44 protein-coding genes and 1 pseudogene (1 of these 45 running past the window's edge) are annotated in these 57671 nt (G+C 52.4%); 30 read left to right on the top strand and 15 right to left on the bottom strand.

Annotation, left to right across the window (positions count from 1 at the left end):
- From lolA to ACLD3P_RS20045, 8 genes are all read left to right on the top strand, one after another.
- A protein-coding gene (gene lolA / locus ACLD3P_RS20080) for an outer membrane lipoprotein chaperone LolA (protein WP_001519746.1) crosses the window boundary here: on the top strand, nucleotides 1-213 show its end. The gene continues 399 nt to the left of window position 1, outside the view; 213 of the gene's 612 nt are visible here — the last part of the coding sequence; the start codon falls outside the window, past its left edge; the stop codon is at nucleotides 211-213.
- 9 nt (nucleotides 214-222) lie between these two features.
- Complete coding sequence (rarA, locus tag ACLD3P_RS20075; RefSeq protein WP_000067785.1) at nucleotides 223-1566, top strand: replication-associated recombination protein RarA; 1344 nt, start codon at nucleotides 223-225, stop codon at nucleotides 1564-1566.
- A gap of 258 nt (nucleotides 1567-1824) precedes the next feature.
- Nucleotides 1825-3117, top strand: a complete 1293-nt coding sequence (serS, locus tag ACLD3P_RS20070; RefSeq protein ID WP_000886697.1) for a serine--tRNA ligase — start codon at nucleotides 1825-1827, stop codon at nucleotides 3115-3117.
- A gap of 236 nt (nucleotides 3118-3353) precedes the next feature.
- Nucleotides 3354-5798 carry a dimethylsulfoxide reductase subunit A gene (gene dmsA / locus ACLD3P_RS20065; RefSeq protein WP_131046180.1) on the top strand — a complete coding sequence of 815 codons (2445 nt, stop codon included), beginning with the start codon at nucleotides 3354-3356 and terminating at the stop codon, nucleotides 5796-5798.
- Between the two features lie 10 nt (nucleotides 5799-5808).
- Nucleotides 5809-6426, top strand: a complete 618-nt coding sequence (gene dmsB, locus ACLD3P_RS20060; RefSeq protein WP_000213069.1) for a dimethylsulfoxide reductase iron-sulfur subunit DmsB — start codon at nucleotides 5809-5811, stop codon at nucleotides 6424-6426.
- Nucleotide 6427: 1 nt separating this feature from the next.
- Nucleotides 6428-7291, top strand: a complete 864-nt coding sequence (locus ACLD3P_RS20055) for a dimethyl sulfoxide reductase anchor subunit family protein (RefSeq protein WP_000534681.1) — start codon at nucleotides 6428-6430, stop codon at nucleotides 7289-7291.
- Nucleotides 7292-7640: 349 nt separating this feature from the next.
- Complete coding sequence (locus tag ACLD3P_RS20050) at nucleotides 7641-8789, top strand: MFS transporter (protein WP_000109271.1); 1149 nt, start codon at nucleotides 7641-7643, stop codon at nucleotides 8787-8789.
- A gap of 217 nt (nucleotides 8790-9006) precedes the next feature.
- Complete coding sequence (locus ACLD3P_RS20045; protein WP_131046179.1) at nucleotides 9007-10428, top strand: APC family permease; 1422 nt, start codon at nucleotides 9007-9009, stop codon at nucleotides 10426-10428.
- A gap of 280 nt (nucleotides 10429-10708) precedes the next feature.
- Here ACLD3P_RS20045 and pflA read toward each other — a convergent pair whose 3' ends face one another.
- The gene (gene pflA, locus ACLD3P_RS20040) at nucleotides 10709-11506 is read right to left on the bottom strand and encodes a pyruvate formate lyase 1-activating protein (RefSeq protein ID WP_000067928.1); all 798 of its coding nucleotides are present in this window, start codon (nucleotides 11504-11506) and stop codon (nucleotides 10709-10711) included.
- A gap of 118 nt (nucleotides 11507-11624) precedes the next feature.
- Nucleotides 11625-11905: pseudogene (locus ACLD3P_RS20035) on the bottom strand (cytoplasmic protein).
- 190 nt (nucleotides 11906-12095) lie between these two features.
- Between ACLD3P_RS20035 and sopD2 the strand changes: the two are divergent.
- Entirely contained in the window at nucleotides 12096-13055 is a 960-nt protein-coding gene (sopD2, locus tag ACLD3P_RS20030) for a type III secretion system effector SopD2 (protein ID WP_131046178.1), read from the top strand.
- A gap of 72 nt (nucleotides 13056-13127) precedes the next feature.
- On the opposite strand, the gene pflB is transcribed toward sopD2, so the two are convergent.
- The 3 genes from pflB to ycaO all read right to left on the bottom strand — a co-directional run bounded on the left by pflB (nucleotide 13128) and on the right by ycaO (nucleotide 18492).
- A complete protein-coding gene (gene pflB / locus ACLD3P_RS20025) occupies nucleotides 13128-15410 on the bottom strand; it encodes a formate C-acetyltransferase (protein ID WP_001292799.1) in 2283 nt (760 codons plus the stop codon).
- Nucleotides 15411-15469: 59 nt separating this feature from the next.
- On the bottom strand, nucleotides 15470-16327 hold the full coding sequence (focA, locus tag ACLD3P_RS20020; protein WP_000642539.1) for a formate transporter FocA: 858 nt from the start codon (nucleotides 16325-16327) through the stop codon (nucleotides 15470-15472).
- A 404-nt stretch (nucleotides 16328-16731) separates the two neighbouring features.
- Nucleotides 16732-18492 (bottom strand): 30S ribosomal protein S12 methylthiotransferase accessory factor YcaO, encoded by a 1761-nt coding sequence (ycaO, locus tag ACLD3P_RS20015; RefSeq protein ID WP_131046177.1) that lies wholly within the window; start codon nucleotides 18490-18492, stop codon nucleotides 16732-16734.
- A gap of 136 nt (nucleotides 18493-18628) precedes the next feature.
- On the opposite strand from ycaO, the gene ACLD3P_RS20010 reads away from it, so the two are divergent.
- From ACLD3P_RS20010 to ACLD3P_RS19945, 14 genes are all read left to right on the top strand, one after another.
- Nucleotides 18629-19321, top strand: a complete 693-nt coding sequence (locus ACLD3P_RS20010; protein ID WP_000642868.1) for a DUF421 domain-containing protein — start codon at nucleotides 18629-18631, stop codon at nucleotides 19319-19321.
- A gap of 185 nt (nucleotides 19322-19506) precedes the next feature.
- A complete protein-coding gene (gene serC / locus ACLD3P_RS20005) occupies nucleotides 19507-20595 on the top strand; it encodes a 3-phosphoserine/phosphohydroxythreonine transaminase (RefSeq protein ID WP_131046176.1) in 1089 nt (362 codons plus the stop codon).
- A 70-nt stretch (nucleotides 20596-20665) separates the two neighbouring features.
- Nucleotides 20666-21949 carry a 3-phosphoshikimate 1-carboxyvinyltransferase gene (gene aroA / locus ACLD3P_RS20000; RefSeq protein ID WP_131046175.1) on the top strand — a complete coding sequence of 428 codons (1284 nt, stop codon included), beginning with the start codon at nucleotides 20666-20668 and terminating at the stop codon, nucleotides 21947-21949.
- A gap of 143 nt (nucleotides 21950-22092) precedes the next feature.
- Nucleotides 22093-22854, top strand: coding sequence for a M48 family metallopeptidase (locus ACLD3P_RS19995; RefSeq protein ID WP_000792301.1), 762 nt, complete (start codon nucleotides 22093-22095; stop codon nucleotides 22852-22854).
- A 172-nt stretch (nucleotides 22855-23026) separates the two neighbouring features.
- Nucleotides 23027-23710: a (d)CMP kinase gene (cmk, locus tag ACLD3P_RS19990; protein ID WP_000125007.1), complete on the top strand. Its 684-nt coding sequence runs from the start codon at nucleotides 23027-23029 to the stop codon at nucleotides 23708-23710.
- 113 nt (nucleotides 23711-23823) lie between these two features.
- Nucleotides 23824-25497 carry a 30S ribosomal protein S1 gene (rpsA, locus tag ACLD3P_RS19985; RefSeq protein WP_000140324.1) on the top strand — a complete coding sequence of 558 codons (1674 nt, stop codon included), beginning with the start codon at nucleotides 23824-23826 and terminating at the stop codon, nucleotides 25495-25497.
- Nucleotides 25498-25652: 155 nt separating this feature from the next.
- Complete coding sequence (ihfB, locus tag ACLD3P_RS19980; protein ID WP_000167332.1) at nucleotides 25653-25937, top strand: integration host factor subunit beta; 285 nt, start codon at nucleotides 25653-25655, stop codon at nucleotides 25935-25937.
- Between the two features lie 229 nt (nucleotides 25938-26166).
- Entirely contained in the window at nucleotides 26167-28431 is a 2265-nt protein-coding gene (locus tag ACLD3P_RS19975; protein ID WP_411006562.1) for a ComEC family protein, read from the top strand.
- A gap of 36 nt (nucleotides 28432-28467) precedes the next feature.
- Nucleotides 28468-30216 carry a lipid A ABC transporter ATP-binding protein/permease MsbA gene (gene msbA / locus ACLD3P_RS19970; protein ID WP_000551246.1) on the top strand — a complete coding sequence of 583 codons (1749 nt, stop codon included), beginning with the start codon at nucleotides 28468-28470 and terminating at the stop codon, nucleotides 30214-30216.
- Complete coding sequence (lpxK, locus tag ACLD3P_RS19965; RefSeq protein WP_000561679.1) at nucleotides 30213-31190, top strand: tetraacyldisaccharide 4'-kinase; 978 nt, start codon at nucleotides 30213-30215, stop codon at nucleotides 31188-31190. Before msbA ends, lpxK begins: the two co-directional genes overlap by 4 nt.
- Nucleotides 31191-31233: 43 nt before the next feature.
- On the top strand, nucleotides 31234-32466 hold the full coding sequence (locus ACLD3P_RS19960; RefSeq protein WP_411006563.1) for a winged helix-turn-helix domain-containing protein: 1233 nt from the start codon (nucleotides 31234-31236) through the stop codon (nucleotides 32464-32466).
- Nucleotides 32467-32517: 51 nt separating this feature from the next.
- On the top strand, nucleotides 32518-32700 hold the full coding sequence (gene ycaR / locus ACLD3P_RS19955; RefSeq protein ID WP_000350055.1) for a protein YcaR: 183 nt from the start codon (nucleotides 32518-32520) through the stop codon (nucleotides 32698-32700).
- A complete protein-coding gene (gene kdsB / locus ACLD3P_RS19950; RefSeq protein WP_000011576.1) occupies nucleotides 32697-33443 on the top strand; it encodes a 3-deoxy-manno-octulosonate cytidylyltransferase in 747 nt (248 codons plus the stop codon). Before ycaR ends, kdsB begins: the two co-directional genes overlap by 4 nt.
- 210 nt (nucleotides 33444-33653) lie before the next feature.
- Nucleotides 33654-34547: a YcbJ family phosphotransferase gene (locus ACLD3P_RS19945; protein WP_000436888.1), complete on the top strand. Its 894-nt coding sequence runs from the start codon at nucleotides 33654-33656 to the stop codon at nucleotides 34545-34547.
- On the opposite strand, the gene elyC is transcribed toward ACLD3P_RS19945, so the two are convergent.
- The gene (elyC, locus tag ACLD3P_RS19940) at nucleotides 34527-35303 is read right to left on the bottom strand and encodes an envelope biogenesis factor ElyC (protein WP_024797288.1); all 777 of its coding nucleotides are present in this window, start codon (nucleotides 35301-35303) and stop codon (nucleotides 34527-34529) included. The two genes, ACLD3P_RS19945 and elyC, sit on opposite strands and share 21 nt — an antisense overlap.
- A 135-nt stretch (nucleotides 35304-35438) precedes the next feature.
- On the opposite strand from elyC, the gene cmoM reads away from it, so the two are divergent.
- The 7 genes from cmoM (at nucleotide 35439) to ACLD3P_RS19905 (ending at nucleotide 46383) form a co-directional block, all read left to right on the top strand.
- Nucleotides 35439-36242, top strand: coding sequence for a tRNA uridine 5-oxyacetic acid(34) methyltransferase CmoM (gene cmoM, locus ACLD3P_RS19935; protein ID WP_001154025.1), 804 nt, complete (start codon nucleotides 35439-35441; stop codon nucleotides 36240-36242).
- Nucleotides 36235-37557, top strand: coding sequence for a chromosome partition protein MukF (mukF, locus tag ACLD3P_RS19930; RefSeq protein WP_001288828.1), 1323 nt, complete (start codon nucleotides 36235-36237; stop codon nucleotides 37555-37557). The genes cmoM and mukF overlap by 8 nt, the downstream gene beginning before the upstream one ends.
- Nucleotides 37538-38242 (top strand): chromosome partition protein MukE, encoded by a 705-nt coding sequence (gene mukE / locus ACLD3P_RS19925; RefSeq protein WP_000060025.1) that lies wholly within the window; start codon nucleotides 37538-37540, stop codon nucleotides 38240-38242. The genes mukF and mukE overlap by 20 nt, the downstream gene beginning before the upstream one ends.
- Nucleotides 38242-42708: a chromosome partition protein MukB gene (mukB, locus tag ACLD3P_RS19920; RefSeq protein WP_079962729.1), complete on the top strand. Its 4467-nt coding sequence runs from the start codon at nucleotides 38242-38244 to the stop codon at nucleotides 42706-42708. Before mukE ends, mukB begins: the two co-directional genes overlap by 1 nt.
- 344 nt (nucleotides 42709-43052) lie before the next feature.
- Complete coding sequence (ldtD, locus tag ACLD3P_RS19915; RefSeq protein ID WP_000925875.1) at nucleotides 43053-44900, top strand: L,D-transpeptidase; 1848 nt, start codon at nucleotides 43053-43055, stop codon at nucleotides 44898-44900.
- A 259-nt stretch (nucleotides 44901-45159) separates the two neighbouring features.
- Nucleotides 45160-45708, top strand: a complete 549-nt coding sequence (locus ACLD3P_RS19910; RefSeq protein ID WP_000357052.1) for a YcbK family protein — start codon at nucleotides 45160-45162, stop codon at nucleotides 45706-45708.
- Between the two features lie 27 nt (nucleotides 45709-45735).
- Nucleotides 45736-46383, top strand: coding sequence for an MBL fold metallo-hydrolase (locus ACLD3P_RS19905; protein ID WP_373445469.1), 648 nt, complete (start codon nucleotides 45736-45738; stop codon nucleotides 46381-46383).
- A gap of 61 nt (nucleotides 46384-46444) precedes the next feature.
- Here the strand turns inward: ACLD3P_RS19905 and aspC are convergent, their stop codons facing one another.
- From aspC to ACLD3P_RS19860, 9 genes are all read right to left on the bottom strand, one after another.
- Complete coding sequence (aspC, locus tag ACLD3P_RS19900; protein ID WP_000462653.1) at nucleotides 46445-47635, bottom strand: aspartate transaminase; 1191 nt, start codon at nucleotides 47633-47635, stop codon at nucleotides 46445-46447.
- 184 nt (nucleotides 47636-47819) lie between these two features.
- Nucleotides 47820-48911, bottom strand: coding sequence for a porin OmpF (ompF, locus tag ACLD3P_RS19895; RefSeq protein ID WP_000977709.1), 1092 nt, complete (start codon nucleotides 48909-48911; stop codon nucleotides 47820-47822).
- 606 nt (nucleotides 48912-49517) lie between these two features.
- Nucleotides 49518-50918 carry an asparagine--tRNA ligase gene (asnS, locus tag ACLD3P_RS19890; protein ID WP_000117867.1) on the bottom strand — a complete coding sequence of 467 codons (1401 nt, stop codon included), beginning with the start codon at nucleotides 50916-50918 and terminating at the stop codon, nucleotides 49518-49520.
- A gap of 168 nt (nucleotides 50919-51086) precedes the next feature.
- On the bottom strand, nucleotides 51087-52289 hold the full coding sequence (gene pncB / locus ACLD3P_RS19885; RefSeq protein ID WP_064043567.1) for a nicotinate phosphoribosyltransferase: 1203 nt from the start codon (nucleotides 52287-52289) through the stop codon (nucleotides 51087-51089).
- Nucleotides 52290-52483: 194 nt separating this feature from the next.
- Nucleotides 52484-53776, bottom strand: a complete 1293-nt coding sequence (locus ACLD3P_RS19880; protein WP_001262307.1) for a tyrosine-type recombinase/integrase — start codon at nucleotides 53774-53776, stop codon at nucleotides 52484-52486.
- A gap of 44 nt (nucleotides 53777-53820) precedes the next feature.
- On the bottom strand, nucleotides 53821-54069 hold the full coding sequence (gene xis / locus ACLD3P_RS19875; protein ID WP_000065276.1) for an excisionase Xis: 249 nt from the start codon (nucleotides 54067-54069) through the stop codon (nucleotides 53821-53823).
- Between the two features lie 40 nt (nucleotides 54070-54109).
- The gene (locus ACLD3P_RS19870) at nucleotides 54110-54349 is read right to left on the bottom strand and encodes a DUF4060 family protein (RefSeq protein WP_001237031.1); all 240 of its coding nucleotides are present in this window, start codon (nucleotides 54347-54349) and stop codon (nucleotides 54110-54112) included.
- 42 nt (nucleotides 54350-54391) lie between these two features.
- A complete protein-coding gene (locus ACLD3P_RS19865) occupies nucleotides 54392-55549 on the bottom strand; it encodes a RecT family recombinase (protein ID WP_001539618.1) in 1158 nt (385 codons plus the stop codon).
- Nucleotides 55512-57671 (bottom strand): PD-(D/E)XK nuclease-like domain-containing protein (locus ACLD3P_RS19860; RefSeq protein ID WP_411006725.1); only part of this gene is annotated, 2160 nt, incomplete at its 5' end. The genes ACLD3P_RS19865 and ACLD3P_RS19860, both read right to left, overlap by 38 nt.

Here is a 57671-nt window from a genome sequence, read left to right as displayed (position 1 = left end):
TTTGTGCTGACGCCGAAAGCCAGCAACGGCAATCTGAAACAGTTCACCATCAATGTGGGACGCGACGGGACTATCCACCAGTTTAGCGCCGTAGAACAAGACGATCAGCGTAGCGCCTATCAGCTAAAATCCCAGCAAAACGGCGCTGTTGATCCGTCAAAATTTACGTTTACTCCGCCGCAAGGGGTAACGATAGACGACCAACGTAAGTAGAGGCGATGAGTGAGCAATCTGTCGCTCGATTTTTCTGATAATACGTTTCAACCGCTGGCCGCGCGAATGCGGCCGGAAAATTTAGCGCAGTATATCGGCCAGCAGCATTTGCTGGCCGCAGGTAAGCCGTTGCCTCGCGCTATTGAGGCCGGGCATCTGCACTCCATGATTTTATGGGGGCCGCCAGGGACGGGGAAAACCACGCTCGCTGAAGTGATCGCCCGCTACGCCAGCGCCGATGTCGAGCGTATTTCCGCCGTCACTTCTGGGGTAAAAGAGATTCGCGAAGCTATCGAGCGCGCCCGCCAGAATCGTAATGCCGGTCGCCGTACCATCCTGTTTGTCGATGAAGTGCATCGCTTTAACAAAAGCCAGCAGGACGCCTTTTTACCGCATATCGAAGATGGCACTATCACCTTTATCGGCGCGACCACGGAAAATCCCTCTTTTGAGCTGAACTCGGCGCTCTTGTCGCGAGCGCGGGTCTATCTGCTGAAATCGTTGACCACTGACGATATTGAGCAAGTACTGGACCAGGCGATGCAGGACAAAACGCGTGGTTACGGCGATCAGGATATCGTGTTACCGGATGAGACACGGCGAGCGATTGCTGAGCTGGTCAATGGCGACGCGCGGCGCGCCTTAAATACGCTGGAAATGATGGCTGATATGGCGGAGGCGGATGACAGCGGCAAACGCGTTTTATTGCCCGCCTTGTTGACCGAGATCGCCGGCGAGCGCAGCGCGCGTTTTGATAACAAAGGCGATCGCTTCTACGATCTTATTTCCGCCTTACATAAATCAGTGCGCGGCAGCGCGCCGGATGCCGCCCTCTATTGGTATGCCCGTATCATTACCGCGGGAGGCGATCCGCTGTACGTGGCGCGTCGCTGCCTGGCGATTGCCTCGGAAGATGTGGGTAATGCCGATCCGCGCGCGATGCAGGTCGCCATTGCCGCATGGGATTGTTTCACCCGCGTTGGCCCGGCTGAAGGCGAAAGGGCGATCGCGCAGGCTATCGTTTATCTCGCCTGCGCGCCGAAGAGCAACGCCGTCTATACCGCCTTTAAGGCTGCGCTGGCCGACGCGCGCGAACGTCCTGATTATGACGTTCCTGTCCATCTGCGTAATGCGCCAACCAAACTGATGAAAGAGATGGGCTATGGCCAGGAGTACCGCTATGCCCACGATGAGCCCAATGCCTATGCTGCGGGTGAAGTGTACTTCCCGCCGGAAATCGCGCAAACGCGCTATTATCATCCGACAAATCGTGGTCTGGAAGGCAAGATTGGCGAAAAGCTCGCCTGGCTGGCTGAACAGGATCAAAATAGCCCCACAAAACGCTACCGCTAGTGTAAACGTTGCGGTAAGGTTATCTCTAAATATGATGCTCCAGGTATCATGGCGTTGATGATGAATCTCGTTATGCCTGATAGCACGTTGCTTATGAGGTCCGCGGGTATAGCGCAATGGATGCGTTGTTGCTGTCGTCGGTCAGGTAAGGCGAAAACGTCGCTATTACGTAAACGCGGTTTACGTTCATCAATACAATCAGAGGCGATCACCAATTGATCGCGTTTCCTTTTATTATTCGATAAGCACAGGATAAGCATGCTCGATCCCAATCTGCTGCGTAATGAGCCAGACGCAGTCGCTGAAAAACTGGCACGCCGGGGCTTTAAGCTGGATGTAGATAAGCTGCGCGCTCTTGAAGAGCGTCGTAAAGTTTTGCAGGTCAACACGGAAAACCTGCAGGCGGAGCGTAATTCTCGATCGAAATCCATCGGCCAGGCGAAAGCGCGCGGGGAAGATATCGAGCCTTTACGCCTGGAAGTGAATAAACTGGGCGAAGAGCTGGATGCGGCGAAAGCCGAGCTGGATACCTTGCTGGCGGAGATCCGCGATATCGCGCTGACCATCCCAAACCTGCCTGCGGATGAAGTGCCGGTAGGTAAAGATGAAAACGACAACGTTGAAGTCAGCCGCTGGGGTACCCCGCGTGAGTTTGATTTTGAAATCCGCGATCACGTCACCTTAGGGGAAATGCACTCCGGCCTCGACTTTGCCGCTGCGGTTAAGCTGACCGGCTCCCGTTTTGTGGTGATGAAAGGACAGATTGCGCGTATGCATCGCGCATTGTCGCAGTTCATGTTGGATCTGCATACGGAACAGCACGGCTATAGCGAAAACTACGTGCCGTATCTGGTTAACCACGACACGCTGTATGGCACCGGTCAACTGCCGAAATTCGCAGGCGACTTGTTCCATACCCGTCCGCTGGAAGAAGAAGCAGACAGCAGCAACTATGCTTTGATCCCGACGGCGGAGGTTCCGCTGACCAATCTGGTACGCGATGAAATCATCGACGAAGATCAGCTGCCGATTAAAATGACGGCGCATACGCCTTGTTTCCGTTCTGAAGCAGGTTCTTATGGTCGTGATACCCGTGGCCTGATTCGTATGCATCAGTTTGACAAAGTTGAGATGGTGCAGATCGTTCGCCCGGAAGATTCTATGGCTGCGTTGGAAGAGATGACCGGCCACGCGGAAAAAGTGCTCCAGCTACTGGGACTGCCGTACCGTAAAATCATTCTGTGCACTGGCGATATGGGCTTCGGCGCCTGCAAAACCTATGACCTCGAAGTCTGGGTTCCGGCGCAGAATACCTACCGCGAGATCTCTTCCTGCTCTAACGTCTGGGACTTCCAGGCGCGTCGTATGCAGGCACGCTGCCGCAGCAAGTCCGACAAAAAGACCCGTCTGGTCCATACCCTGAATGGTTCTGGTCTGGCGGTAGGTCGTACCCTGGTGGCCGTGATGGAAAACTATCAGCAGGCTGATGGCCGCATTGAAGTGCCGGAAGTATTACGTCCGTACATGAACGGACTGGAATATATCGGCTAATCCTCGCTTTCTCCTCTTCTAAAAAGCGCCTTCGGGCGCTTTTTTTATGCCAGTTTGATACCGGACAATAATCCCTACCCTATTAGGGGTAATACTGATTTCGAATGAAGGTCAGTTTTTAACACTATTTTTCTACTTTTTCGATATATATCAGACTTTATAGCGATGTTATCGCTATATAAAATTCTATACATCGTTTTATTGTTTTTTTATTGTGAGCAGCAGAGTGAGCCCTTATGAAAACTAAGATCCCTGATGCCGTGCTGGCAGCCGAGGTGAGCCGTCGTGGTTTAGTCAAAACCACCGCGATAGGCGGCCTGGCGATGGCCAGTAGCGCATTTACCCTGCCATTTACCCGCATCGCTAACGCCGCAGAGGCGATAAGCCCGGCGAAAACCGGCGAGAAAGTCGTCTGGAGCGCCTGTACGGTAAACTGTGGCAGCCGTTGTCCGCTACGTATGCATGTTGTGGATGGCGAAATCAAATATGTAGAAACGGATAATACCGGAAACGATGATTACAATGGCCTGCACCAGGTTCGCGCCTGCCTGCGCGGTCGTTCTATGCGTCGTCGCGTCTATAACCCGGATCGGCTCAAGTATCCGATGAAGCGCGTCGGCGCGCGCGGCGAAGGTAAATTTGAGCGTATTAGCTGGGACGAAGCCTACGATATCATTGCTACCAATATGCAGCGTCTTATCAAAGAGTATGGCAACGAGTCCATTTATCTGAACTATGGCACGGGAACGCTGGGCGGCACTTTGACACGTTCATGGCCGCCGGGAAAAACGCTGGTCGCCCGTCTGATGAACTGCTGCGGCGGTTATCTGAACCACTACGGTGATTACTCTTCCGCGCAAATCGCAGCGGGTCTTAACTACACCTATGGCGGCTGGGCGGATGGCAATAGTCCATCCGACATTGAAAACAGTAAGCTGGTGGTATTGTTTGGTAATAACCCTGGCGAAACCCGCATGAGCGGGGGCGGTGTAACCTATTATCTTGAACAGGCGCGGCAGAAATCAAACGCGCGGATGATCATTATCGACCCTCGTTACACCGACACTGGCGCTGGTCGTGAAGATGAGTGGATTCCGATTCGTCCAGGTACCGATGCGGCGCTGGTCAATGGTCTGGCATATGTCTTAATCACCGAGAACATGGTCGATCAGCCGTTCCTGGATAAATATTGCGTCGGTTATGACGAAAAAACCTTGCCTGCCAGCGCGCCGAAAAACGGTCACTACAAAGCCTATATTCTTGGCCAGGGTAAAGACGGTATCGCGAAGACGCCGGAGTGGGCGGCGCAAATTACCGGTATCCCGGCGGATCGCATTATTAAGCTGGCGCGAGAAATCGGCAGCGCTAAACCCGCCTATATTTGCCAGGGGTGGGGGCCACAGCGTCATGCTAATGGAGAAATCGCCACGCGCGCCATCTCGATGCTGGCGATCCTGACGGGTAATGTTGGGATTAACGGCGGTAACAGCGGCGCGCGCGAAGGGTCTTATGCCCTGCCATTTGAACGTATGCCCACGTTAGAAAACCCGGTTGAAACCAGCATCTCCATGTTTATGTGGACCGATGCCATTGAACGCGGCCCGGAAATGACGGCGCTGCGTGATGGCGTGCGGGGGAAAGATAAGCTGGACGTGCCGATCAAAATGATCTGGAACTATGCTGGCAACTGTTTGATTAACCAGCACTCTGAGATTAACCGCACCCACGAAATCCTGCAGGATGACAAGAAATGCGAAATGATCGTCGTTATCGACTGTCATATGACCTCGTCGGCAAAATACGCCGATATTCTGTTGCCTGATTGCACTGCTTCTGAGCAGATGGACTTTGCGCTGGATGCCTCCTGCGGGAACATGTCTTACGTTATCTTCACTGACCAGGCGATTAAACCGCGCTTCGAGTGTAAGACGATTTATGAGATGACCAGCGAACTGGCGAAACGTCTTGGCGTGGAACAACAGTTTACCGAAGGACGGACGCAAGAAGAGTGGATGCGTCATCTGTACGAACAGTCGCGTAAATCCATTCCGAATCTGCCCACCTTTGAGGAGTTCCGTAAGCAAGGCATCTTCAAACAGCGTGACCCCGAAGGCCACCATGTCGCCTATAAAGACTTCCGCGAAGATCCGCAAGCGAATCCACTTACAACGCCATCGGGCAAGATTGAAATCTATTCACAGGCGTTGGCGGATATCGCCGCCACCTGGGAGCTGCCGGAAGGCGACGTGATCGATCCATTACCGATCTACACGCCAGGTTTTGAAAACTATAACGATCCGCTAACGGATAAATTCCCGCTGCAGTTGACGGGTTTCCACTATAAAGCGCGTGTGCATTCCACTTATGGCAACGTAGACGTACTGAAAGCCGCCTGTCGCCAGGAAATGTGGATTAACCCAATGGATGCGCAGAAACGCGGTATCAACAATGGCGATAAAGTCCGCATCTTCAACGATCGCGGCGAAGTACATATCGAGGCTAAAGTGACGCCGCGCATGATGCCGGGCGTGGTCGCCCTGGGAGAAGGCGCATGGTATGACCCGGATGCAAAACGCGTGGATCAGGGCGGATGTATTAACGTACTGACGACCCAACGTCCTTCTCCGCTGGCGAAGGGGAACCCGTCACATACGAACCTCGTTCAGGTTGAAAAGGCGTAAGGAGTAACCGATGACAACCCAGTATGGATTTTTTATTGATTCCAGCCGTTGCACCGGTTGCAAAACCTGCGAACTGGCCTGCAAGGACTACAAAGATTTGACCCCGGATGTCAGCTTCCGCCGCATTTATGAGTATGCGGGCGGCGACTGGCAGGAAGATAACGGCGTCTGGCACCAGAACGTCTTTGCCTATTACCTCTCCATTTCGTGTAACCACTGCGAAGACCCGGCCTGTACCAAAGTCTGCCCGAGCGGTGCGATGCACAAGCGCGATGACGGTTTTGTGGTGGTGAACGAAGAGGTCTGTATCGGCTGCCGCTACTGCCACATGGCCTGCCCGTACGGCGCGCCGCAGTACAACGCGGCCAAAGGTCATATGACCAAGTGCGACGGCTGTTATGACCGGGTGGCGGAAGGCAAGAAACCGATCTGCGTCGAATCCTGTCCGCTGCGGGCGCTGGACTTTGGTCCTATCGACGAACTGCGCAAAAAACACGGTGAGCTGGCTGCCGTCGCGCCGCTGCCGCGCGCGCATTTCACGAAGCCGAATATTGTGATTAAACCCAACGCCAACAGCCGCCCGACCGGGGACACTACCGGTTATCTGGCCAATCCGAAGGAGGTATAAGATGGGAAGTGGATGGCATGAATGGCCGTTGATGATCTTCACGGTCTTTGGTCAGTGCGTGGCCGGTGGTTTTATTGTTCTGGCTCTGGCGCTGATGAAGGGCGACCTGCGCGCGGAAACGCAGCAGCGGGTGATCGCCTGTATGTTTGGTCTGTGGGTGCTGATGGGGATTGGCTTTATCGCCTCGATGCTGCATCTGGGTTCGCCGATGCGCGCGTTTAACTCGCTTAACCGCGTAGGTGCTTCCGCACTGAGCAATGAAATTGCCAGCGGCTCGGTGTTTTTTGCGGTCGGCGGGATTGGCTGGCTGCTGGCGGTACTGAAAAAGCTGCCGCCGGCACTGCGCACACTCTGGCTGATTATCACGATGGTACTGGGCGTCGTCTTCGTCTGGATGATGGTACGCGTCTATAACAGCATCGATACAGTACCGACCTGGTATAGCGTCTGGACGCCGCTGGGCTTCTTCCTGACGCTCTTTATGGGGGGGCCGCTACTGGGTTATCTGCTGCTGCGCATCGCAGGCGTGAACGGTTGGGCGATGCGTTTGTTGCCTGCGGTGTCGGTGCTGGCGCTGGTGGTTATTGCCATTATGGTGGCCATGCAGGGCGCGGAACTGGCGACGATTCACAGTTCCATTCAGCAGGCGTCTGCTCTGGTGCCGGATTATGGCTCGCTGATGGCCTGGCGTATGGTGCTGCTTGCGGCGGCGTTGTGCTGCTGGATTGTGCCACAGTTAAAAGGGTATCAACCTGCGGTACCGTTGCTCTCTGTCGCCTTCATTCTGATGCTGGCGGGGGAATTGATTGGCCGCGGCGTATTCTATGGGCTGCATATGACCGTGGGCATGGCGGTAGCCAGCTAACGCGTTGACGTGCATTCGGCCTGCAGAACGTGCAGGCCGAATTCGCCTTTAGCCGCCATCAATCTAAGGAATATAACCGGGGCGGAGAAGGCGCATATAAATCCATAGAGAAGAAAACGAAGCTAAAGGAACCATGAAATTTTTCGACTGAACAAAACGCCGATTTTGCGGGTTAGATCAATAAAAACAAGGGGATGAATTTTTAGTCTTTTAATATATTCACGTGCAGAATAAGTAAATCAAATCGATAGTCTCAAAACTTGCGGATCGCCCATGCGGAGCCGATTGACAATGTTTTTGGCGATGGCATGATGCGCATGAAATTTGAACTTCCTCACGGTTTTTATTCATGTCCACCTATACCCGTCCCGTCATGCTTTTGCTGTGCGGGCTACTTTTGTTGACTCTGGCCATTGCGGTACTGAATACGCTTGTGCCGCTGTGGCTTGCTCAGGCAAACCTTCCGACCTGGCAGGTGGGGATGGTCAGCTCGTCTTATTTTACCGGCAATCTGGTCGGGACGTTATTTACCGGGTATTTAATTAAACGCATTGGGTTTAACCGTAGCTATTATCTTGCCTCGCTGATCTTCGCCGCGGGTTGTGTCGGGTTGGGCGTGATGGTGGGGTTCTGGAGCTGGATGAGCTGGCGTTTTATTGCCGGTATCGGCTGCGCCATGATTTGGGTTGTTGTCGAAAGCGCGTTGATGTGCAGCGGAACCTCGCATAATCGCGGGCGCCTGCTTGCTGCCTATATGATGGTCTATTACATGGGGACCTTCCTTGGACAATTATTGGTCAGTAAAGTGTCTGGTGAATTGCTGCACGTCCTTCCCTGGGTGACCGGAATGATTCTGGCGGGAATTCTGCCGCTACTCTTTACCCGGATTGTAAATCAGCAAACGCAGGCACGTCATTCCTCTTCTATTAGCGCCATGCTGAAGCTACGCCAGGCGCGTCTTGGCGTGAATGGTTGTATTATTTCCGGCATTGTTCTTGGTTCATTATATGGTCTGATGCCGTTATATCTGAAGCATCAGGGGATGGCTAACGCCAGCATCGGTTTCTGGATGGCGGTACTGGTGAGCGCCGGTATTTTGGGGCAATGGCCAATGGGACGTCTGGCGGACAAATTTGGTCGCTTGCTGGTATTACGCGTACAGGTATTCGTTGTCATACTCGGCAGTATTGCCATGTTAACCCAGGCGGCGATGGCGCCAGCTCTGTTTATTCTGGGGGCGGCGGGTTTTACGCTTTATCCTGTTGCAATGGCTTGGGCCTGTGAAAAAGTCGAACACCACCAGCTTGTGGCAATGAACCAGGCACTGTTGTTAAGTTATACAGTAGGGAGCCTGTTGGGGCCGTCTTTTGCTGCGATGTTAATGCAGAATTATTCAGATAATCTGCTGTTTATTATGATCGCCAGCGTATCGTTTATTTATCTGCTGATGCTGTTACGTAACGCCGGCCAGACGCCCAATCCTGTCGCCCACATCTGACTGTTCTCTGAATCGTATGCAGGACGTGAGTCTTGCATACTCTTTGTTTATGTTTTACGTAAAATAATTGATCTGCATAATTTTCTTGCTTTACTGAAAAATAAAATGTGCCGAAGGTTATAATTTTGCGCTCCTCTATTTTCTCTCTTCGTCTTTACCGCGCATAATTCCCCGCTTCATTTATAGTAATAGCATTGTGTTCACGAAGGATCGCGTTATGCCGAATGTGCAGGAAAAACAGTTGCGATGGTACAACATCGCCCTGATGTCGTTTATTACCGTTTGGGGATTCGGCAATGTTGTCAATAACTATGCTAACCAGGGGCTAGTGGTTGTCTTCTCCTGGGTGTTTATTTTTGCGCTCTATTTTATTCCTTATGCCTTAATCGTGGGGCAACTGGGCTCAACCTTCAAAGAGGGAAAAGGGGGCGTCAGTACCTGGATTAAGCATACGATGGGGCCGGGGTTGGCTTACCTTGCGGCATGGACTTATTGGGTCGTGCATATTCCCTACCTGGCGCAAAAGCCGCAGGCAATACTCATTGCATTGGGATGGGCTTTAAAAGGCGACGGCTCGTTGATAAAAGAATATACCGTTGTTGCCTTGCAGGGGCTGACGCTGACATTGTTTGTTTTCTTTATGTGGGTTGCTTCCCGGGGGATGAAATCGCTAAAGGTTGTTGGGTCTGTGGCCGGGATTGCCATGTTTATCATGTCAATTTTATATGTTGTGATGGCAGTGACCGCGCCAGCAATTACAAACGTTGAAATTGCGACCACTAACATCACCTGGCAGTCATTTATTCCTCATATCGATTTTACCTATATCACCACCATCTCTATGTTGGTCTTTGCGGTTGGTGGGGCAGAGAAGATCTCGCCTTACGTTAACCAGACGCGGAATCCAGGAAAAGAATTTCCGAAGGGGATGCTCTTTTTAGCCGTCATGGTTGCGGTCTGCGCTATCCTCGGTTCGTTGGCGATGGGAATGATGTTTGATTCCCGGCATATACCTGACGATTTAATGACCAATGGGCAATATTATGCATTCCAGAAATTGGGTGAGTATTACCATATGGGTAATTCATTAATGGTGATTTATGCCATTGCCAATACTCTGGGGCAAATCGCCGCGCTGGTGTTTTCTATTGATGCGCCACTAAAAGTATTGCTGGGTGATGCAGACAGTAAATATATCCCGCAGCGCTTATGTCGTACTAACGCTTCAGGTACGCCAGTTAACGGTTATTTGCTGACATTGGTGTTGGTCGCTATCTTGATTATGTTGCCAACGCTTGGCATCGGCGATATGAACAACCTGTACAAATGGCTGCTTAATCTCAACTCAGTTGTTATGCCGCTGCGCTATCTGTGGGTATTTGTCGCCTTTATTGCTGTCATTCGACTGGCGCAAAAGTACAAACCCGAATATGTGTTTATTCGCAACCGGGCGTTGGCGTTAACTGTGGGAATATGGTGTTTTGCCTTCACCGCGTTTGCCTGCCTTACCGGTATTTTCCCCAAAATGGAGGCGTTCACACCGGAGTGGACATTCCAGCTGACGTTGAACATCGTGACGCCTTTTGTCCTGGTCGGGTTGGGATTAATTTTCCCACTGCTGGCGCGTAGAAACACATAACGACGCTCTTTTCCACGGCGCTCCTGTCAGGCGAGCGCCTTTTAAGGTCACAGGTGCCTGGGTTCCAGGCGAGACAACGGTATTAACAGGCACCGGGTCAGCAATAGTTGTCAGACCTTCAACCCAGCAGCAGATAAGCGTAATACCTGGTAAGCGCAATATTGTTAACCAGGCCTGTCTGACGGCGGAGTCGGGTATTTTAGCGGTAAGAGCGTTACCCATACAGCAAAACGGCTACCGTCATGGGTAGCCGTTTAAAAGCGGATAAGATAGCAGGCGATTAATACATCACTTTATGACCATACTGCTCAAGAATACCCTTTACACGCTCCATGGTCTCTTTTTTAGGCGGCTTCACGCCATCCAGTTTATATTCTTCGCCCATTGCCACCCATTTATGTTTGCCCAGCTCATGATAGGGCAGCAGTTCGATTTTTTCGACATTACCCATATCGCGGGTAAACTCACCCAGGCGATGCGCGGAATCATCGTCGTCAGACCAGCCGGGAACGACAACGTAACGGATCCAGACCTTCACATTTTTCTTTGATAAATACTGCGCGAATTCCAGCGTCCGGTGATTAGAGACACCGACCAGATTCTGGTGGATCTCATCATTCATCTGCTTGAGATCGAGCATCACCAGATCGGTAACGTCCAGCAGTTCATCAATCACCGGGTCATAACGGCGCACAAAGCCGTTGGTGTCGAGACAGGTGTGGATACCTTCTTTTTTACAGGCGCGAAACCAGTCGCGTACAAATTCTGCCTGCAAAATGGCCTCGCCGCCGGATGCCGTCACGCCGCCGCCAGAAGCATTCATAAAATGCCGATAGGTCACCACCTCTTTCATTAAGTCTTCAACGGTGATTTCTTTACCGCCATGCGTATCCCATGTGTCGCGGTTATGGCAATACAGGCAGCGCATCAGGCAGCCCTGGAAAAAGGTAATAAAGCGGATGCCTGGGCCATCAACGGTGCCACAGGATTCAAAGGAGTGAATGCGACCAATAACCGGCTTTTTATCAGCAGTTACTGCAACACTTTCATTTGTAATACAATCGGTTAAGTTACTCATATCGCTTCGGCTAGCTCTAAATAACATGGGGTTTATGGACACATTCCGGGCATGTTGAGCACCCTGGTAAGGGGGTTGCATCCTGTAAAAAAGCGGTACTGCGAGCGTAAATTTTGGACTACAGAATGTGTGGCTGTTCCAGAATGTGCTGCAATGGAGCTATTTTACCTCTATTCAGTATAAAATATACGGCAAATCTATGCTGCATAACTCGCACCGCCAGAAATTGTGGCTCATTCATCAGCCCGGTACCTCTGTTTAACGCCCGAGCCGCAATACATACTGTAAGTGTATCATCCATAGCGTCCTGGTTTTGCTGTTTATGATCCGCCTCTTTTTTCAAATGGTTGGCGCCGTTTTTTTGTAGTCAGAACGAAAATAATTCTCAACATAATTCAGATGTGTCCAAAGAACGTTATGCGCTGTACAGCGCCTGGCGTCGCATTCAACGTGTTATCAGGTGTAAATCTGATGTCATTTCTAAACCCGGACTGATTCAATCTCTTAAATAGAGTGTGGTTTTAATCAAAAAATGAGAGCAACGGATTAAATTATTTTGCTTTCGCGGTAAATAATCAAGGGAGTTATTATGCCAGTTGCGTTAAGTTTTGGTAATCGTCATAACTATGAAGTTAATGCTTCACGGCTAGCCCGTTTGATGAGTCCTGATAAAGAAGAAGCGCTATACATGGGGTTATGGGATAGATTTAAGGACTACTTCAGAACACATAAAAAAAGAGAGGTGCTGGAGGTATTATACACACTCATCCATGGATGTGAACGTGAAAATCAAGCTGAACTTAATGTTGATACAATCGGCATGGAGAAGATATATGCCTTTGCACAATTAAAACAATATGCTAATCCATCTCAACAAGACCGCTTTGTTATGCGTTTTGATGTGAGTCAGACACAAGTTTTATTTGAGATTGATGGCAGGGTTATTGATAAATGTAATTTGCATCGTATCCTCAACATTTCAGAAAACTGTATTTTTAAAGTGATGGAAGAAGATGAAGAAGAGTTGTTTTTTAAAGTATGTATTAAGTATGGAGAAAAAATTGCTTGCTATCCAGAATTATTAGAAAACTTTGCTTTTGACCTTAGGCAGAAAGTTAATGAGGATGATGACATTAAGGATGAAGTTTATAAGCTTATGCGATCTGGAGAAGATCGAAAAAGGGCATGTGTTGAATGGAATGGTACGCTTACTGAGGATGAGATGGATAAACTACGCTGTCTTCAAATGGGGTCTTTTGGTATTCATACCCAATTTTGTAAAATAGGTTACTGGGAATTAGAGGAAGAAGTCCTGTTTGATATGGTTCATCCAACACTTATCTATCTGCTACATGGATATATACCGTCATTGTCATGTGATTTTAAAGAAGCTAACACCATGCTGTTTTCTGATGTATTAAATAAGGATTATGAGGAGTATCAAAATAATAAAAGAGAAATTGATTCTATTCTGAGAAGAATATATAGATCACATAATAACACTTTATTTATAAGTGAAGGTTCTTGTTGTCGCAATATGCTTTTATAAAAATTAAAAAGGCTCCACTGACATGGAGCCTTTTTTTGTACGCTTTTTATGGCGTAATTTCAGTCAAACCCATTACATGGTCTGCGTGAAGGTACGAGTAATAACGTCCTGCTGCTGTTCTTTCGTCAGGGAGTTAAAACGTACTGCGTAACCAGATACACGGATGGTCAGCTGCGGATATTTTTCCGGATGTTCCATCGCGTCCAGCAGCATTTCACGGTTCATGACGTTGACGTTCAGGTGCTGACCGCCTTCGATGGACGCTTCGTGGTGGAAGTAACCATCCATCAGACCTGCCAGGTTAGTCTTACGAACTTCGTCGTCTTTACCCAGTGCGTTCGGAACGATAGAGAAGGTATAAGAAATACCATCTTTCGCGTAAGCAAACGGCAGTTTAGCAACGGAGGTCAGAGAAGCGACAGCGCCTTTCTGGTCACGACCGTGCATCGGGTTAGCACCTGGTCCGAACGGCGCGCCAGCGCGACGACCATCCGGGGTGTTACCGGTTTTCTTACCATACACAACGTTAGAAGTGATGGTCAGAACAGACTGCGTCGGGATAGCGCCACGGTAGGTGGTCAGTTTCTGAATTTTCTTCATGAAACGTTCTACCAGGTCAACCGCCATGTCATCTACACGAGCGTCGTTGTTACCAAACTGCGGGTATTCGCCTTCGATTTCGAAGTCGATAGCCAGACCATCTTCGTCACGAATCGGTTTAACTTTCGCATATTTGATGGCAGACAGGGAGTCAGCCGCAACGGACAGACCTGCGATACCACACGCCATGGTGCGGATAACGTCACGGTCGTGCAACGCCATCAGAGAGGCTTCGTAGCTGTACTTGTCGTGCATGTAGTGGATAACGTTCAGCGCGGTGACATACTGTTTAGCCAGCCAGTCCATGAAGTGATCCATGCGATCCATCACTTCGTCGAAGTTCAGAACATCGCCTTTGATCGGTTCGGATTTCGGACCAACCTGCATTTTCAGTTTTTCATCAACGCCGCCGTTGATTGCGTACAGCATGGTTTTCGCCAGGTTTGCACGCGCACCGAAGAACTGCATTTGTTTACCAACGATCATCGGGCTTACGCAGCATGCGATAGCGTAGTCATCGTTGTTGAAGTCCGGACGCATCAGGTCATCGTTCTCGTACTGCAGAGAAGAGGTGTCGATGGAGACTTTAGCGGCGAATTTCTTGAAGTTCAGCGGCAGTTTTTCAGACCACAGAACGGTGATGTTCGGCTCCGGAGACGGCCCCATGGTGTACAGAGTGTTCAGGAAGCGGAAGCTGTTTTTGGTAACCAGAGTACGGCCATCAACGCCCATACCACCGATAGATTCGGTTGCCCAAATCGGGTCGCCGGAGAACAGTTCATCATATTCAGGAGTACGCAGGAAGCGAACCATACGCAGTTTCATGACCAGGTGGTCAATCATTTCCTGTGCGTCTTGCTCGGTGATTTTGCCTGCTTTCAGGTCACGTTCGATGTACGCATCCAGGAAGGTGGATACACGACCGAAGGACATTGCTGCGCCGTTCTGAGATTTAACCGCAGCCAGGTAACCGAAGTAAGTCCACTGGATTGCTTCCTGAGCGTTAGTCGCCGGACCAGAGATATCGCAGCCGTATTTAGCCGCCATTTCTTTGATCTGACCCAGAGCGCGGTGCTGTTCAGCGATTTCTTCACGCAGACGGATAGTCGCTTCCAGATTTACGCCGTTTTCCAGATCGGATTGCAGAGACGTAAACTGCGCGAATTTGTCTTTCATCAGGTAGTCGATACCGTACAGCGCTACGCGACGGTAGTCACCGATGATACGACCACGGCCATACGCATCCGGCAGACCGGTCAGCACGCCGGATTTACGGCAACGCAGGATGTCCGGAGTATAAACGTCGAATACGCCCTGGTTGTGGGTCTTACGGTATTCGGTGAAGATTTTTTTGATCATTGGGTCCAGCTCGCGATTGTACGCTTTGCAGGAACCTTCAACCATTTTGATGCCGCCGAACGGGATAATCGCACGCTTCAGCGGAGCTTCAGTCTGCAGACCAACAATTTTCTCAAGCGCTTTGTTGATGTAGCCAGCGTCGTGAGAAGTGATGGTGGAAGCAACGGAGGTGTCAAAGTCAACAGGCGCGTGAGTGCGGTTTTCCTGTTTAACGCCTTCCATTACGCTGTCCCACAGCTTGGTGGTCGCGTCAGTAGCGCCAGCCAGGAAGGACTCGTCACCCTCATACGGAGTGTAGTTTTTCTGAATGAAGTCACGGACGTTTACTTCATTCTGCCAGTCACCTTTGGTAAAACCTTCCCAGGCTGTGGCTAACTTTTCATTAAGCTCGGACATGTAACACCTACCTTCTTAAGTGGATTTTTTATTTACTGCGTGTAATGGGCATCAACAGATTAATGATGCTCGTTACCACGCAGGTAAATGACCCAGTATGTCAACCCGACCAACAAACCGCCGCCGATAATATTACCGATCGTGACCGGAATCAGGTTATCAGTGATGAAGCTCATCACGGTCAGGTGAGAAAAACTTTCCGGAGACGAACCAACCGCGGTCCAAAACTCCGGTGTAGCGAAATCGCGTATTACAATACCCATAGGAATCATAAACATGTTTGCGATACTGTGCTCAAAACCGCTGGCGACAAACATGGCGACGGGCAGTACCATGATGAACGCTTTGTCCATCAGGCTACGACCTGAGTAGCTCATCCACACGGCCAGACAAACCATCAGGTTCGCCAGAATACCGAGGCAGACAGCTTCAATAAAAGTGTGGTGCATTTTGTGGTCGGCGGTTTGCAGGACGTTAAGTCCCCATTGACCGTTGGCAGTCATATACTCGCCGGAAAGCCACATCAGTAACACGAAAAGCAGAGCGCCAATCAGGTTACCAAAATAGACGTTTAACCAGTTTTTAGCCAGTTGCCCCCAGGTGATGCGACCGCTAGCTTTAGCTACAACGATCAGAACAGTAGAGGTGAAAAGATCAGCGCCGCAAATAACACAGAGAATCAGTCCCAAAGAGAAACAGATACCCCCGATAAGTTTCGCCATACCATAAGGCATCGCGCCAGTACCGGTTGTCGCAGTAATATAAAAAACAAAGGCAATTGAAATGAATACGCCGGCGGTAATCGCCAGATAGAAAGTCTTAAGCGGATGTTTCGTTGCTTTATAGACGCCTGCTTCTTCAGCCACTTTGGCCATTGCTGCAGGGAGTAAAAGGTCAAAAGGGTTGTCAGCTTTCACACTAACTCTCTCTTTATTAAGTCGGCGACGAGATACTAACAAAGCATTATAGATGAGAATTTGATATAGATCATATCTCGCCTGGCTTATAGGCCCGTAAGTCGCATGGCTTTTATGCAATTACGGTGTAACTTTTTGATTATCCTAATAAAAATAAATTTTAAAAATTATAAATAGAGTTGAATTTTTTCCTGACTCCTCCTGCTGCACGGTTAATTAATATGGAGTAATCAACAAATAAAGTAACATCACTATGTCAATTAATTTAATATCAACAACCAATATTTAACCTTGTTATTACATTTTTCGCCGTTTAGTGAAAATAAATAAAACGGGGCCGCAAAGGCGCCCCGTAATATAACGCAGCCGAGAGGGTAAACCTACCCTAAGTCACTCATATGGCCTTATTTTGACCAGTATGCCGCTTTCGCGCGCTGTAATTTATCATACGCTTTTAACAAGGACTGATGCGCCGGGAACGCTTGTAGATCGTGGTCGACAGCCGGTAGTCCATAAAAAGCCGCTTCACCGCTAAGCGCGGCGCTGGCGGCTTCTACAGCCTCTGCGCCATACATTTTTATAAAAGCATTGAGATATTGCAGTGGCTGACGCGCATCTTCTTGCGACAGGAGCAGCAGCGTTTGCAGGCAACGGTAATAGTTTGCGCGTGCCGGACTAAAGACCGACGAATTGAACTCCATCGTCCATTCTGTCCAGATTAGCGCCTGCTCCAAATCGCCGCCCGCTAATGCTAGCATTGCTTTTAATTCGCCAACGCGCAGTGTATACCAACCATTGTCCGCTCCGGTCGCCAGACCCAACAGTTCACGCACGCGGGTGAAATCGTCAAAACCTTCTTCATCCAATTGTTCAATCAGATTGAGATAGTCTTCTTTATTCCAGGCGCTACCGGGCAGCGAAAGCAGGGTCTCACGAAGATGGCTACCCATATTGTTGTTGGCCAGCCACAGATCTTCGGCAGGATAAATATCAGACATTCCCGGTACGATAATACGACAGGCGTATACGCCGAGATGCTCGTAATCGGCAATGTAAACTTCTTTATCTTCAGCAGCAAAGATGGCCATCAGCGTGGCGAATTCTTCTTCGGTAGTGCCGGAAAAACTCCAGTCCGTGAACGGGTAATCGGCGTCCTGTTTGAACAGATCCCAGGAAATCAGGCCGCTGGAGTCGATGAAGTGGGTCTCCAGATTAGTGTGCTCCGCGACTTCTTCATCATCGAACGTTGGTGGGGTGAAGACATCAAGATCTTTCAGTCCGCGTCCCTGGAGTAGCTCGGTCACTGTACGTTCCAGCGCAACGCCAAAGTCAGGATGCGCGCCAAAAGAAGCAAAGCAGGTACCGTTAGCCGGGTTGAACAGCACGACGCAGATAACCGGATACTTACCGCCCAGCGAGCCGTCATAGGCGAAAATCGGGAAACCCTCGGCTTCCAGCGTGGCGATTGACTCCATTACCGCCGGATAACGCGCCATCACCTCTGCGGGAATCTCCGGCAGACTGATACTTTCCGCAATGATGCGATTTTTCACATAACGCTCGAAGACTTCCGACAGTCCCTGAACGCGGGCTTCATTACGCGTATTGCCGGCGGACATTCCGTTAGAGACGTACAGGTTGCCGATGATATTCATCGGAATATACACGGTCTGGTTATCGGACTGACGGGTAAATGGCAGGCCGCAGACCCCGCGTGCTTCATTGCCGGACTGAAGATCAATTAACTGGCTTCCGGTGAGTTCATTTTCCGGATCGTAAAACGCGCGCAGACGGGCATCAAGCAAGCCTTCCGGTATGTCGTCATTTTCAGTCAGCGGGAACCACTTTTCGTTCGGATAATGCACGAATGGCCCATTGGCGACCGTTTCGCCAAGCCAGAAATCAGCAAAAAAGTAGTTGGTTGACAGACGCTCGAAGTATTCGCCCAGCGCTGAGGCCAGCGCCGCTTTTTTGGTCGCGCCTTTTCCGTTGGTAAAGCATAACGCGCACTCTTTATCGCGAATATGCACTGACCAGACGTTTGGCACCGGGTTCAGCCAGGAGGCCTCTTCGATGTGAAAGCCGAGGTCGAGTAACTTTTGCTGGAAGCGGGCGATGGAGTCTTCCAGCGCGGCGTCTTTGCCGGGAATAAATGTTTGCGTCATGAAAATCACTTTTGTCGTACGGAAAGCGCGCAATGATACGGGTTTTATGTGACGGGCGCTATCTCGCCGGGACATCGGCGGAAATAAAAGTATTGGCTATGCTTTTACACTGGAATTCACAGGAAGAGCATAAAAAATGAAAGCATTTGATTTGCAACGAATGGCGCTGGATAACGTGCCGGTAGCGTTTTTGGGGGAAGTGGCGCTACGTAGCTTTTACACCTTTGTTCTGGTGTTTCTTTTCTTAAAGGTGACAGGACGACGCGGCGTACGGCAAATGTCGCTTTTTGAAGTGCTGATCATTTTGACATTGGGGTCGGCGGCAGGCGACGTCGCGTTTTATGATGACGTTCCGATGCTCCCTGTTCTGGTGGTATTCATCACCCTGGCGCTGCTCTATCGCCTGGTCATGTGGCTGATGGCGCATAGTGAAAAGTTGGAAGATCTGCTGGAAGGCAAGTCGGTGGTCATTGTTGAAGACGGCGAACTGGCGTGGGAAAAACTGCAGCGCTCGAACATGACGGAGTTTGAGTTTTTTATGGAGCTTCGCTTGAATGGCGTTGAGCAACTGGGGCAAGTCAGACTGGCCATCCTGGAGACAAACGGACAAATCAGCGTCTATTTCTTTGAAAATAAAGACGTTAAGCCGGGGTTAAGCATTCTTCCTGAGCACTGTACGCCACGCTTTATCGTGGCACCGGAGGCTGGCGACTATGCCTGCGTACGTTGCAGTGAAGTGATACGCATGAACGTCGGGGAAAAGCAATTATGTCCGCGCTGCGCAAATCCAGAATGGACGAAGGCAAGCCGGGCTAAACGCGTTGTTTAACAGCGAAAATATCGGATTTATACGGTTAATCCGGAAGATTCTGTTGTGTGACGCATGCCGCATTTTCTCCTCGCATTGTTTTACCCATTGCGGCGCGTGTCACTGAATGATAAAACCGATATTCACATGAATAACGTTTGCCTGATGTCTGTCAGGCAGGAAACAATGCAGCGTGGTGAGGGGAAATGGCTCAGGTCTTTAATTTTAGTTCAGGTCCGGCGATGCTACCGGCGGAAGTACTTAAACTGGCGCAACAGGAACTGCGTGACTGGCACGGTCTTGGTACGTCGGTAATGGAAATTAGCCATCGAGGCAAAGAGTTTATCCAGGTCGCTGAAGAGGCGGAGCAGGATTTTCGCGATCTCCTTAATATCCCCTCCAACTATAAAGTTTTATTTTGTCACGGCGGCGGTCGCGGGCAGTTTGCTGGCGTGCCGCTCAATCTGCTGGGCGATAAAACCACGGCGGATTATGTCGATGCTGGTTACTGGGCGGCGAGCGCCATCAAAGAAGCCAAAAAATATTGTGTGCCGCAGATTATCGACGCCAAAATCACCGTTGACGGCAAACGTGCCGTAAAACCGATGCGCGAGTGGCAGCTTTCCGATAACGCCGCTTATTTACACTATTGCCCGAATGAGACCATTGACGGCATCGCCATCGATGAAACGCCGGATTTTGGCCCGGAGGTGGTCGTCACGGCGGACTTTTCTTCTACCATCCTGTCTGCGCCGCTGGATATCTCTCGCTATGGCGTAATTTATGCTGGCGCGCAGAAGAATATCGGTCCGGCAGGACTGACGCTGGTTATCGTCCGGGAGGATCTGTTAGGCAAGGCGCATGAGAGCTGCCCGTCCATCCTCGACTACACCGTCCTGAATGATAACGACTCGATGTTTAATACGCCGCCGACTTTCGCCTGGTATCTTTCCGGTCTGGTGTTCAAATGGTTGAAAGCGCAGGGCGGCGTGGCGGCGATGCACAAAATCAATCAGCAAAAAGCGGAGTTGCTGTACGGTGTGATTGATAACAGCGATTTCTACCGTAACGATGTCGCACAGGCCAACCGTTCGCGGATGAACGTTCCGTTCCAGTTAGCGGACAATGCGCTGGACAAGGTCTTTCTGGAAGAGTCTTTCGCCGCCGGTCTGCACGCCTTAAAAGGGCACCGTGTTGTTGGCGGTATGCGCGCCTCTATCTATAACGCCATGCCGATTGAAGGGGTGAAAGCGCTGACCGATTTCATGATCGATTTTGAGCGTCGCCACGGCTAATACATTTCTTTTTTCATCCCCACGGCCAGTCTGTGGGGTTTTTATTTCTGTTTTTTGAGAGTTGAGTTTCATGGAATCCCTGACGTTACAACCCATCGCGCGGGTCGATGGCGCCATTAATTTACCTGGCTCCAAAAGTGTTTCAAACCGTGCTTTGCTCCTGGCGGCTTTAGCTTGTGGTAAAACCGTTCTGACGAATCTGCTGGATAGCGATGACGTCCGCCATATGCTCAATGCCCTGAGCGCGTTGGGGATCAATTACACCCTTTCTGCCGATCGCACCCGCTGTGATATCACGGGTAATGGCGGCCCATTACGCGCGCCAGGCGCTCTGGAACTGTTTCTCGGTAATGCCGGAACCGCGATGCGTCCGTTAGCGGCAGCGCTATGTCTGGGGCAAAATGAGATAGTGTTAACCGGCGAACCGCGTATGAAAGAGCGTCCGATAGGCCATCTGGTTGATTCGCTGCGCCAGGGTGGGGCGAATATTGATTACCTGGAGCAGGAAAACTATCCGCCCCTGCGTCTGCGCGGCGGTTTTACCGGCGGCGACATTGAGGTTGATGGTAGCGTTTCCAGCCAGTTCCTGACCGCTCTGCTGATGACTGCGCCGCTGGCGCCTGAAGACACAACTATTCGCGTTAAAGGCGAACTGGTATCAAAGCCTTACATCGATATCACGCTAAATTTAATGAAAACCTTTGGCGTGGAGATAACGAACCATCACTACCAACAATTTGTCGTGAAGGGCGGTCAACAGTATCACTCTCCGGGTCGCTATCTGGTCGAGGGCGATGCCTCGTCAGCGTCCTATTTTCTCGCCGCCGGGGCGATAAAAGGCGGCACGGTAAAAGTGACCGGAATTGGCCGCAAAAGTATGCAGGGCGATATTCGTTTTGCCGATGTGCTGGAGAAAATGGGCGCGACCATTACCTGGGGCGATGATTTTATTGCCTGCACGCGCGGCGAATTGCACGCCATAGATATGGATATGAACCATATTCCGGATGCGGCGATGACGATTGCCACCACGGCGCTGTTTGCGAAAGGAACCACGACGTTGCGCAATATTTATAACTGGCGAGTGAAAGAAACCGATCGCCTGTTCGCGATGGCGACCGAGCTACGTAAAGTGGGCGCTGAAGTCGAAGAAGGGCACGACTATATTCGTATCACGCCGCCGGCGAAGCTCCATCACGCGGATATTGGCACGTACAACGACCACCGTATGGCGATGTGCTTCTCACTGGTCGCACTGTCCGATACGCCAGTCACGATCCTGGACCCGAAATGTACCGCAAAAACGTTCCCTGATTATTTCGAACAACTGGCGCGGATGAGTACGCCTGCCTAATCCTTCTGTTGCGCCAGTCGACAGGCTGGCGCATCAAGGTCCGCATTCGCACTATTTTTACAATTATGACTAATGCTAATTTGTTGATGATTTAACACATTGATTTATGTGTTTTTTATAATAGTTATCAACGGAAGATTAGTATGAAAAATAAATCATTATTACTGGCGGTGGCGATTTCCGCTACGCTACTGGCAGGATGTAAAAATGGCGTGAATGGCAATTTAATCGCCAGTTCCGGCATGTCAGCCTACAAAGCCGCCACACTGTCCGATGCGGATGTTAAGGCATTATCTAATAATGCCTGTAAACAAATGGACAGCGAGAATCAACTGGCAGGTTCGAAAAGCAAATACACCAAACGTCTGAGCAAAATCGCTAAAGCGCTGGGTAACAACATTGACGGTACGCCGGTTAGCTATAAAGTCTATATGACCAGCGATATCAACGCATGGGCGATGGCGAACGGTTGCGTTCGCGTATACTCCGGCCTGATGGATCTGATGACCGATAATGAAATTGAAGGCGTACTGGGCCATGAATTGGGCCATGTCTCTTTAGGGCACTCCCGCAAGGCAATGCAGACCGCCTATGCCACGCTGGCGGCTCGCGATGCGATTTCCGCCACCAGCGGCGTCGCAGCGCAGCTTTCCCAGTCTCAATTGGGCGATCTGGCGGAAGGCGTAATCAATTCGGCGTTTTCTCGCAGTCAGGAGTCGGATGCGGATGACTTCTCTTACGATCTGCTGAAAAAACGCGGGATTAACACCCAGGGCTTAGTCACGGCATTCGATAAATTCGCCACAATGGACGCAGGTCATGCAAAATCATTGATGGACTCCCACCCGGCCTCAGCCGATCGCGCGCAGCATATGCGCGACAGAATTGCCGAAGATAAAAAGTAAATCATTGTCATCTTTCGGGCTGGTTTCTCGCCGGCCCGCTATAATTGCGCAATTATTCCGCATCTGATTACAGACAAAACTGGTTTTTGCACGCAACGTTAACGGTCGCGAGCGTTGGCGCGTATAATGCGCGGCGTTTACGTTAACGGTACGCCTGTTTAAGGAGATAAAGATGACGGCAATTGCCCCGGTAATAACCATTGATGGCCCAAGCGGTGCAGGTAAAGGCACCTTGTGCAAAGCAATGGCGGAAGCATTGCAATGGCATCTGCTGGATTCCGGCGCGATATACCGCGTACTGGCGCTGGCGGCATTGCACCACCATGTCGATCTCGCCTCTGAAGATGCGCTGGTGCCGCTGGCGTCCCATCTGGACGTGCGTTTCGTCTCAACGGACGGCAACCTGGAAGTTATCCTGGAAGGCGAGGACGTTAGCGGCGAAATCCGTACGCAGGAAGTCGCGAACGCGGCATCCCAGGTGGCGGCATTCCCACGCGTGCGTGAAGCGCTTCTTCGCCGCCAACGTGCATTCCGCGAAGCGCCTGGTTTAATCGCCGATGGACGCGATATGGGGACCGTGGTCTTCCCGGATGCGCCGGTAAAAATTTTCCTTGACGCCTCCTCGGAGGAACGTGCGCATCGACGTATGCTACAGTTGCAGGAGAATGGCTTTAGTGTTAACTTTGAACGCCTTTTGGCCGAGATCAAGGAACGCGACGATCGCGATCGTAATCGCGCTGTAGCGCCGTTAGTTCCTGCTGCTGATGCATTAGTTTTGGATTCTACCCGATTAAGCATTGAGCAAGTGATTGAAAAAGCGTTACAATATGCGCGCCAAAAATTGGCTCTCGCTTAAATGCGACCGAATTTGTAGTACCCCCGTTGCAAAGGATTGACAGCGGGTATGTTAAACAACCCCATCCGGCACGGAGCCAGGTGGACGTTAAATATGAAACCTGAAGATTAAACATGACTGAATCTTTTGCTCAACTCTTTGAAGAATCCTTAAAAGAAATCGAAACCCGCCCGGGTTCCATCGTTCGTGGTGTTGTTGTTGCTATCGACAAAGACGTAGTACTGGTTGACGCCGGTCTGAAATCTGAGTCTGCCATTCCGGCTGAGCAGTTCAAAAACGCCCAGGGCGAACTGGAAATCCAGGTTGGTGACGAAGTTGACGTTGCTCTGGATGCAGTAGAAGACGGCTTCGGTGAAACTCTGCTCTCTCGTGAGAAAGCTAAACGTCACGAAGCATGGATCACGCTGGAAAAAGCTTACGAAGATGCTGAAACTGTTACCGGTGTTATCAACGGCAAAGTTAAGGGTGGCTTCACTGTTGAGCTGAACGGTATTCGCGCGTTCCTGCCAGGTTCTCTGGTAGACGTTCGTCCGGTGCGTGACACTCTGCACCTGGAAGGCAAAGAGCTTGAATTCAAAGTAATCAAGCTGGACCAGAAACGTAACAACGTTGTGGTTTCTCGTCGTGCCGTTATCGAATCCGAAAACAGCGCAGAACGCGATCAGCTGCTGGAAAACCTGCAGGAAGGCATGGAAGTTAAAGGTATCGTTAAGAACCTCACTGACTACGGTGCATTCGTTGATCTGGGCGGCGTTGACGGCCTGCTGCACATCACTGATATGGCCTGGAAACGCGTTAAGCATCCGAGCGAAATCGTGAACGTTGGCGACGAAATCAACGTGAAAGTGCTGAAATTCGACCGCGAGCGTACCCGTGTATCCCTGGGCCTGAAACAGCTGGGCGAAGATCCGTGGGTTGCTATCGCTAAACGTTATCCGGAAGGTACCAAACTGACCGGTCGCGTGACCAACCTGACCGACTACGGCTGCTTCGTTGAAATCGAAGAAGGCGTTGAAGGCCTGGTTCACGTTTCCGAAATGGACTGGACCAACAAAAACATCCACCCGTCCAAAGTGGTTAACGTTGGCGACGTAGTGGAAGTGATGGTTCTGGATATCGACGAAGAACGTCGTCGTATCTCCCTGGGTCTGAAGCAGTGCAAATCTAACCCGTGGCAGCAGTTCGCAGAAACCCACAACAAGGGCGACCGCGTTGAAGGTAAAATCAAGTCTATCACTGACTTCGGTATCTTCATCGGCCTGGACGGCGGCATCGACGGCCTGGTTCACCTGTCTGACATCTCCTGGAACGTTGCAGGCGAAGAAGCAGTTCGTGAATACAAAAAAGGCGACGAAATCGCTGCAGTTGTTCTGCAGGTTGACGCAGAACGTGAACGTATCTCCCTGGGCGTTAAACAGCTCGCAGAAGATCCGTTCAACAACTGGGTTGCTCTGAACAAGAAAGGCGCTATCGTAACCGGTAAAGTCACTGCAGTTGACGCGAAAGGCGCAACCGTAGAACTGGCTGACGGCGTTGAAGGTTACCTGCGTGCTTCTGAAGCATCCCGCGACCGCGTTGAAGATGCGACTCTGGTTCTGAGCGTTGGCGACGACGTTGAAGCTAAATTCACCGGCGTTGATCGTAAAAACCGCGCAATCAGCCTGTCTGTTCGTGCGAAAGACGAAGCTGACGAGAAAGATGCCATCGCAACTGTTAACAAACAGGAAGATGCAAACTTCTCTAACAACGCAATGGCTGAAGCATTCAAAGCAGCTAAAGGCGAGTAATCCTCTGAAACTTCGGGCCTTTTAGTCCGAAGTATAACGAGATTACTTGACAGATTGCAGGTTTCGGCCTGTAATCAAGCACTAAGGGCGGCTACGGCCGCCCTTAATCAATCTCACGGCTGCAGCCAATTTGCCTTTAAGGAACCGGAGGAATCATGACCAAGTCAGAATTGATTGAAAGACTTGCAACCCAGCAATCTCACATTCCCGCTAAGGCGGTTGAAGACGCGGTAAAAGAGATGCTGGAGCATATGGCCTCGACTCTTGCGCAGGGCGAGCGTATTGAAATCCGCGGTTTCGGCAGTTTTTCTTTGCATTACCGCGCGCCTCGTACCGGACGTAACCCCAAGACCGGCGATAAAGTGGAACTGGAAGGAAAATACGTTCCTCACTTTAAACCGGGTAAAGAACTGCGCGATCGCGCCAATATTTACGGTTAAGTTTTAACGCAAAACTTGAACCCGAAAAAAGCACCGTCAGGGTGCTTTTTTCATTTATACGCCGTCAGGCGCAAACGCTATTCGACCGAAAACTGGAAAACGTTTCGCATTTTTTGCTGCGTCTTACATTTATCAGGTAAAAAACCTGGAATCCGCGCCGTATAGTACAAAATCCCCTCCAGACAATGGCGTCCTGAACCTGCACACTTTCCCGCACAGGGAGGTGTCTATGAAGATAACGACGGTCAGCGTATGCGTAGTATGCGGCATACTTCCGCTCATGATATTGCCAGTATTACCTGACACGTGGATTCTCGCGGTGCTGTTTTGTCTGGCATGTTTGCTTTGCCTCATACCCCATCACTATGCGCGCTACGCGGCATTAACCTTGCTCTTTTTCATGTGGGGGATATTTGCCGCCAGGCAGGCCATCTGGGCGGGAAACGTCCTGCCCGCCGCGACGCAGGAGGCGACAGTCGTCATTACTGCCACCGATCATATGACCACTCATTATGGGCGAATCACCCATTTGCGTGGAAAGCCGCTCTTTCCTGCTGTAGGGATTGTCCTGCATGGCCAGTACTTACCCACGGAAGTGTGTGCCGGGCAACAGTGGGCGATGACGCTGAAGGTCAGAGCGGTACACGGACAGCTTAACGAAGGCGGTTTTGATAGCCAACGTTACGCGCTGGCGCAGCACCAACCATTGACCGGGCGTTTTCTACAGGCTAAAGCGATTAACCCTGAGTGTAGCTTGCGTGGGCGCTATCTTGCTTCGATTCGCGCTACGCTTGCGCCTTATCCGTGGCAACAGGTTATTCTGGCGTTGGGAATGGGGGAGCGGGGAGAGGTGTCGCAGGAGGTGAAGGCCGTTATGCGCGATACGGGGACTGCCCATTTGATGGCGATTTCCGGCCTGCATATCGCTTTTGCCGCGTTATTGGCTGCCGGATTAATCCGTGGCGGACAATTCTTTTTGCCGGCCAGATGGATTCGTTGGCAGACGCCATTGCTGGGCGGCATTCTTTGCGCGATATGTTATGCCTGGCTTACCGGTTTACAACCGCCTGCGCTGCGCACGGTGGCGGCACTGAGCGTCTGGGGAGGATTAAAATTAAGCGGACGACAGTGGAGCGGCTGGCAAGTCTGGTGCTGCTGTCTGGCCGCGATTATTTTCGCCGACCCTGTGGCGGTTATATCACAAAGTCTTTGGCTGTCAGCATTTGCGGTTGCCGGCCTGTTATTCTGGTATCAGTGGTTTCCTGCGCCAAACGGAAATTTTCCACGGGGCTTACGCTGGTTGCTTAACCTGCTTCACCTACAGGCAGGCATTACACTTCTGCTTTTGCCTCTCCAGGTGGCGCTTTTTCATGGCATAAGCGTTACCGCAATGCTGGCGAATCTTTTTGCCGTACCCTGGGTCACATTTGTGACGGTTCCACTCATCCTGGCGGGAATGGTTCTGCATTTAACCGGGCCGTTTTTTCTTGAAGAGTGGGTATGGTACCTGACCGATCGCGCGTTAGCCGCGCTATTTTACCTGTTGAATGCTTTACCGCAGGGCTGGGTGAATATTGATAACCGTTGGCAGTGGCTGACGTTTTTGCCCTGGCTAATGCTTATCGCGTGGCGATTAAACGTCTGGCGTACCTGGCCGGCGGTCTGTTTATGCGGGTTATTGTTGATGAGCTGGCCACTCTGGCGACCGATAAACGCCAGCGGATGGCAGGTGCATATGCTGGATGTCGGTCAGGGGCTGGCGATAGCGATCGTCAGGGGTGATAAAGTAATACTCTACGATACCGGTCGGGCATGGCCGGAGGGCGACAGCGGGCAACAGGTTATTATTCCCTGGTTGCGCTGGCATAATCTGACGCCGGAGGGCGTTATTTTGAGTCATGAGCATCTGGATCATCGGGGCGGGCTGCGTTCGCTACAGCAGGTCTGGCCGTCAATGTGGATTCGCAGCCCATTAGGCTGGCAGGGACATTTGCCCTGTTTTCGCGGCGAGCAGTGGCAATGGCAGGGGCTAACGTTTCAGGCGCACTGGCCGTTACGCAAAAGTGCCGATCGAGGAAATAACCGCTCCTGTGTGGTCAAAGTGGATGACGGTGTACATAGCATCCTGCTCACGGGCGATATCGAAGCTGGCGCTGAACAAAAAATGCTAAGTCGTTACTGGCGACATCTTGCGGCGACGTTTATCCAGGTGCCGCATCATGGTAGTAATACGTCGTCGTCGCTACCATTTATTCAGCGCGTACATGGTGAAGCGGCGCTGGCGTCCGCATCGCGCTATAACGCATGGCGGCTGCCGTCCCGCAAGGTAAAACAGCGCTACCGACAGCAGGCGTATCAGTGGTTTGATACACCCCACCAGGGGCAAATTTCGCTGCGGTTTTCTCCGCAGGGCTGGCGCATACAAGGCTTACGGGATCAAATTTTACCTCGCTGGTATCATCAGTGGTTTGGCGTGTCCGAGGATAACGGGTAGAATATGCGGCTATTTCAACAAATGCTGGTTTTTTGAATGCATAACGATAAAGATCTCTCTACGTGGCAGACCTTCCGCCGACTGTGGCCAACCATAGCGCCTTTTAAAGCAGGTCTGATCGTGGCGGGCATAGCGTTAATTCTCAACGCAGCCAGCGATACCTTCATGCTATCGCTCCTCAAGCCATTACTGGATGATGGTTTCGGTAAAACGGATCGCTCAGTGTTGCTGTGGATGCCGCTGGTGGTTATTGGGCTGATGATATTACGAGGCATCACTAGCTATATCTCCAGCTACTGTATTTCATGGGTGTCAGGCAAGGTGGTAATGACCATGCGCCGTCGCCTGTTTGGCCATATGATGGGAATGCCCGTCGCCTTCTTTGATAAACAGTCTACCGGTACGCTGCTGTCGCGTATTACTTACGATTCAGAACAGGTTGCCTCTTCTTCATCTGGCGCACTGATTACCGTGGTGCGTGAAGGGGCATCGATCATCGGATTGTTCATCATGATGTTCTATTACAGCTGGCAGCTGTCGATCATCCTGGTTGTTTTAGCGCCGATTGTGTCGATTGCGATTCGCGTTGTCTCAAAGCGGTTCCGCAGCATCAGTAAAAATATGCAGAACACGATGGGACAAGTGACTACCAGCGCTGAACAAATGCTGAAAGGACACAAAGAGGTACTGATTTTCGGCGGTCAGGAAGTCGAAACTAAACGCTTTGATAAAGTCAGCAATAAGATGCGACTGCAAGGCATGAAAATGGTCTCTGCCTCGTCAATTTCCGATCCTATCATTCAGCTCATTGCCTCGCTGGCGCTGGCGTTTGTCCTCTATGCTGCGAGCTTCCCAAGCGTAATGGATAGCCTGACGGCAGGGACCATCACCGTGGTGTTCTCCTCCATGATCGCGCTGATGCGTCCATTAAAATCGCTGACAAACGTTAACGCGCAGTTCCAGCGTGGGATGGCGGCTTGTCAGACGTTGTTTGCGATTCTGGACAGCGAACAGGAGAAAGATGAAGGTAAACGTGTCATTGACCGCGCGACCGGCGATCTCGAATTCCGCAATGTGACGTTTACTTACCCGGGCCGTGAAGTGCCGGCATTGCGTAACATCAATTTGAAAATTCCTGCCGGGAAAACCGTGGCGCTGGTGGGGCGTTCCGGATCGGGTAAATCAACTATCGCCAGTCTGATCACCCGTTTCTACGATATTGATGAAGGACACATCCTCATGGATGGTCACGATCTACGCGAATACACTCTGGCCTCTCTACGTAATCAGGTGGCGCTGGTTTCGCAAAACGTGCATCTGTTTAACGACACGGTCGCCAATAACATTGCTTATGCCCGGACGGAAGAATATAGCCGCGAGCAGATTGAAGAGGCGGCGCGCATGGCCTATGCCATGGACTTTATCAACAAGATGGATAATGGCCTGGATACCATCATCGGCGAAAACGGCGTACTGCTTTCCGGCGGTCAACGCCAGCGTATCGCGATTGCCCGCGCCTTACTGCGCGACAGCCCGATTTTGATCCTTGATGAAGCTACGTCCGCGCTGGATACCGAATCTGAACGTGCGATTCAGGCCGCGTTGGATGAGCTGCAGAAAAACCGTACCTCTCTGGTGATTGCGCACCGTCTCTCTACCATCGAACAGGCGGATGAGATCGTTGTAGTCGAAGACGGTATTATCGTTGAGCGCGGCACTCATAGCGAGCTGCTGGCGCAACACGGCGTTTACGCCCAGCTACATAAGATGCAATTTGGCCAATGATTGCGCGTATCTGGTCGGGTGAATCCCCGCTATGGCGGTTACTGCTGCCGCTCTCCTGGCTGTATGGCCTGGTGAGCGGGGCGATTCGTCTGAGCTATAAGCTTGGTTTTAAACGCGCCTGGCGAGCGCCGGTACCGGTGGTTGTGGTAGGGAATCTTACGGCTGGCGGTAACGGTAAAACACCCGTAGTCATTTGGCTGGTGGAAAAGCTGCAACAGCGTGGCGTGCGCGTGGGGGTCGTTTCCCGCGGCTACGGCGGGAAAGCTGCCGCTTATCCGCTGCTCCTGACGCCGGAGACGACAACCGCAGAAGCGGGAGATGAACCGGTATTGATTTATCAACGGACCGGCGCGCCTGTCGCGGTGGCGCCTGAACGCGCCGCGGCGGTGAAAGCGATTCTGGCGGCGCATAATGTGCAGATTATTATCACCGACGATGGGTTGCAGCATTACCGACTCGCGCGAGATATTGAAATTGTGGTGATTGACGGCGTGCGCCGCTTTGGCAACGGCTGGTGGCTTCCTGCCGGTCCTATGCGCGAACGCGCCAGTCGCCTGAAAACCGTGGACGCCGCTATCGTGAATGGCGGCGTCGCCCGGGCGGGCGAAATCCCCATGCAGCTAGCGCCTGGACTGGCGGTGAACTTACGTACGGGAGCGCGTTGCGATGTGGCGCAACTGAGCAATATTGTGGCGATGGCGGGCATCGGTCATCCGCCGCGCTTTTTCGCGACGCTGGAAGCCTGTGGCGCGCATCCGCAAAAGTGCGTCCCGCTGGCCGATCATCAAACGCTCGCCCCTGCTGACGTTCAGGCGTTGGTCGGTGAAGGGCAGACCCTGGTAATGACGGAAAAAGACGCGGTGAAATGCCGTGCTTTTGCCGAAGATAACTGGTGGTTCTTACCGGTTGATGCGCGTTTGTCCGGTGAGCAGCCTGATAAGCTGCTTGAACATATCACCTCGCTGGTTCGCTAGCGTACCCCAATGCTGCGGCAGTGATGAATTTATGGAGTCATGAATGTCATTGCCGTACCTTTCTCTTTCCCAGGCCCGTTGTCTTCACCTTGCTGCGCAGGGGCTATTGAAAAAGCCGCGCCGTAACGCGATGCCTGGCGATGTTCTTGCCGCCATCTCACGCATGGCGTTGTTGCAAATTGATACCATCAATGTTGTCGCACGTAGCCCCTATCTGGTGCTGTTTAGCCGTCTCGGTTCGTACCCGCAGGCCTGGCTGGATGAGGCGCTGCGACGCGGCGAGTTAATGGAATACTGGGCGCATGAGGCCTGTTTCTTACCACGCCGCGACTTTAAACTTATCCGCCATCGTATGCTGTCGCCGGAAAAGATGGGCTGGAAATATCGCGCGGCATGGATGCATGAACACGCGGAAGAAATAGAACAGCTGGTTCGGCATATTCAGGAGCACGGTCCGGTGCGTTCTGCCGATTTTGAACATGCGCGGAAAGGCGTCAGCGGCTGGTGGGAATGGAAACCGCATAAACGCCACCTTGAGGGTTTATTTACCGCCGGAAAAGTCATGGTTGTTGAGCGGCGTAATTTTCAACGTGTCTATGATTTAACGCCCCGTGTGATGCCGCACTGGGATGATGAACGCGATGGACTGTCACAGTCGCAGGCGGAAAGCCTGATGCTGGATAATAGCGCGCGCAGTCTGGGGATTTTCCGTGAACAGTGGCTGGCGGATTACTACCGCCTGAAACGTCCTGACCTGAAGGGATGGCGGGAGAGCCGGGCGGAACAGCAGCAGATTATTCCGGTCGAGGTGGAAACGTTGGGGCGGATGTGGCTTCATGCCGATCTTCTTTCGCAGCTTGAACCGGCGCTAAATAACGCCTTAAAGGCGACCCATAGCGCAGTGCTGTCGCCTTTCGATCCTGTGGTATGGGATCGCAAGCGGGCAGCGCAGCTCTTCGGATTTAACTATCGGCTGGAATGTTATACGCCCGCAGCGAAGCGCCAGTACGGTTATTTTGTGCTGCCGCTATTATACCAGGGCCGTTTAGTCGGGCGAATGGACGCCAAAATGCACCGTAAAACGGGGGTACTTGAGGTTATCTCGCTGTATCTGGAGGACGATATTCGTCCTGGCGTTAGTCTGCAAAAAGGAATCTGGCAGGCGATTAGCGCGTTTGCTGCCTGGCAACGGGCATCGCGCGTGACGCTGGGACAATGTCCGCCAGGCCTGTTTAGCGCCATGCGTCATGGCTGGGAAATAGACCCTGCATCATAACCGATTATGTTAATATTGAAGGATTCACAATCCGGTCCATCTGGAGGAACTATGGATCATCGTCTGCTTGAAATCATCGCCTGCCCGGTATGTAACGGCAAACTCTGGTATAACCAGGAAAAGCAAGAATTAATTTGCAAACTGGATAATCTCGCTTTCCCGTTACGCGACGGCATTCCTGTATTGCTGGAAAATGAAGCTCGCGCCCTGACATCTGATGAGAGTAAATCATGAGTTTCGTCGTCATCATTCCGGCCCGTTTTTCATCTACCCGACTGCCAGGCAAACCATTAGTGGATATTAATGGTAAGCCCATGATTGTTCATGTCCTGGAGCGGGCGCGTGAATCTGGCGCGGAACGCATTATTGTCGCGACCGATCATGAAGACGTGGCTCGTGCGGTAGAAGCGGCTGGCGGCGAAGTGTGCATGACGCGCGCCGATCACCAGTCCGGCACCGAACGGTTGGCGGAAGTGGTAGAGAAGTGCGGATTCAGCGACGATACCGTTATTGTGAACGTTCAGGGCGATGAGCCGATGATCCCGGCGGTTATTATTCGCCAGGTCGCGGAAAATCTGGCGCAGCGCCAGGTTGGCATGGCGACGCTGGCGGTGCCGATTCACAGCGCCGAAGAAGCGTTTAACCCGAATGCGGTAAAAGTCGTGCTGGATGCTGAAGGCTATGCGCTTTACTTTTCCCGGGCGACGATTCCCTGGGATCGCGATCGCTTTGCAAAAAGTCTGGAAACGGTAGGGGATACTTGCCTTCGTCACCTGGGCATTTATGGCTATCGCGCGGGATTTATCCGCCGTTACGTGAGCTGGCAACCCAGCCCGCTGGAACATATTGAAATGCTGGAGCAACTCCGTGTGCTGTGGTACGGCGAAAAAATTCATGTCGCCGTCGCCAAAGCGGTGCCCGGCACGGGCGTAGACACCGCCGACGACCTGGAGCGCGTGCGCGCTGAAATGCGTTAACATGATCCTGTTCATGATCGTCTTAGACGGTCATGAACAGCGCGGTATGATAGCGCAAAGATGAATACTCACGTCTGCTCATCAGTGGCGGCTTTCTCGTACCGTTACGATTTTCCTCATTTTTCTTTTCTTCCCTTGATCTGATACGGGTGACATCTGTCCATACGACGCTCATTATTAAAGCAGTAGCACTAATGGGGGTAATCTGGAATGGAACAGTTGCGGGCCGAACTCAGTCATTTGTTGGGTGAAAAACTTAGCCGTATAGAGTGCGTGAATGAGAAAGCGGATTCCGCATTGTGGTCATTATATGACAGCCAGGGAATTCCGATGCCGCTGATGGCGCGAAGTTTTACCACTCCCGGCGTTGCGCAGCAACTGGCATGGAAAACCTCAATGCTGGCGCGTAGCGGTACGGTGAGGATGCCGGTAATCTATGGCGTATTGACGCATGAAGAGCATCCTGGTCCGGATGTGCTGCTGCTGGAACGACTGCGCGGTGTGCCGGTCGAGGCGCCGGCGCGCACTCCGGAACGCTGGGAACAGCTAAAAGATCAGATTGTCGAAGGGCTGTTAGCCTGGCATCGGCAGGATAGCCGCGGTTGCGTGGGCGCCGTAGACCATACTCAGGAGAATATCTGGCCTTCCTGGTATCGTCAGCGGGTGGAGGTGCTGTGGACGACGCTAAATCAGTTCAGCAATACCGGCCTGACGATGCAGGACAAACGCATTCTGTTTCGTACCAGAGAATGTCTTCCTTCGTTATTTGAAGGGTTTAACGACAACTGCGTACTGGTGCATGGCAACTTCTGCCTGCGCAGTATGCTTAAAGACGCCCGTAGCGATCAGCTTCTGGCGATGGTCGGCCCCGGGCTGATGCTGTGGGCGCCGAGAGAGTTCGAACTGTTTCGCCTGATGGATAATCCATTGGCGGAGGGATTGCTTTGGCATTATCTGCAACGCGCGCCAGTGGCGGAGTCCTTCATCTGGCGGCGTTGGCTCTATGTGCTGTGGGACGAGGTTGCACAGTTGGTCAATACCGGACGTTTTAACCGTACCAACTTTGATCTGGCGGCGAAATCATTACTCCCCTGGCTTGCCTGATATGCCTTTCAGCCATTGCCAAAGTCGTCCTAATGTTTCATACCCAGCGCGATCGCTGTGCATTAGCCAGACCGGGGACGGAATTGCCCGCTCCCAGGGATTGAGCGGCGAATCGATCGCCAACTGATTCGCCGGCGCGGGAAGCGGATTCAGCCCGGCATGCTGAAAGAAAATCATCGCACGCGGCAAATGCGAGGCGGAGGTTACCAACAGGAAAGGGGCGTCGCCGATGGCCTGCTTAACGGCGGCGGCTTCTTCTTCCGTATCTTTTGGCTTATCCAGCGTAATAATATCGCTACGCGGTACGCCCAGTGACTGCGCCACCCGCGCACCGACTTCCGCCGTGCTTACCGTATTGGTTTTTGCTACGCCGCCGGTAAAAATCAGCTTTGCTCCCGGATTCGCGCGCCACAGCCGGATGCCTTCCGCCAGCCGCGGTAAACTGTTGTTAATTAAATTAGAGCTCGGCGCCCACTGCGGGTTCCAGGTATAACCGCCGCCGAGAACCACAATATATTCCACCTTTTGCGAACCCTGCCAGGTAGGGTAGCGGTTTTCTATCGGACGCAGCAGATGGTCAGAAACGGGTTGCAGGCTTAATAGCAATAGCGCCAGCCAACCTACGCTGATAAATACTTTTCCGGTCTTCTGAAAGCGGCTAAACCAGAGCAGCGCCAGGCCGACGCCAATCATCAGCAACATCAGCGGAAGCGGCAATAACATACCACCAATCACTTTCTTTAGCGTAAAAAGCATCCTTTTTGGTTCCTTTTTTAACCATATAGCGGAGGATTAACGGTGATATTACACCAGACAGGTTCATTCTCGCCGCGGCTGTGACAAAATAGCGGTTTTATCAGATAACGCCTGAGCCAGCCTGTGGAGAGTCCGATGCAGGATCGCAATTTTGATGACATTGCTGAAAAGTTTTCCCGTAACATTTACGGCACGACCAAAGGACAACTGCGGCAAGCCATTCTGTGGCAAGACCTGGATCGCGTGCTGGAGGAGATTGGCGGGCGAAAACTGCGGGTACTGGATGCCGGCGGCGGCGAAGGGCAAACGGCGATTAAGATGGCGGAACGCGGCCATCAGGTGACGTTATGCGATCTGTCTGGCGAAATGATCGCCCGCGCGCGGCAGGCGGCCGAGGCAAAAGGTGTGAGCAAAGACATGCATTTTATACAATGCCCGGCTCAGGACGTCGCTTCGCATTTGGAAAGCCCGGTTGATCTGATATTGTTTCATGCTGTGCTGGAGTGGGTAGCCGATCCTGTCGGCGTATTAGAAACGCTCTGGTCAGTATTGCGCCCTGGCGGCGCGCTGTCGTTGATGTTCTATAACGCTAACGGTTTGCTGATGCACAATATGGTGGCGGGTAATTTTGACTACGTGCAGGCGGGGATGCCTAAACGCAAGAAGCGCACGCTGTCGCCTGACTACCCGCGCGACCCCGCGCAGGTGTACCAGTGGCTGGAGGCGATTGGCTGGCAGATTACCGGTAAAACCGGCGTGCGTGTGTTTCATGATTATCTGCGTGAAAAACACCAGCAGCGTGACTGTTATGAGACCCTGGTCGAACTGGAAACGCGTTATTGCCGCCAGGAGCCGTATATTAGCCTTGGGCGCTACATTCATGTCACCGCGATTAAAAGCCCGGCGCTAGCCGCAGATGCAAGGATAACCTATGAGTGAATTTTCCCAGACAGTCCCCGAACTGGTTGCCTGGGCCAGAAAAAACGACTTTTCCATCTCGCTGCCGGTAGACAGACTTTCCTTTCTGCTGGCGGTCGCCACGTTGAACGGCGAACGCCTTGACGGCGAGATGAGTGAAGGCGAGCTGGTGGATGCATTCCGCCATGTGAGTGATGCGTTTGAGCAAACCAGCGAAACCATCGGCGTGCGCGCTAATAACGCGATTAACGATATGGTGCGTCAACGTCTGCTGAACCGCTTTACCAGCGAGCAGGCGGAAGGCAATGCGATTTACCGATTAACCCCGCTCGGGATTGGCATCACCGATTACTACATTCGTCAACGTGAATTCTCTACGCTGCGTCTTTCTATGCAGTTGTCGATTGTGGCCGGCGAATTGAAGCGCGCGGCGGATGCGGCAGCGGAGGGTGGCGATGAGTTCCACTGGCATCGCAACGTTTACGCGCCATTGAAATATTCGGTGGCGGAGATTTTCGACAGTATCGATCTCACCCAGCGCATCATGGATGAACAGCAGCAGCAGGTGAAAGACGATATCGCACAACTGCTGAATAAAGACTGGCGGGCGGCGATTTCCAGCTGTGAACTGCTGCTTTCCGAAACGTCCGGTACGCTGCGCGAGTTGCAGGATACGCTGGAGGCGGCGGGCGATAAGCTGCAGGCTAACCTGCTGCGCATTCAGGATGCCACGATGACACACGACGATCTGCATTTTGTCGACAGGCTGGTGTTTGACTTACAAAGTAAACTCGACCGCATTATCAGTTGGGGTCAGCAGTCTATTGATTTATGGATCGGTTACGATCGTCACGTGCATAAATTTATCCGTACCGCGATCGATATGGATAAAAACCGTGTCTTCGCCCAGCGGTTGCGCCAGTCCGTGCAGACTTATTTTGACGATCCGTGGGCGCTAACCTACGCGAATGCCGATCGTCTGCTGGATATGCGCGATGAAGAGATGGCGTTGCGTGACGATGAAGTCACCGGGGAGTTGCCGCCGGATCTGGAATATGAAGAGTTTAACGAGATCCGCGAGCAGTTAGCGGCCATCATTGAAGAACAGCTGGCTATCTACAAAACCAGACAAACGCCACTGGATCTTGGGCTGGTGGTGCGCGAGTATCTGGCGCAATACCCGCGCGCGCGTCATTTCGACGTGGCGCGTATTGTTATCGATCAAGCGGTACGTCTTGGCGTAGCGCAAGCAGATTTCACCGGACTGCCAGCCAAATGGCAGCCGATTAATGATTACGGAGCCAAGGTACAGGCGCATGTCATTGACAAATATTGAACAAGTGATGCCGGTTAAGCTGGCGCAGGCGCTGGCGAATCCGTTATTTCCGGCGCTGGATAGCGCATTACGTTCGGGCCGCCACATCGGGCTGGATGAACTGGATAATCATGCCTTTCTGATGGATTTTCAGGAATACCTGGAAGAGTTTTACGCGCGTTATAACGTGGAACTGATTCGCGCGCCGGAGGGGTTCTTCTACCTGCGTCCGCGTTCTACCACGCTTATCCCGCGCTCGGTGTTATCCGAACTGGATATGATGGTCGGTAAAATTCTCTGCTACCTCTATCTTAGCCCGGAGCGTCTGGCCAACGAAGGGATCTTTACTCAGCAGGAGTTGTACGACGAGCTGCTTACCCTTGCGGACGAAGCCAAACTGCTAAAGCTGGTGAATAACCGCTCGACGGGATCTGACGTTGACCGTCAGAAACTGCAGGAAAAGGTGCGTTCTTCTTTAAACCGCCTGCGTCGTTTGGGCATGGTATGGTTTATGGGCCACGATAGCAGCAAATTCCGCATTACCGAATCGGTCTTCCGCTTTGGCGCGGATGTCCGCGCCGGCGACGATCCTCGCGAGGCGCAGCGTCGTCTCATCCGCGACGGGGAAGCGATGCCCATTGAAAACCATCTGCAACTTAATGATGAGACCGAAGAGAGTCAGCCGGACAGTGGAGAGGAAGAATAATGATTGAACGCGGTAAATTTCGCTCGCTAACGCTGATTAACTGGAACGGTTTTTTTGCCCGCACTTTTGACCTGGATGAACTGGTCACGACGTTATCCGGGGGCAACGGCGCCGGGAAATCCACGACGATGGCGGCGTTCGTCACGGCGCTGATCCCGGATCTCACATTACTGCACTTTCGTAACACCACGGAAGCCGGCGCCACCAGCGGTTCGCGCGATAAAGGTTTACACGGTAAGCTGAAGGCGGGCGTCTGTTACTCCATGCTCGACACCATTAATTCCCGCCATCAGCGGGTGGTGGTCGGCGTGCGTCTGCAGCAGGTCGCTGGGCGCGATCGCAAAGTGGACATCAAACCGTTCGCTATCCAGGGGCTGCCGATGTCGGTACAGCCGACACAACTGGTGACGGAGACATTAAACGAACGTCAGGCGCGCGTACTGTCGCTTGCTGAGCTGAAAGACAAGCTTGACGAGATGGAAGGCGTGCAGTTTAAGCAGTTTAACTCCATCACCGATTATCATTCGCTGATGTTTGACTTAGGGATTATCGCCCGTCGTCTGCGCTCCGCTTCCGATCGTAGTAAATTCTATCGTTTGATAGAGGCCTCGCTGTACGGCGGGATCTCCAGCGCCATTACCCGATCGCTGCGCGATTATTTATTGCCGGAAAACAGCGGTGTGCGCAAGGCATTCCAGGATATGGAAGCGGCGCTGCGCGAGAACCGACTCACGCTGGAAGCGATTCGTGTTACCCAATCCGATCGCGATCTGTTTAAGCATTTGATCAGCGAAGCCACCGATTATGTGGCGGCGGATTATATGCGCCACGCTAATGAGCGTCGGGTTCACCTTGATCAGGCGTTGGCGTTTCGACGCGAACTGTACACATCGCGCAAACAACTGGCGGCGGAGCAGTACAAGCACGTCGATATGGCCCGTGAGTTGGGCGAACATAACGGTGCCGAAGGTTCTCTTGAAGCGGATTACCAGGCGGCGAGCGATCACCTGAATCTGGTGCAAACTGCGCTGCGCCAGCAGGAAAAAATTGAACGCTACGAAGCGGATCTTGAAGAGCTGCAGATTCGACTCGAAGAGCAAAATGAAGTGGTGGCGGAAGCCGCCGAAATGCAGGACGAAAATGAAGCGCGTGCCGAAGCCGCCGAGCTGGAAGTCGATGAACTCAAAAGCCAGCTTGCGGATTACCAGCAGGCGCTGGATGTACAGCAAACGCGCGCGATTCAGTATAACCAGGCGATATCAGCGCTTGCCCGCGCTAAAGAACTTTGCCATCTGCCGGATCTAACGCCGGAAAGCGCCGCCGAATGGCTGGATACTTTCCAGGCAAAAGAGCAGGAAGCTACGGAAAAACTGCTGTCGTTGGAACAAAAAATGAGCGTGGCGCAAACCGCGCACAGCCAGTTTGAGCAGGCTTATCAGCTGGTGGCGGCGATCAACGGCCCGCTGGCGCGTAGCGAAGCCTGGGACGTGGCGCGCGAGCTGTTACGGGACGGCGTGAACCAGCGTCATCTGGCGGAACAGGTACAGCCGCTGCGGATGCGCCTGAGCGAACTGGAACAGCGGCTGCGCGAGCAGCAAGAGGCGGAACGTCTGCTGGCGGAGTTCTGTAAGCGACAGGGCAAAAATTTTGATATTGACGAACTGGAAGCGCTGCATCAGGAGCTGGAAGCCCGCATCGCGTCCTTGTCTGATAGCGTATCGTCAGCCAGCGAACAGCGTATGGCCTTGCGTCAGGAACAGGAACAGCTGCAATCCCGTATCCAGCATCTGATGCAACGCGCTCCTGTCTGGCTGGCGGCGCAGAATAGCCTGAACCAGCTTAGCGAACAGTGCGGCGAGGAGTTTACGTCCAGCCAGGAAGTGACCGAATACCTGCAACAGCTACTGGAACGTGAGCGCGAAGCCATTGTCGAACGCGACGAAGTGGGCGCGCGTAAAAATGCGGTTGATGAAGAGATCGAACGTTTAAGCCAGCCGGGCGGCGCGGAAGACCAGCGTTTGAATGCGCTGGCGGAGCGTTTTGGCGGGGTACTGCTGTCGGAAATCTACGATGATGTCAGCCTTGAAGATGCGCCGTACTTTTCCGCACTGTATGGCCCGTCGCGCCATGCGATCGTCGTACCGGATTTATCGCAAATAGCCGAACAGCTTGAAGGTCTGACCGACTGCCCGGAAGATCTGTACCTGATCGAAGGCGATCCGCAGTCTTTTGATGACAGCGTATTCAGCGTTGACGAGCTGGAAAAGGCGGTGGTCGTGAAAATTGCCGACCGTCAGTGGCGTTATTCGCGTTTCCCGTCGCTGCCTATTTTTGGCCGTGCGGCGCGCGAGAACCGTATTGAAAGTCTCCATGCGGAACGGGAAGTGCTTTCCGAGCGCTTTGCCACGCTCTCGTTTGACGTGCAGAAAACCCAGCGTTTGCACCAGGCGTTCAGCCGTTTTATCGGCAGCCACCTTTCCGTCGCTTTTGAGGACGATCCGGAAGCGGAAATTCGCCGACTGAACGGGCGTCGCGTCGAGCTGGAGCGCGCGCTGGCGACGCATGAAAGCGACAACCAGCAACAGCGCCTTCAGTTTGAGCAGGCGAAAGAGGGCGTTTCCGCGCTTAACCGTTTGCTGCCGCGGCTGAATTTATTGGCCGATGAAACGCTGGCCGATCGGGTCGATGAAATTCAGGAACGGTTGGATGAGGCGCAGGAAGCGGCGCGATTTGTGCAGCAATATGGCAACCAGTTAGCCAAACTGGAGCCGGTGGTTTCCGTTCTGCAAAGCGATCCGGAACAGTTTGAGCAGTTAAAAGAAGACTATGCCTGGTCGCAGCAAATGCAGCGCGACGCGCGCCAGCAGGCTTTTGCGCTGGCTGAAGTCGTCGAACGTCGGGCGCATTTCAGCTATTCCGACTCGGCGGAAATGCTGAGCGGCAACAGCGATCTCAACGAAAAGCTGCGCCAGCGGCTGGAGCAGGCGGAAGCCGAGCGTACCCGCGCCCGCGAAGCGCTGCGCAGCCATGCCGCGCAGTTAAGTCAGTACAGCCAGGTCCTGGCCTCGCTAAAAAGCTCTTACGACACGAAAAAAGAGCTGCTTAACGATTTGCAGCGCGAATTACAGGATATTGGCGTTCGCGCCGACAGCGGGGCGGAAGAACGCGCCCGCCAGCGTCGCGATGAACTGCACGCCCAGTTGAGCAATAACCGTTCGCGTCGCAATCAGCTTGAGAAAGCGCTCACCTTCTGTGAAGCGGAGATGGATAACCTGACCCGTAAGCTGCGCAAGCTGGAGCGCGATTATCATGAAATGCGCGAGCAGGTCGTGACCGCGAAAGCCGGCTGGTGCGCGGTCATGCGGATGGTGAAAGACAATGGCGTGGAACGCCGTCTGCACCGTCGTGAGCTGGCTTATCTGTCGGCGGATGAACTGCGCTCCATGTCGGATAAGGCGTTGGGCGCGCTGCGCCTGGCCGTCGCGGATAACGAACATTTACGCGACGTATTGCGCCTGTCGGAAGATCCGAAACGCCCGGAACGTAAAATCCAGTTCTTTGTGGCCGTTTACCAGCATCTGCGCGAACGTATTCGTCAGGATATTATTCGTACCGACGATCCGGTTGAAGCCATTGAACAAATGGAGATTGAGCTGAGCCGTCTGACGGAAGAGCTGACATCGCGTGAGCAAAAGCTGGCGATCAGTTCCCGCAGCGTGGCAAACATTATCCGCAAGACTATCCAGCGTGAGCAGAACCGTATCCGTATGCTGAACCAGGGGTTGCAAAGCGTCTCGTTTGGCCAGGTGAATAGCGTGCGGTTAAACGTCAACGTGCGTGAAACGCATGCCACCTTGCTGGATGTGCTTTCAGAACAGCAGGAGCAGCACCAGGATCTGTTTAACAGCAATCGTCTGACCTTCTCCGAAGCGCTGGCGAAACTGTACCAGCGTCTGAATCCGCAGATCGATATGGGGCAACGCACGCCGCAGACCATCGGCGAGGAGCTGCTGGACTACCGTAACTATTTGGAAATGGAAGTTGAAGTTAACCGTGGGTCCGACGGCTGGCTGCGTGCGGAATCCGGCGCGCTATCCACGGGTGAAGCTATCGGGACCGGGATGTCAATTCTGGTGATGGTGGTGCAAAGCTGGGAAGACGAAGCGCGCAGACTGCGCGGGAAAGATATTTCGCCATGTCGCCTGCTGTTCCTCGATGAAGCGGCGCGTCTGGATGCGCGCTCTATCGCCACGCTGTTTGAACTATGCGAACGTTTGCAGATGCAGCTCATCATCGCCGCGCCGGAAAACATCAGTCCGGAGAAGGGCACGACCTATAAGCTGGTGCGTAAAGTGTTTCAGAATACTGAGCATGTTCATGTTGTCGGGCTGCGTGGCTTTGCGCCGCAGCTTCCGGAAACGCTTCCCGGTACGCAGACGGAAGATACGCCTTCAGAAGCGAGTTAAATACGGCAGAAATAATGAAGTGCCCGATGGCGCCTCGCTTATCAGGCAAGGCCGGATAAGTCGGTTACGCCGCCATCCGGCACAACAAGTTCTGCTTTATCATTACCCTGGGGCGGCGAAAGCCGCCTTTTTCTTTATCTGAAAAATCTCTCCGGGTAGTGCATTTTCTTTAAACTTCTTTACATTAGGTTAGGCAAAAACGTAACGAACTTTATATACTGGAGTTAAGCCTGACGAGTGAGCAGGCTGACTCGTCATACTAAACAAAAGCATTGGTTGCGGTTGACCCGCGCTGCGGGCAGCACAGTCATGCGGAGTATGATAATGAAAACAGGGGGCAAGGGATGTTGCTTAATAAGATGTGTGGTCGTTGTCTGTCGGCAATCAGTTTATGCCTGGCCGTAACATTCGCTCCACTGTTCAATGCGCAGGCCGATGAGCCTGAAATGATACCTGGCGATAGCGCCGTTGCCGCGACGGATCAGGCTGGGCCGCAGAAGCAATCCGCCGCGACGGCGATTATGGCCGGGATTCAGCCGCTGCCGGAGGGCGTTTCAGCCGAGAAAGTCCGGGCTGATTTACAGTCGCAGCTTCCTTCCGGCTATACGCCGGTCTATATGAGCCAGCTGACATTGCTGTATGCCGCGCGCGACATGAAGCCCATGTGGGATAATCGCGATGCGGTGAAAGCCTTCCAGCAACAGTTGGCGGAGGTGGCGATTGCCGGATTCCAGCCGCAGTTTACCGCCTGGGTGGCATTGTTGACCGATCCCGCCGTAAACGGTATGGCGCGTGATGTTGTGTTGTCAGACGCCATGATGGGCTATCTCCATTTCATTGCGAATATCCCCGTCAAAGGCCAGCGCTGGTTATATAGCAACAAACCTTACGCATTGGCGACGCCGCCAGTCTCGGTGATTAACCAGTGGCAAATCGCGCTGGAAGAGGGCCAGTTGCCGATGTTTGTCGCCAGCCTGGCGCCGCAGCATCCACAGTATGCGCCCATGCATGACGCGCTACTGAAGCTGGTGGCGGACTCTCGCCCGTGGCCGCAGTTGGCCAATACCGCGACGCTGCGCCCGGGGCAATGGAGTAACGATGTGCCTGCGCTGCGCGAAATATTACAGCGTACGGGGATGCTGGATGGCGGTCCAAAGATAGCCTTACCCGGCGATAACACTGCTGATAGCGCCGTCGTCAGCCCCTCCGCCGCGGTAGTCGAAACATCGGTGGCGCAGCCGGTCGACGAACCAACGGCCCGCCGTAGTAAGTCGGCTCCGGCGGCACGCGCCTACGATCGTGAACTGGTCGAGGCGGTAAAGCGTTTTCAGGCATGGCAAGGGCTGGGGGCGGATGGCGTTATTGGCCCGGCGACGCGTAACTGGCTTAATATGACCCCCGCGCAACGCGCAGGCGTACTGGCACTGAATATCCAACGTTTACGCCTGCTGCCAGCGGAACTCTCTACCGGTATTATGGTAAACATTCCCGCTTATTCGCTGGTCTACTATCAGAATGGCAACCAGGTGCTGGCTTCGAGGGTGATCGTCGGGCGTCCCGATCGTAAAACGCCGATGATGAGCAGCGCGCTGAATAATGTGGTGGTGAACCCGCCGTGGAACGTTCCGCCCACGCTTGCGCGTAAAGACATTTTACCGAAGGTGTGGAATGACCCAGGCTATCTGGAGCGCCATGGCTACACCGTGATGCGCGGCTGGAACAGCAAAGAAGCGATCGATCCGTGGCAGGTTGACTGGGCCACCATTACGCCATCGAATCTTCCGTTCCGTTTCCAGCAGGCGCCAGGCGCGCACAATTCGCTGGGGCGTTATAAATTTAATATGCCGAGTTCAGATGCTATCTATCTGCACGATACGCCTAACCATACTCTCTTTCAGCGTGACGCCAGGGCGTTAAGTTCCGGCTGCGTGCGGGTCAATAAGGCCTCTGAGCTGGCGAATATGCTCTTGCAGGATGCTGGCTGGAACGATGCGCGGATCTCAGGCGCCCTGAAGCAAGGCGACACGCGGTATGTCAATATCCGGCAGAACATTCCAGTAAATCTTTACTATCTGACCGCGTTTGTCGGCGCAGATGGACGTATGCAATATCGTACAGATATTTACAATTACGATCTCACAGCGCGATCCAGCGCACAAATTGTGCCAAAGGTTGAACAATTAATCAGGTAAATGAAGAAGTTCTGGTAAATATGTTGTCCTAATGTTTGGCTTCAACGGGGCGTTTCGCTGTAGACCCCCGTTGTGGCTGGGGGAGGGCCATCTTGACGCGGGCTTTATCGGCAGTTAAGGTGCCTTTCGTGCGCCAGAAGTGCATATACAACAACCTTTAAGTTGACCGGGCCGTTCAGAAGTCTGTGCCAGCCGGTATCATGTCTGCTTAAAGGTAGAAGTGTATTAACGATAACATTGACCTGTAGACCTGATTATCATGGACAAATTTGACGCTAATCGCCGCAAGCTGCTGGCGCTTGGTGGTGTCGCTCTCGGCGCCGCCATCCTGCCCGCGCCAGCGTTTGCCACACTCTCGACCCCACGCCCGCGCATTTTGACGTTAAACAATCTCCATACCGGAGAGTCAATCAAGGCGGAGTTTTTCGATGGAAGAGCCTACATTCAGGATGAATTAGCAAAGTTAAACCATTTTTTCCGTGACTATCGCGCGAATAAAGTCCGATCAATCGATCCCCGCCTGTTTGACCAACTTTACCGACTTCAGGGGCTGTTAGGGACGCGTAAACCTGTGCAGCTCATCTCAGGCTACCGTTCTCTTGATACCAATAATGAATTACGCGCCCGTAGCAGCGGCGTAGCGAAAAAAAGCTACCATACAAAAGGGCAGGCGATGGATTTTCATATTGAAGGCGTGGCGCTGAGCAATATTCGCAAAGCGGCGTTATCTATGCGCGCAGGTGGTGTAGGATATTACCCACGTAGTAACTTTGTGCATATTGATACCGGGCCGGCGCGGCACTGGTAATCAGCGAGGCTTAATCAAAGGAGCAGTATGAACTATTGTATTATTCCGGTCACCGCGTTCTCCCAGAACTGTTCATTAATCTGGTGCGAACAAACCCGGCTGGCGGCACTGGTCGATCCGGGCGGCGACGCGGAAAAAATTAAACAGGAAGTGGACGCCAGCGGCGTGACGTTGATGCAAATTTTACTCACGCATGGGCATCTCGATCATGTCGGCGCGGCGAGTGAACTGGCGCAGCATTACGGCGTTCCTGTTATCGGTCCGGAAAAAGAAGATGAGTTCTGGCTGCAAGGACTGCCGGCGCAAAGCCGCATGTTTGGTCTGGATGAGTGTCAGCCGCTGACGCCTGATCGCTGGCTGAACGACGGCGATCGCGTCAGCGTAGGGAATGTGACGTTACAGGTGTTACATTGTCCGGGACACACGCCGGGACACGTGGTTTTCTTTGATGAACAGTCGCAACTGCTGATCTCCGGCGATGTGATTTTCAAAGGTGGCGTCGGGCGCAGCGATTTCCCTCGCGGCGATCACACCCAGTTGATTGACGCCATTAAGCGTAAATTGTTGCCGCTTGGCGATGATGTGACCTTTATTCCTGGCCACGGCCCGCTCTCTACGCTCGGGTACGAGCGTCTGCATAATCCCTTCCTGCAAGATGAGATGCCGGTCTGGTAAGCAGAATGAAAAAGCCTGCAATGTGCAGGCTTTTTTATCGGTCACGCCAGTCGGCAGCTTTTTACAGTACCGCGACAATGGCTTCGCACAGCGGCGCCATATTATCCGGGGTCATGCCCGCCACGTTTACGCGACCAGAAGCCACGGCATAAACGCCAAACTCTTCACGCAGACGCAGCACCTGATCTTTGGTCAGACCGCTGAATGAGAACATCCCGTTCTGCTTGATAATAAAGCTGAAGTCACGGTTCGCGCCTTTTTCCTGCAAGGTATTCACGAACAGTTGACGCATACGCTGAATACGCTGGCGCATATCCGTCAGTTCCTGTTCCCAGATCGCGCGCAGGGCGTCATTACTCAGGATAGTCGCGACGATGGACGCGCCGTGCGCTGGCGGGTTGGAGTAGTTAGCGCGAATGGCGGATTTCATCTGGCTAAAAGCGCGATCCACGGTTTCCGCATCGGCGGCAACGAGGGTGCAGGCGCCGACGCGTTCATTATATAAGCCGAAGTTTTTGGAGTAGGAGCTGGCGACAATGAGCTCTTTATGCAGCGCGGCAAAGGCGCGCAGACCTTCCGCATCTTCTTCCAGGCCGCGGGCAAAGCCCTGGTAAGCGAAATCGAATAGCGGCAGCCACCCTTTTTCAACGGAAAGCTCAGCCAGAACCTGCCACTGTTCCAGAGTAGGGTCAATGCCGGTTGGGTTATGACAGCAACCGTGGAACAGAACCACATCGCCAGCCTGAGCTTCGCTCAGGCTGGCTTGTAACGCTTCAAAATCCAGCGTGTGATTTTCCGCATCGTAGTAAGCGTACTCCCGAACTTCCAGGCCGGCAGCGTTAAACACGCTTTTGTGGTTCGGCCAGCTGGGGTTGCTCACCCACACCCGTTTTACCGGAGTATTTTTTGCCAAAAAGTCGGCGGCAATGCGTAACGCGCCGGTACCGCCCGGCGTTTGCGCCGTGCGTGCGCGCTTATCGTTAATCAGCGCGCTGCCTTTGCCGAACAGCAGTTCCTGAGTGCAGCGAGCAAATTCCGGAATCCCGTCAATGCCGAGATAGTTTTTCGTCGTTTCATTTTCCAGTAAATACTGCTCGGCTTTTTTAACGCTGGTGAGCACCGGTGTTTTGCCGGTTTCATCTTTATATACGCCAATGCCAAGGTTAATTTTCCCTGGACGGTCATCGGCGCGAAACAGATCGGCCAGGCCCAAAATCGGGTCGGCAGGAGCGGCGGTTATGTTCTCAAACATGACGAGGTTCCATTATAGTTACAGAAGGGAAATCCGCTATCAGGTTAACGGCAGATTTACAAAATGCCAACCGTTAGCGCTAAAAAGCCCGCCTGTTTTTGAAAGACGCACATTTTCTCTAAGAGAGATAAAAAAACAGGACCGAAGTCCTGTTTTTGAGGCATAAAACAAAGGGGTCTGCTGATCAGAACTGGTAAGTAATACCGACAGCCGCCTGATCGTCGGTGCCAACGTAGCTGGAGCTGTAGTCGTTTTCGTCCAGCAGGTTGAAACGGTAGTCAACCCATACGTTCATGTTTTTGTTGAAGTAGTAAGTCGCGCCCGCCTGAATATATTTCGCCAGATCGGCCGAGCCGTCGGCGCCGTTCAACTGCTTACCTTTACTCTGCACATACGAGATTGCCGGACGCAGGCCGAAGTCAAACTGGTACTGAGCGACCACTTCCAGGTTCTGCGTTTTGTTTGCCATTTCCACGGTATCGGTAACCGTATTTTCAACAATGCTCATATTGCGGGTTTCAGCATATACGGCAGCCAGGTAGACGTTGTTTGCATCATATTTCGCGCCAACGGCCCATGACTCTGCGCGATCGCCATTACCATCGCGATCCTGCTGATCGTTAGTACGCTTGCTGTTGCTGTACGCTGCGGTGACGCCAAAGCCGTCGAACTCATATGCCATGGTGTAACCTACGCCATCGCCATTCTGAGAGTTAATGCTGTGGTTGTCCTGATTTTTACCCTGATACTGGATACCGAAAGAGAGACCGTCCACCAGACCAAAGAAGTCAGAGTTACGGTAGGTCAACAAACCGCCAGCACGGCTGGTCATGTAGTTATCAGTATAGGCGCCGCCCCAGGTTTCGCCGGAGAAGTAGGGGGCCATATCGGTATAGGATTCAACATCGTAAACGATACCGTAGTTACGACCATAATCGATTGAACCCACTTCCGCGTATTTCAAACCCGCGAAAGCCAGACGGACCAGATTCGAGTTCTGCTGTTCGCCTTCAGCGCGGTCTGCTTTAGTACGGTATTCCCACTGACCGAAACCGGTCAGATCGGTGTTAATCTGCGTTTCCCCTTTAAAACCAATCTGGGCATAAGTCTGGTCGGCATTTTTGCTATCGCCGGTCGTTGTCCATACGTGACGACCCACGGCTTTACCGTACAGATCCAGCTTATTACCATCTTTATTATAAATTTCTGCTGCGTTTGCGGTTGCAGCAGCCAGCAGGGCAGGGATCACCGCTGCCAGGATTTTGCGCTTCATCATTATTTATTACCCTCATTGGTTTTTTTATATGACACCTGCCACTGCCGTCAATAAATTCCGTCAATAAAACTTTACAGAAATATTGATGAGAGTTTGGTGTCTTTATGTGTCTGACAGGCATCTTTCCATTCAAACTAACGTTTCGCTACCGTGAAAGTGCTACAAATATAAAGATTTAGTTTCAAAAGGAAAAAATATGTAAACAAATGTTATTTTCGCGGAACTTTGTGAACAACGTCAAACTTCCCCTGAGTTCTCGCTTTGATTTGATCGTTTTTCTTTTATCACTATGATTTTATTGTAATTATTGGCTTGTAGAACCGTTGTGCCTGAAAAAGCAGCAGACGAGCCATTTCATAAAAATAGCCATTTAGAAGTCTTGATGTCTGAAATTATGGTGAAAAATTGTGCTATTAGAACAGAAAAATCTAATCCGCAATAAAATTAAGGATTAATTTTTATGTGTAAATATTTTCGTGAAATATACAGTAACAAGATGTGGTAATTCAGAGGGTTGTAATTAAATTTATTTACTTATTGATAATAAAACTGACATTCAGGCGAAAAAAAAGGCCAGCATAGCTGGCCTTGAGTGTGACGTAAAAATCAGAAGCTGGCGTTGCGTGGGGTCCGTGGGAACGGAATAACATCGCGCACGTTTTGCACACCCGTGACGTAAGCGATAAGGCGTTCAAAGCCCAGGCCAAAGCCGGAATGCGGTACAGTACCGTAGCGACGCAAGTCGCGATACCACCAGTAATCCTCTTTATTCAGCCCCATTTCGGCCATACGGGCATCCAGCACATCCAGACGCTCTTCACGCTGGGAACCACCGATGATTTCGCCGATTCCCGGCGCCAGCACATCCATGGCCGCCACGGTTTTGCCATCTTCGTTAAGGCGCATGTAAAATGCTTTAATTTCCTTCGGATAGTTTTTCACCACTACCGGCGCTTTGAAATGCTCTTCCGCCAGATAACGTTCGTGTTCGGAAGAGAGGTCGACGCCCCAGAACACCGGGTTTTCAAATGTCTTACCACAGCGTTCCAGAATGGCGACCGCATCGGTGTAATCCACCTGAGCGAAGTCGGTAGAGACAAAACGCTCCAGACGAGCGATAGCGTCTTTATCCACGCGTTCGGCAAAGAACTTCATATCATCCGCACGCTCTTCCAGAACCGCCTTGAAGACATATTTCAGCATGGCTTCCGCCAGACGGGCGTTGTCTTCCAGATCGGCGAACGCCACTTCCGGCTCCAGCATCCAGAACTCCGCCAGGTGGCGGCTGGTGTTGGAATTTTCCGCGCGGAAGGTCGGCCCAAAAGTATAGATTTTGGACAGCGCACAGGCATACGTTTCACCGTTGAGCTGGCCGGAGACGGTCAGGAATGATTCTTTGCCAAAAAAGTCTTTGTCAAAATCTACTCTGCCCTGGTCGTTACGCGGCAGGTTTTCCAGATCCAGCGTTGAGACGCGGAACATTTCGCCAGCGCCTTCGGTATCGGAAGCGGTAATCAGCGGGGTAGAGACCCAAAAGAAACCCTGCTCATCGAAGAAGCGATGCAGCGCCTGCGCCAGAGTATGGCGGACGCGCGCTACCGCGCCAATCAGGTTAGTGCGCGGGCGCAGATGCGCGACCTCACGCAGATACTCAATGCTATGGCGTTTTGCCGCCATCGGGTAGGTATCCGGATCTTCCACCCAGCCTGCGACCTCTACTTTCGTAGCCTGGATTTCGAAACTTTGCCCCTGTCCCGGCGACGCGACAACCTTACCTGTTACTACCACGGAGCAGCCTGTCGTCAGGTGTAATACTTCTTCATTATAATTGGGCAGAGAATTATTAATGACAGCCTGTACAGGATCAAAGCAGGAGCCGTCATAAACGGCGAGGAAGGAGATGCCAGCTTTTGAATCTCGGCGGGTACGCACCCATCCGCGCACGGTGACTTCTTGGTCAACGGCTACACGGCCCTGGAGTACGTCGGCTACAGGCACAACGCTCATAATATTCTCTCTGTTAATAGTCGGAAAAAATAAACACTTGTCCACCCGAAATGGGGGTATTCCTATGTTACCTGGCATCTGCAATCAGACAAGTAGAAATCGCAGCTGAAGTGAAAGATTTCGGAAATAAACCTGAAAAAGGAGCCCAGGCAGGCTCCCTGGAAAGAATTAACTAGCTTTGCGGATCTGCGGGAGATCAAAGGCTTTACGCAGCGCGCGCACAAACGCTTTATCATGACAGATCGTTTTACCGGGACTGTCGGAAAGTTTAGCCACCGGCTTTCCGTTACACTCCACAAGCTTGATCACGATATTGAGCGGTTTTACCTGAGGGATATCGCAGGTCAGGCGGGTACCGATGCCGAAGCTTAACTGCACGCGAGAGGCGAAATGGCGATAGAGCTCGACCGCCTTTGGCAGATCAAGGTTATCTGAAAAGACCAGCGTTTTTGTCAGCGGATCAATCCCCAGCTTTTCATAATGGGCAATCGCCTTTTCGCCCCATGCGACAGGGTCTCCTGAGTCGTGGCGTAACCCCTGATAACGGCTGGCGAATTCAATGCCGAAATCGCGTAAAAACGCATCCATTGTAATGCAATCTGTCAATGCGATACCAAGCTGGTCCGGATATTCGTTAAGCCAGGCGGCCAACGCGGCACGCTGGCTGGTCGCCAGGTCCGGACTGATTTGTTGATGCGCCTGGAACCATTCGTGCGCCTGAGTGCCCATCGGCGTCAGCGCCAGGCGACGCGCGAGATCATAGTTGCTGGTGCCGACGAACCATGACTCCTGCTGGAGACGTTTAACTATCGCCTGCTGCACTTCACGAGAGAAACGGCGGCGGGTGCCGAAGTCCATCAGGTGGAAGCGGGACATATCGAGATTGGCGGTTAACGCAGTGAAATCAACCAGCTTACTTTCCAGCGCGTCGAGCGCCTGATCAACGCCCGCGTTTGGCGAGCGGTAGTGATGAACCAGCTCACTGATCACGGCCAGCAGCGGCACTTCCCACATAATGACTTCACGCCACGGGCCGGTTAAGCGAATATTCAGCTTGCCGTTATCGTTGGTGACACAGACTTGAGCTGGGTTATAGCGAAACTCGCGTAACCAGTTCAGATAATCCGGTTTAAAAAAGGGCAGGCCGGAGAGCCACTGGAACTCGTCCTCCTGGAGGCGCAGGTGCTGCATCGCGTCCACCTGCTCGCGAATAGCATCGGCATAAATACCCAGCAGGTCGTCGCCACGGCAACGAAACTCAGCCGCTACCTGCACATCATAGTAGTGATGAAAAACGGCTTGCTGCATATGCAACTTATAAGCATCTGTATCCAGCAACGAGTGCAGAACAGGAGAAGCGAATTGTGTCATAGGTGCGCTGTTGCGTCCTCTCACGGGAGCGTTTAGTACAATAAACAACTAAGAAAACCGCTGGAGTATACCTTGTTTAGCGATTTATTGAACCCCGATCACACCATAAGCTGTCTTTAGGGTCGAGCGCATTTCGTGCCCCATGTTATAAAAATGTAGCGATGCGACTGCTAACCCCTTGAATTTAAGGATTTCTACTGCGCTGCTACCATGCTTTGGGGCAGTGATGGGGCATAGCGGGAAAGTGCCTGGTTGAGCAGAGAAACCTGTTCTGCGCTCTTCTCTGACATCCACTTTCCATACACCTTGTAAACCATCTGTGCATCGGTATGCCCCATCTGCGTTGCTATAAAGTTTGGGTTAGCACCAGCTGATAATGACCAGCATGCATAGGTATGTCGTGACTGATACGCGTTACGGTAACGAATGCCGGCACGCTTGATTATCGGGGCCCAAATTTTATTAATGGAATTAACCGCGTAGTGATATCCTGTGCGAGGTCCACGTTTGACGCATTGAGGGCTGAATACGAACGTGCAGGGCTGAATGACAGATTGTCCATATTCCCGCAACTTCACTTCAACCTCAAACTGCCGGCCAAGGCGTGTCAACTGGGCCTGATTCCTCAGGGCATCAATAGCTGGTTGAATGAGATATATCACCCTGTCAGTACCTGCGTCGGTTTTTGGCAGGGTGAACTCATCCGTCTGGGTAAGGTTGCGCTTCACAATGATCGTCCCGGCATGCAGATCGATATCTTCCCAGGCCAGACCGCACAACTCCCCATGCCTCATTCCGGTATAGACTGCCAGTGACCAGAGATTTCTCATCTGCTGGTGTCCGCATGCCTGGATAAACCTGATGAACTCGTCTGTCGTGAGTGGATCTGGTTCCCCTTTCGCTTTCTTGAGACGGTTAATTCCGCTAAACGGGTTTTCCTTTGCATAGCCGTTATCTGTTCCAAACTGGAAGATCTCGGCCATCAGCATCATGTAATTATTCACTGTGGACGATTTCCGGCCTTTAACCTGAGTCCGGTGATCCTTCTTCATTACCTGAAAGCCCGTCAGCAACTCCTTCCTGACATACAGCAAATCCTCAGTAGTCACCGCAGAAACCATTTTGTTTTCGCCGATGAGTGGAAGCATGTTTTTTATGATAGATTCGTACCTACTCATGGTATTAGAGCTGATCTCCATTCTCTTCAGCTCGGACCATCTTTCGGTAAGCTCCAGCACAGTAATTTCCTTTCTATCCTGACCGAACCGGGCAAGGTTCGGTGAGTTTGGGAATTTTTCCACATAGTTAAAATTCCCCATCCTTATCGCAAAACAAACCGAAGAACGCAGTTCGCCAGCTATCTTGCGATTTTTTGCAGTGTCAGGGATACCAAGGTTTTCCCTGACACGTTTACCTTTATACAGAAACCAGATGCGGAGCGAACCGCCGTGGTTTTCGACGCCTGTCGGGTATGATGCATTAGCCATTAATCCCTCCTGACGTCCAGGAGCATTGACGAGTGTACTGCTTTTCATGTTGTCTTCGCACCTGGTTGATTTTTTTTCTGCGCCTCGATCCACTGATCAACGGCTTCTCTGTTGTATATGCATTCGCTCGAAGGCTTCGGATTTCCGTCTGGTGAAATGTGCAGGTACTCGCGGCCCAGCATCCAGGATTCTTTTCTGGCGCGGGTAATGGTTCCGGGCTTAAGCCCGGTAACCGCAATCAGAACTTTTTCGCTAACCCACTTGTTTGGCGTCAGTTGGATAATGTTGCTCATCGTTTTCTCCAGTGGCCCCGCAGCGGGCCATCGCTAATATTCAGTTTGCCTGTGCTGGCAGATTTCTAAGTTTCCGGACGCCGATCATTGCGGTGGCTACGTAGCTGGTGGCCCGGTTAACTACTTCAACAGGCACCTTTACGCCATCCACTACAACGGTGTAATTGGTAACGTGCTTTTGTCTGCCGTAATCGCCGAACTTTTCATGATGCGCCGCCAGTGCAACATCACATGCGCGACGGCCCAATGGCGATTGCTTACTGCGATTTATAAGGCGCATAAAACCTCCTCAGGCGGGAGGGCGTAACCCCTCCCGATGCAATTAGCCGATGTATTCCGGTTTCATATCGTCCAGGGTGACGCGGTACTTATCGTGCAGTTCGTCGCCAAGATGGCGTTTAGCAGCGCCAAGCGTGCTTTCAGCTTTAGCAAACATCTCTGCGGCTTCCGGTTCGCCAGGGTTTGGAATTGAGTTGATCACTGCCTCGACTTTGTTCTGTGCATCGACCTGGTAATAGCGCTTCACTGCTTTGTTTTTTAATTCGGTGAACAGCGCAGTACCCAGCAACGCTTTCTGTGATTCGATATCCGCACGGATTGCTTTTGCCTGATCAACGGAACTTGCTGTATCAATGCGTTCGCGAAGATCGTCGGCAACAGCATCAACGTTAGCTGCCGACTCCTGCGCGCTGGTCCTGGTGCTAACCTCGCTGGTGATTTCCTGTACGCTCATGCGCTGGACTGGAGCAGGGTTAATCTCGCGTTCTTCTCGTTGCTCAACCTCATCAGGGCTGTACACGCCGAGGATCACTTCCGGGCAGTACAGGCGAGCCCAATATTTAACGCCCAGATAGGCAATTTGCTGTTTAGGGTTTGAAACCCATAGCGGAGAATTGCGGGTAACAACGCCGGAGAGGTAAAGAGGTTCTCCCCAGGTGATTTCAGATTCACCTCGCAGAATGGCACCAACCTGAACGAACAGGCCGATCTCGTCCTCATCTGTCCAGCCACGAACGCGCTCAGTGACGGTGTACTTCCCATTTTTACCGTTTTTATCGCGTGTGATTTCCTGTGTCCTGGTGCAGCGCTCCCAGTCACCCCCATAGCGGTAATGAAAACGGCCATGAATGGCACTGGAGCTTGCGATTACTGCGTTGACCAGTTGTGCCTCGTAACCAAGAACACCGTTAACCAGGTGTGTTTTCTGAGCCACAGCGTAAGGGTTCATGCCCCATTGCATAGCCTGCATGACGATAGCCATACAGTCGGCTGGTTTCCCTGCAAGGTGTGCCGGTACCGTCACCTGTGAGTCTGCCATCAGGTTAGCGAAAGCTGTTAACTGACCCAGTGCCTGAACGTTAAAAATTGCGTTACTGGCAGAAATGGTGTTTGGTGCCTGCTGCTCAGTGGTAACAATATTTGTGTTTTCCATGATTTTCCCCTTATGCCTGTACGCGCAACGCTTCAAGGCGGCGCACATCAAAATCGTTCAGTTCGTCGGTGTAGTCTTCTGTGATAGGCGCTGACCATTCACCAGTGTCGAAGCCGTTTGCTATCTCTCGCATTGTTTTGCGGTATTCCAGCATGCCAAGTTCCAGCAACTCGGTAGACGCCTCAATGATGGCGACCCAGTGGTAGTTCTCGTCTTTGTTGACGAAAATCCAGAAAAACTGGTCCAGCGCCGCAGTTTCGCAGTACATGGCCGCGCTCAGGTGATAGTCCCGATCGATGATTTCCCGGTGCAACTTCGCACGCAGGCCTTCCTGCTTGATGTTCCACATGCTGATAGTTTTCAGGTCGGCGCCAATGCGCAGGCCGCCCATATCGAGCTCAAGGTCAGGGCGTACCCGAACTTCCAACCCGGTTTCCTCATCAATCCCAAAATAGCTAACCTCGACAGCGCGGCTTGGGTGAGTCAGCAATTTGCCGGCGGTCGGGTGCTCCAGCAGGGCTTTCTGAATGTTCAGCGCGGTGCTGAGCTGTTGGCGGGTGACCAGCACTTTCCCTTCGGTGTTCTCCCGCCACGCATCCAGCAATTCGTCGGCGAATACCACTGCCGGGTTGACTGATTTCACGGCCTGAATCAGATCGGCCTTCGTGCCAGAGACTTTCAACGGCGACGATTTTTGCGCTTCCTGAGCGACCAGGTCAGGGTTGATTATTGCCAGTTGCTCCAGCAGCGCGTCACGGCTGCCGCTGGTTTTAACCGGCGCGGGCAGGGTGACGTTGTACTCTTTGATGCAGGCTTTCATCGCCGTGGCTGTATGTTTGGTGCCGTTTTCAATGCGCTGGAATTCTTCGGGAAGCTGCTCATACGATGCATAGGTTTCATCTACCGAAGCTCCAAGCGGCATCTGCGACGGCAGGGTGGCGTTGTACTCTTCCAGCAGCGCTTTGATATCGTCAGCACTCAGCAGCGCTGGCAGGCTGGCGTTGTGCGCGTCGATGAACTCGCGCAGGGTGGCGGTGGTGGTGAAAGCACCCTCAGGGATCTCCGGCTCTACGCTGAACTCCGCTTCGAGGTTTTCCGGCTGTAGAGCCAGAACATGTACCAGGTTGCCCATATCAAGCACTGGAGAGCGCTCTTTGACGATAGTCTTCTCTACGTGACGCGCGTTAAAGTACATCAGCGACACGCGAGCATCTTTCACCTGAGTTGAGCTGATCCCGTTGGCGGCGTGGTAAACCTCGTTTGGTACACCTTCATAGCGGCCCGGCTCGAAGTATTCCGGCCAGGCTGCTTCTGGCTCTTCTTGTTGCGATTCCGGTACGTTTTGTTGCGCCTCAGCCTGATTCTGGTTCTCTACGGTAACTGCTTCTTTACCAGTACCCAGATCGTCTTCGCCTGCCTGCACCGCATCACCAGCCTGTTTTTCATCACTGTCAGCTTTTTGAACCTGCACATTGCTGGTGGTCTCCGGATTCGTTTCTGTGCCATGAGTTGATGAGTTCTGCATTAAAGCGGACACGTCGAAAATACCGTTGCCAACATTTTTAACCAGTTCAGGTTCGGTGGTCGGCTGGCTTGTCCCGGTTTTCACCCATTTTGGGTCGTTCGGGTCGCTGATGCCTTCCACATATTCACCGCGCGCGGCGGCAAGCTGTCGGTTGGCTTCTTCTACCGCGTCTTTTTCCGGAGTGTGTCGGGCAGCCGTGAGAGCTTCCTCGGTGGGGTTCTCGTGATCAGTCTCCGTTAAGTTGGCGTTGATATACCCCTGAAGGCGTCCGGGGTAGTGATAAAACTCAGGGTGTGCGCTTCGGATCAGCGCGAAAATAGCGGCGCGGGAATAATCCAGGATACCGGGCGTTGCGCGAAGTGCTGCGGACCATTCTTTGAACGGACTTTCCTTTTTCTTTACGATTTCTTTTGCGCGACGGTAAACGCTGCCAGGTAGCTCATAGATATTAAAGTCCATAGGCAAAGTGGCCATTGCAATCTCTACGTCCAGAGTATCGAGAGTGTGTTCGTAATCAGGGTTACGGTCAGTCTTATTGCCACCGCCAGCGTTGGCGCCGCTTTCAGTGCGTTGAATAGCCGATACACGGTTGCCTTTCGCCCACTCCTTAACGAGCAAACCGCGATCGATATGCTCCGTCTCGAA

The sequence above is a fragment of the Salmonella sp. 741265073_HBA genome (assembly GCF_046569105.1).
GTDB lineage: Bacteria > Pseudomonadota > Gammaproteobacteria > Enterobacterales > Enterobacteriaceae > Salmonella > Salmonella enterica.
Note: the sequence above shows the minus strand (reverse complement) of the source record. Positions and strands in the feature narration are given on the sequence as shown.

Excerpts from the sequence above, each read along its gene's own strand:
- ACLD3P_RS19995 (WP_000792301.1), top strand. The coding sequence starts at position 22,093 with ATGAAAAATAAATCATTATTACTGGCGGTGGCGATTTCCGCTACGCTA.
- ihfB (WP_000167332.1), top strand. The coding sequence starts at position 25,653 with ATGACCAAGTCAGAATTGATTGAAAGACTTGCAACCCAGCAATCTCAC.
- ACLD3P_RS20045 (WP_131046179.1), top strand. The coding sequence starts at position 9,007 with ATGCCGAATGTGCAGGAAAAACAGTTGCGATGGTACAACATCGCCCTG.
- pflB (WP_001292799.1), bottom strand. The coding sequence starts at position 15,410 with ATGTCCGAGCTTAATGAAAAGTTAGCCACAGCCTGGGAAGGTTTTACC.
- ACLD3P_RS19880 (WP_001262307.1), bottom strand. The coding sequence starts at position 53,776 with ATGGCTAATGCATCATACCCGACAGGCGTCGAAAACCACGGCGGTTCG.
- rpsA (WP_000140324.1), top strand. The coding sequence starts at position 23,824 with ATGACTGAATCTTTTGCTCAACTCTTTGAAGAATCCTTAAAAGAAATC.
- pflA (WP_000067928.1), bottom strand. The coding sequence starts at position 11,506 with ATGAGTAACTTAACCGATTGTATTACAAATGAAAGTGTTGCAGTAACT.
- ACLD3P_RS19905 (WP_373445469.1), top strand. The coding sequence starts at position 45,736 with ATGAACTATTGTATTATTCCGGTCACCGCGTTCTCCCAGAACTGTTCA.
- dmsA (WP_131046180.1), top strand. The coding sequence starts at position 3,354 with ATGAAAACTAAGATCCCTGATGCCGTGCTGGCAGCCGAGGTGAGCCGT.
- ACLD3P_RS19910 (WP_000357052.1), top strand. The coding sequence starts at position 45,160 with ATGGACAAATTTGACGCTAATCGCCGCAAGCTGCTGGCGCTTGGTGGT.
- ACLD3P_RS20055 (WP_000534681.1), top strand. The coding sequence starts at position 6,428 with ATGGGAAGTGGATGGCATGAATGGCCGTTGATGATCTTCACGGTCTTT.
- ACLD3P_RS19870 (WP_001237031.1), bottom strand. The coding sequence starts at position 54,349 with ATGCGCCTTATAAATCGCAGTAAGCAATCGCCATTGGGCCGTCGCGCA.
- aroA (WP_131046175.1), top strand. The coding sequence starts at position 20,666 with ATGGAATCCCTGACGTTACAACCCATCGCGCGGGTCGATGGCGCCATT.
- sopD2 (WP_131046178.1), top strand. The coding sequence starts at position 12,096 with ATGCCAGTTGCGTTAAGTTTTGGTAATCGTCATAACTATGAAGTTAAT.
- serS (WP_000886697.1), top strand. The coding sequence starts at position 1,825 with ATGCTCGATCCCAATCTGCTGCGTAATGAGCCAGACGCAGTCGCTGAA.
- elyC (WP_024797288.1), bottom strand. The coding sequence starts at position 35,303 with ATGCTTTTTACGCTAAAGAAAGTGATTGGTGGTATGTTATTGCCGCTT.
- ACLD3P_RS20050 (WP_000109271.1), top strand. The coding sequence starts at position 7,641 with ATGTCCACCTATACCCGTCCCGTCATGCTTTTGCTGTGCGGGCTACTT.
- dmsB (WP_000213069.1), top strand. The coding sequence starts at position 5,809 with ATGACAACCCAGTATGGATTTTTTATTGATTCCAGCCGTTGCACCGGT.
- ycaR (WP_000350055.1), top strand. The coding sequence starts at position 32,518 with ATGGATCATCGTCTGCTTGAAATCATCGCCTGCCCGGTATGTAACGGC.
- serC (WP_131046176.1), top strand. The coding sequence starts at position 19,507 with ATGGCTCAGGTCTTTAATTTTAGTTCAGGTCCGGCGATGCTACCGGCG.
- ycaO (WP_131046177.1), bottom strand. The coding sequence starts at position 18,492 with ATGACGCAAACATTTATTCCCGGCAAAGACGCCGCGCTGGAAGACTCC.
- xis (WP_000065276.1), bottom strand. The coding sequence starts at position 54,069 with ATGAGCAACATTATCCAACTGACGCCAAACAAGTGGGTTAGCGAAAAA.
- aspC (WP_000462653.1), bottom strand. The coding sequence starts at position 47,635 with ATGTTTGAGAACATAACCGCCGCTCCTGCCGACCCGATTTTGGGCCTG.
- cmoM (WP_001154025.1), top strand. The coding sequence starts at position 35,439 with ATGCAGGATCGCAATTTTGATGACATTGCTGAAAAGTTTTCCCGTAAC.
- mukE (WP_000060025.1), top strand. The coding sequence starts at position 37,538 with ATGTCATTGACAAATATTGAACAAGTGATGCCGGTTAAGCTGGCGCAG.
- mukF (WP_001288828.1), top strand. The coding sequence starts at position 36,235 with ATGAGTGAATTTTCCCAGACAGTCCCCGAACTGGTTGCCTGGGCCAGA.
- mukB (WP_079962729.1), top strand. The coding sequence starts at position 38,242 with ATGATTGAACGCGGTAAATTTCGCTCGCTAACGCTGATTAACTGGAAC.
- ACLD3P_RS19975 (WP_411006562.1), top strand. The coding sequence starts at position 26,167 with ATGAAGATAACGACGGTCAGCGTATGCGTAGTATGCGGCATACTTCCG.
- ACLD3P_RS19865 (WP_001539618.1), bottom strand. The coding sequence starts at position 55,549 with ATGTGCGCCGCCTTGAAGCGTTGCGCGTACAGGCATAAGGGGAAAATC.
- cmk (WP_000125007.1), top strand. The coding sequence starts at position 23,027 with ATGACGGCAATTGCCCCGGTAATAACCATTGATGGCCCAAGCGGTGCA.
- msbA (WP_000551246.1), top strand. The coding sequence starts at position 28,468 with ATGCATAACGATAAAGATCTCTCTACGTGGCAGACCTTCCGCCGACTG.
- ldtD (WP_000925875.1), top strand. The coding sequence starts at position 43,053 with ATGTTGCTTAATAAGATGTGTGGTCGTTGTCTGTCGGCAATCAGTTTA.
- lpxK (WP_000561679.1), top strand. The coding sequence starts at position 30,213 with ATGATTGCGCGTATCTGGTCGGGTGAATCCCCGCTATGGCGGTTACTG.
- ompF (WP_000977709.1), bottom strand. The coding sequence starts at position 48,911 with ATGATGAAGCGCAAAATCCTGGCAGCGGTGATCCCTGCCCTGCTGGCT.
- asnS (WP_000117867.1), bottom strand. The coding sequence starts at position 50,918 with ATGAGCGTTGTGCCTGTAGCCGACGTACTCCAGGGCCGTGTAGCCGTT.
- ACLD3P_RS20010 (WP_000642868.1), top strand. The coding sequence starts at position 18,629 with ATGAAAGCATTTGATTTGCAACGAATGGCGCTGGATAACGTGCCGGTA.
- pncB (WP_064043567.1), bottom strand. The coding sequence starts at position 52,289 with ATGACACAATTCGCTTCTCCTGTTCTGCACTCGTTGCTGGATACAGAT.
- ACLD3P_RS19960 (WP_411006563.1), top strand. The coding sequence starts at position 31,234 with ATGTCATTGCCGTACCTTTCTCTTTCCCAGGCCCGTTGTCTTCACCTT.
- ACLD3P_RS19945 (WP_000436888.1), top strand. The coding sequence starts at position 33,654 with ATGGAACAGTTGCGGGCCGAACTCAGTCATTTGTTGGGTGAAAAACTT.
- kdsB (WP_000011576.1), top strand. The coding sequence starts at position 32,697 with ATGAGTTTCGTCGTCATCATTCCGGCCCGTTTTTCATCTACCCGACTG.